Annotated in this window: 46 protein-coding genes, 2 tRNA genes and 9 pseudogenes (2 of these 57 only partly in view); 21 read left to right on the forward strand and 36 right to left on the reverse strand. The window is 67.7% G+C overall.

Annotated elements, in window-relative coordinates:
* From NVV57_12220 to NVV57_12235, 4 genes and pseudogenes are all read left to right on the forward strand, one after another.
* Window positions 1-474, forward strand: the final stretch of a protein-coding gene (locus tag NVV57_12220) for a DEAD/DEAH box helicase (protein ID MCR6713396.1). 1,245 nt of this gene lie to the left of the window's left edge; the window shows 474 of its 1,719 coding nt (coding positions 1,246-1,719); its start codon lies off the left edge, out of view; the stop codon is at window positions 472-474.
* Window positions 471-1,184: a gamma-glutamyl-gamma-aminobutyrate hydrolase family protein gene (locus NVV57_12225; GenBank protein MCR6713397.1), complete on the forward strand. Its 714-nt coding sequence runs from the start codon at window positions 471-473 to the stop codon at window positions 1,182-1,184. The genes NVV57_12220 and NVV57_12225 overlap by 4 nt, the downstream gene beginning before the upstream one ends.
* A 54-nt stretch (window positions 1,185-1,238) precedes the next feature.
* A pseudogene (locus NVV57_12230) lies at window positions 1,239-2,578 on the forward strand (FAD-dependent oxidoreductase).
* Window positions 2,575-3,254 (forward strand): annotated as a pseudogene (locus tag NVV57_12235) (alpha/beta hydrolase). The pseudogenes NVV57_12230 and NVV57_12235 overlap by 4 nt, the downstream one beginning before the upstream one ends.
* Window positions 3,255-3,313: 59 nt before the next feature.
* Here the strand turns inward: NVV57_12235 and NVV57_12240 are convergent.
* Window positions 3,314-3,387, reverse strand: a tRNA-Pro gene (locus NVV57_12240).
* A gap of 16 nt (window positions 3,388-3,403) precedes the next feature.
* Window positions 3,404-4,597: a GGDEF domain-containing protein gene (locus NVV57_12245; GenBank protein MCR6713398.1), complete on the reverse strand. Its 1,194-nt coding sequence runs from the start codon at window positions 4,595-4,597 to the stop codon at window positions 3,404-3,406.
* A gap of 42 nt (window positions 4,598-4,639) precedes the next feature.
* Here NVV57_12245 and pcp point away from each other — a divergent pair, with 42 nt between their 5' ends.
* From pcp to NVV57_12260, 3 genes are read left to right on the forward strand one after another with little or no spacing between them, the layout of a single operon-like run.
* Window positions 4,640-5,248 (forward strand): pyroglutamyl-peptidase I, encoded by a 609-nt coding sequence (gene pcp / locus NVV57_12250; GenBank protein MCR6713399.1) that lies wholly within the window; start codon window positions 4,640-4,642, stop codon window positions 5,246-5,248.
* A complete protein-coding gene (locus tag NVV57_12255) occupies window positions 5,245-5,814 on the forward strand; it encodes a DUF4865 family protein (protein MCR6713400.1) in 570 nt (189 codons plus the stop codon). The genes pcp and NVV57_12255 overlap by 4 nt, the downstream gene beginning before the upstream one ends.
* Before the next feature lie 9 nt (window positions 5,815-5,823).
* Complete coding sequence (locus tag NVV57_12260; protein MCR6713401.1) at window positions 5,824-6,258, forward strand: DUF1801 domain-containing protein; 435 nt, start codon at window positions 5,824-5,826, stop codon at window positions 6,256-6,258.
* Between the two features lie 18 nt (window positions 6,259-6,276).
* Here the strand turns inward: NVV57_12260 and der are convergent, their stop codons facing one another.
* The 10 genes from der to NVV57_12310 form a co-directional block, all read right to left on the reverse strand.
* Window positions 6,277-7,749 (reverse strand): ribosome biogenesis GTPase Der, encoded by a 1,473-nt coding sequence (der, locus tag NVV57_12265; protein ID MCR6713402.1) that lies wholly within the window; start codon window positions 7,747-7,749, stop codon window positions 6,277-6,279.
* Entirely contained in the window at window positions 7,746-8,441 is a 696-nt protein-coding gene (locus tag NVV57_12270) for a 1-acyl-sn-glycerol-3-phosphate acyltransferase (protein ID MCR6713403.1), read from the reverse strand. The genes der and NVV57_12270 overlap by 4 nt, the downstream gene beginning before the upstream one ends.
* Window positions 8,438-9,106 carry a (d)CMP kinase gene (gene cmk / locus NVV57_12275; GenBank protein MCR6713404.1) on the reverse strand — a complete coding sequence of 223 codons (669 nt, stop codon included), beginning with the start codon at window positions 9,104-9,106 and terminating at the stop codon, window positions 8,438-8,440. Before cmk ends, NVV57_12270 begins: the two co-directional genes overlap by 4 nt.
* Window positions 9,103-9,939, reverse strand: a complete 837-nt coding sequence (locus NVV57_12280) for a prephenate dehydrogenase/arogenate dehydrogenase family protein (protein ID MCR6713405.1) — start codon at window positions 9,937-9,939, stop codon at window positions 9,103-9,105. The genes cmk and NVV57_12280 overlap by 4 nt, the downstream gene beginning before the upstream one ends.
* Before the next feature lie 55 nt (window positions 9,940-9,994).
* Window positions 9,995-10,144, reverse strand: coding sequence for a hypothetical protein (locus NVV57_12285; GenBank protein MCR6713406.1), 150 nt, complete (start codon window positions 10,142-10,144; stop codon window positions 9,995-9,997).
* Between the two features lie 2 nt (window positions 10,145-10,146).
* Window positions 10,147-10,509, reverse strand: a complete 363-nt coding sequence (gene aroH, locus NVV57_12290) for a chorismate mutase (GenBank protein ID MCR6713407.1) — start codon at window positions 10,507-10,509, stop codon at window positions 10,147-10,149.
* Between the two features lie 1,371 nt (window positions 10,510-11,880).
* Complete coding sequence (locus NVV57_12295; GenBank protein ID MCR6713408.1) at window positions 11,881-12,630, reverse strand: rRNA pseudouridine synthase; 750 nt, start codon at window positions 12,628-12,630, stop codon at window positions 11,881-11,883.
* Window positions 12,630-13,175 (reverse strand): SMC-Scp complex subunit ScpB, encoded by a 546-nt coding sequence (gene scpB, locus NVV57_12300; GenBank protein ID MCR6713409.1) that lies wholly within the window; start codon window positions 13,173-13,175, stop codon window positions 12,630-12,632. The genes NVV57_12295 and scpB overlap by 1 nt, the downstream gene beginning before the upstream one ends.
* The gene (locus tag NVV57_12305) at window positions 13,172-13,996 is read right to left on the reverse strand and encodes a segregation/condensation protein A (protein ID MCR6713410.1); all 825 of its coding nucleotides are present in this window, start codon (window positions 13,994-13,996) and stop codon (window positions 13,172-13,174) included. Before NVV57_12305 ends, scpB begins: the two co-directional genes overlap by 4 nt.
* 5 nt (window positions 13,997-14,001) lie before the next feature.
* A complete protein-coding gene (locus NVV57_12310; GenBank protein MCR6713411.1) occupies window positions 14,002-14,826 on the reverse strand; it encodes an AAA family ATPase in 825 nt (274 codons plus the stop codon).
* A 213-nt stretch (window positions 14,827-15,039) separates the two neighbouring features.
* Here NVV57_12310 and NVV57_12315 point away from each other — a divergent pair, with 213 nt between their 5' ends.
* Complete coding sequence (locus NVV57_12315) at window positions 15,040-16,383, forward strand: HNH endonuclease (GenBank protein ID MCR6713412.1); 1,344 nt, start codon at window positions 15,040-15,042, stop codon at window positions 16,381-16,383.
* 8 nt (window positions 16,384-16,391) lie between these two features.
* Here the strand turns inward: NVV57_12315 and NVV57_12320 are convergent, their stop codons facing one another.
* On the reverse strand, window positions 16,392-17,372 hold the full coding sequence (locus NVV57_12320; GenBank protein ID MCR6713413.1) for a site-specific tyrosine recombinase XerD: 981 nt from the start codon (window positions 17,370-17,372) through the stop codon (window positions 16,392-16,394).
* A gap of 18 nt (window positions 17,373-17,390) precedes the next feature.
* Window positions 17,391-18,320, reverse strand: a complete 930-nt coding sequence (locus NVV57_12325; GenBank protein ID MCR6713414.1) for a heme o synthase — start codon at window positions 18,318-18,320, stop codon at window positions 17,391-17,393.
* Between the two features lie 216 nt (window positions 18,321-18,536).
* Between NVV57_12325 and tkt the strand changes: the two genes are divergently transcribed.
* The 6 genes and pseudogenes from tkt to NVV57_12355 all read left to right on the forward strand — a co-directional run bounded on the left by tkt (window position 18,537) and on the right by NVV57_12355 (window position 26,131).
* On the forward strand, window positions 18,537-20,597 hold the full coding sequence (gene tkt, locus NVV57_12330; GenBank protein MCR6713415.1) for a transketolase: 2,061 nt from the start codon (window positions 18,537-18,539) through the stop codon (window positions 20,595-20,597).
* Window positions 20,598-20,623: 26 nt separating this feature from the next.
* Window positions 20,624-22,221, forward strand: a pseudogene (locus NVV57_12335) (glucose-6-phosphate isomerase).
* Between the two features lie 3 nt (window positions 22,222-22,224).
* Window positions 22,225-23,742 (forward strand): glucose-6-phosphate dehydrogenase, encoded by a 1,518-nt coding sequence (gene zwf / locus NVV57_12340; protein ID MCR6713416.1) that lies wholly within the window; start codon window positions 22,225-22,227, stop codon window positions 23,740-23,742.
* The gene (locus tag NVV57_12345; GenBank protein ID MCR6713417.1) at window positions 23,739-24,647 is read left to right on the forward strand and encodes a glucose-6-phosphate dehydrogenase assembly protein OpcA; all 909 of its coding nucleotides are present in this window, start codon (window positions 23,739-23,741) and stop codon (window positions 24,645-24,647) included. The genes zwf and NVV57_12345 overlap by 4 nt, the downstream gene beginning before the upstream one ends.
* Window positions 24,647-25,363, forward strand: coding sequence for a 6-phosphogluconolactonase (pgl, locus tag NVV57_12350; GenBank protein ID MCR6713418.1), 717 nt, complete (start codon window positions 24,647-24,649; stop codon window positions 25,361-25,363). The genes NVV57_12345 and pgl overlap by 1 nt, the downstream gene beginning before the upstream one ends.
* 6 nt (window positions 25,364-25,369) lie before the next feature.
* Complete coding sequence (locus tag NVV57_12355; protein ID MCR6713419.1) at window positions 25,370-26,131, forward strand: methyltransferase domain-containing protein; 762 nt, start codon at window positions 25,370-25,372, stop codon at window positions 26,129-26,131.
* A 1-nt stretch (window position 26,132) separates the two neighbouring features.
* Here NVV57_12355 and NVV57_12360 read toward each other — a convergent pair whose 3' ends face one another.
* The 17 genes and pseudogenes from NVV57_12360 to polA form a co-directional block, all read right to left on the reverse strand.
* The gene (locus NVV57_12360) at window positions 26,133-26,429 is read right to left on the reverse strand and encodes an Rdx family protein (GenBank protein ID MCR6713420.1); all 297 of its coding nucleotides are present in this window, start codon (window positions 26,427-26,429) and stop codon (window positions 26,133-26,135) included.
* A gap of 21 nt (window positions 26,430-26,450) precedes the next feature.
* Window positions 26,451-26,813 carry an RNA polymerase-binding protein RbpA gene (locus tag NVV57_12365; GenBank protein MCR6713421.1) on the reverse strand — a complete coding sequence of 121 codons (363 nt, stop codon included), beginning with the start codon at window positions 26,811-26,813 and terminating at the stop codon, window positions 26,451-26,453.
* Between the two features lie 38 nt (window positions 26,814-26,851).
* On the reverse strand, window positions 26,852-27,094 hold the full coding sequence (gene secG, locus NVV57_12370; protein MCR6713422.1) for a preprotein translocase subunit SecG: 243 nt from the start codon (window positions 27,092-27,094) through the stop codon (window positions 26,852-26,854).
* Between the two features lie 79 nt (window positions 27,095-27,173).
* Window positions 27,174-27,965, reverse strand: coding sequence for a triose-phosphate isomerase (gene tpiA, locus NVV57_12375; GenBank protein MCR6713423.1), 792 nt, complete (start codon window positions 27,963-27,965; stop codon window positions 27,174-27,176).
* Between the two features lie 3 nt (window positions 27,966-27,968).
* Window positions 27,969-29,117: a phosphoglycerate kinase gene (locus tag NVV57_12380; GenBank protein ID MCR6713424.1), complete on the reverse strand. Its 1,149-nt coding sequence runs from the start codon at window positions 29,115-29,117 to the stop codon at window positions 27,969-27,971.
* A gap of 116 nt (window positions 29,118-29,233) precedes the next feature.
* On the reverse strand, window positions 29,234-30,238 hold the full coding sequence (gap, locus tag NVV57_12385) for a type I glyceraldehyde-3-phosphate dehydrogenase (GenBank protein ID MCR6713425.1): 1,005 nt from the start codon (window positions 30,236-30,238) through the stop codon (window positions 29,234-29,236).
* A 155-nt stretch (window positions 30,239-30,393) separates the two neighbouring features.
* Window positions 30,394-31,373 (reverse strand): annotated as a pseudogene (gene whiA, locus NVV57_12390) (DNA-binding protein WhiA).
* Between the two features lie 16 nt (window positions 31,374-31,389).
* Window positions 31,390-32,342: pseudogene (yvcK, locus tag NVV57_12395) on the reverse strand (uridine diphosphate-N-acetylglucosamine-binding protein YvcK).
* Window positions 32,342-33,158 (reverse strand): annotated as a pseudogene (gene rapZ, locus NVV57_12400) (RNase adapter RapZ). Before rapZ ends, yvcK begins: the two co-directional pseudogenes overlap by 1 nt.
* 95 nt (window positions 33,159-33,253) lie before the next feature.
* On the reverse strand, window positions 33,254-35,149 hold the full coding sequence (gene uvrC, locus NVV57_12405) for an excinuclease ABC subunit UvrC (GenBank protein ID MCR6713426.1): 1,896 nt from the start codon (window positions 35,147-35,149) through the stop codon (window positions 33,254-33,256).
* A 36-nt stretch (window positions 35,150-35,185) separates the two neighbouring features.
* Window positions 35,186-38,027, reverse strand: a pseudogene (gene uvrA / locus NVV57_12410) (excinuclease ABC subunit UvrA).
* A gap of 128 nt (window positions 38,028-38,155) precedes the next feature.
* Window positions 38,156-39,148 (reverse strand): TerC/Alx family metal homeostasis membrane protein, encoded by a 993-nt coding sequence (locus NVV57_12415; GenBank protein ID MCR6713427.1) that lies wholly within the window; start codon window positions 39,146-39,148, stop codon window positions 38,156-38,158.
* Between the two features lie 37 nt (window positions 39,149-39,185).
* Window positions 39,186-41,240: an excinuclease ABC subunit UvrB gene (gene uvrB / locus NVV57_12420; protein MCR6713428.1), complete on the reverse strand. Its 2,055-nt coding sequence runs from the start codon at window positions 41,238-41,240 to the stop codon at window positions 39,186-39,188.
* A 35-nt stretch (window positions 41,241-41,275) separates the two neighbouring features.
* Window positions 41,276-41,869 carry a dephospho-CoA kinase gene (gene coaE, locus NVV57_12425; GenBank protein ID MCR6713429.1) on the reverse strand — a complete coding sequence of 198 codons (594 nt, stop codon included), beginning with the start codon at window positions 41,867-41,869 and terminating at the stop codon, window positions 41,276-41,278.
* Between the two features lie 120 nt (window positions 41,870-41,989).
* Window positions 41,990-43,477 (reverse strand): 30S ribosomal protein S1, encoded by a 1,488-nt coding sequence (rpsA, locus tag NVV57_12430; GenBank protein MCR6713430.1) that lies wholly within the window; start codon window positions 43,475-43,477, stop codon window positions 41,990-41,992.
* A gap of 133 nt (window positions 43,478-43,610) precedes the next feature.
* Window positions 43,611-44,633: a 6-phosphofructokinase gene (locus NVV57_12435; GenBank protein ID MCR6713431.1), complete on the reverse strand. Its 1,023-nt coding sequence runs from the start codon at window positions 44,631-44,633 to the stop codon at window positions 43,611-43,613.
* Window positions 44,634-44,643: 10 nt separating this feature from the next.
* A complete protein-coding gene (gene polA / locus NVV57_12440) occupies window positions 44,644-47,301 on the reverse strand; it encodes a DNA polymerase I (GenBank protein ID MCR6713432.1) in 2,658 nt (885 codons plus the stop codon).
* 18 nt (window positions 47,302-47,319) lie between these two features.
* Here polA and NVV57_12445 point away from each other — a divergent pair, with 18 nt between their 5' ends.
* The 5 genes and pseudogenes from NVV57_12445 (at window position 47,320) to NVV57_12465 (ending at window position 51,316) form a co-directional block, all read left to right on the forward strand.
* Window positions 47,320-47,718, forward strand: a complete 399-nt coding sequence (locus tag NVV57_12445) for a PaaI family thioesterase (protein MCR6713433.1) — start codon at window positions 47,320-47,322, stop codon at window positions 47,716-47,718.
* Window positions 47,719-47,761: 43 nt separating this feature from the next.
* The gene (locus NVV57_12450; protein MCR6713434.1) at window positions 47,762-48,790 is read left to right on the forward strand and encodes a branched-chain amino acid ABC transporter permease; all 1,029 of its coding nucleotides are present in this window, start codon (window positions 47,762-47,764) and stop codon (window positions 48,788-48,790) included.
* Window position 48,791: 1 nt separating this feature from the next.
* Window positions 48,792-49,757 (forward strand): branched-chain amino acid ABC transporter permease, encoded by a 966-nt coding sequence (locus NVV57_12455; GenBank protein MCR6713435.1) that lies wholly within the window; start codon window positions 48,792-48,794, stop codon window positions 49,755-49,757.
* A complete protein-coding gene (locus tag NVV57_12460) occupies window positions 49,750-50,592 on the forward strand; it encodes an ABC transporter ATP-binding protein (GenBank protein ID MCR6713436.1) in 843 nt (280 codons plus the stop codon). Before NVV57_12455 ends, NVV57_12460 begins: the two co-directional genes overlap by 8 nt.
* Window positions 50,574-51,316, forward strand: a pseudogene (locus tag NVV57_12465) (ABC transporter ATP-binding protein). The gene NVV57_12460 and the pseudogene NVV57_12465 overlap by 19 nt, the downstream one beginning before the upstream one ends.
* Before the next feature lie 207 nt (window positions 51,317-51,523).
* Here NVV57_12465 and NVV57_12470 read toward each other — a convergent pair.
* Both NVV57_12470 and NVV57_12475 read right to left on the reverse strand, forming a co-directional pair.
* Entirely contained in the window at window positions 51,524-52,792 is a 1,269-nt protein-coding gene (locus NVV57_12470; protein MCR6713437.1) for an ABC transporter substrate-binding protein, read from the reverse strand.
* A 156-nt stretch (window positions 52,793-52,948) separates the two neighbouring features.
* Window positions 52,949-53,554: a response regulator gene (locus NVV57_12475; GenBank protein MCR6713438.1), complete on the reverse strand. Its 606-nt coding sequence runs from the start codon at window positions 53,552-53,554 to the stop codon at window positions 52,949-52,951.
* Window positions 53,555-53,575: 21 nt separating this feature from the next.
* On the opposite strand from NVV57_12475, the gene NVV57_12480 reads away from it, so the two are divergent.
* Together NVV57_12480 and NVV57_12485 are read left to right on the forward strand one after the other, a co-directional pair.
* Window positions 53,576-53,649: transfer RNA gene (locus NVV57_12480), tRNA-Leu, on the forward strand.
* Between the two features lie 15 nt (window positions 53,650-53,664).
* On the forward strand, window positions 53,665-54,081 hold the full coding sequence (locus tag NVV57_12485; protein MCR6713439.1) for a DUF1905 domain-containing protein: 417 nt from the start codon (window positions 53,665-53,667) through the stop codon (window positions 54,079-54,081).
* Between the two features lie 81 nt (window positions 54,082-54,162).
* Here NVV57_12485 and pyk read toward each other — a convergent pair whose 3' ends face one another.
* The 3 genes and pseudogenes from pyk to gltB form a co-directional block, all read right to left on the reverse strand.
* Window positions 54,163-55,581, reverse strand: a complete 1,419-nt coding sequence (gene pyk, locus NVV57_12490) for a pyruvate kinase (protein ID MCR6713440.1) — start codon at window positions 55,579-55,581, stop codon at window positions 54,163-54,165.
* Between the two features lie 41 nt (window positions 55,582-55,622).
* A complete protein-coding gene (locus tag NVV57_12495) occupies window positions 55,623-57,092 on the reverse strand; it encodes a glutamate synthase subunit beta (GenBank protein ID MCR6713441.1) in 1,470 nt (489 codons plus the stop codon).
* Window positions 57,085-57,487 (reverse strand): annotated as a pseudogene (gene gltB, locus NVV57_12500) (glutamate synthase large subunit); it runs 4,132 nt beyond the window's last position. Before gltB ends, NVV57_12495 begins: the two are co-directional and overlap by 8 nt.

A 57,487-nucleotide genomic window follows, 5' to 3' on the forward strand; every position in this document is an offset into this window, starting at 1 on the left:
GAGCACCACGACGTCCCCGAGTCGGATGTCGCCGCTGCCCTCGCCGTCGTGGCCCAAGGCGAGACTCCCCTGCTCCTCGATCCACAGGAGGAGCCAAAGGCGCAGGCCTTCGCCCCCGACAAGGGGACCGGCACGCGAGAGCCAAGGGAGCGTCGGGCACCCGCAAGCGGCTTCGCCACCTACCGCATCGCCGTTGGCAAGCGGCACAAGGTGGAGCCGCGGCAGATCGTTGGCGCGCTCGCCAACGAGGGCGGGCTCGCGCGAAGCGACTTTGGCGCGATCAAGATACTCCCGGACTTCTCGCTCGTTGAGCTGCCGGCCCAACTCCCGCCCGAGACCTTCCGCAAACTGAGTGGCACGCGCATCAGCGGCAAGCTCATCGAGCTGCGGCTCGACACCGGCCCCGGGGGTCCCCGCGCGGGTCGCGCCGGTGCGCCGCGCAAGGACCGCAAGCCCCGTCACCCTCGGTCATGAACGCTCCCGTCATCGGTATCACGAGCGTTCTGGACCGCGCCCAGTCTGGAGTGTGGGACACGGAGGCCGTCTTTCTGCATTGGCACTACGGGGAGGCGTTTGTGGCCGCGGGCGCCGCGGTTGCCGTCCTCCCGCCGCAGCCCGCGCTGCCCGACGCCGTTGCTGCTGTCCTTGACGGCATCAGTGGGCTTGTGGTCACCGGTGGCGCCGACCTGGACGCCGCGCTCTACGGCCAGACCGAGCACCCCGACAATGACGCTCCTCACCCGATGCGAGACGAGTGGGAGTTGGCGCTGACGCGCGGGGCTCTTGAGCGCGGGATGCCGTTCCTGGGGATCTGCCGCGGGTCGCAGGTGCTCAATGTGGCACGGGGCGGCACGCTGATTCAGCACGTGCCGGACGTTGTGGGACACAAGCGCCACGAGGGCGAGGGTGACCGGTTCGGCTCCATTGGGGTGTCCACGATTCCCGGCACGCGTGTGGCGGAGCTGCACCCCGCGGAGTCCGTGGTGCCCGTCTACCATCACCAGGCGATCGACGCGGTGGGCGAGGGGCTCGTTGTGAGCGCGCGCAGCGAGGACGGGATCGTCGAGGCCGTCGAGGCTCCGGGTGCGCCATTCTGCATTGCTGTCCAGTGGCACCCGGAGGAGGACGACCGCACCGCGCTCTTCGAGGCGTTTGTCGCGGCGGCGGCTGCTTACAGCGCGTAGTGCAACTTTCGCGCCCCCAGCCAAGACACGAAGCGAAAGTGGGATGCTGAGGCCATGATCGACGTGATCGTCGTTGGCGCTGGCGTCGCCGGGCTCACCGCGGCGCGACTCCTGACCCGCGAAGGACGCTCGGTGGTGGTGCTCGAGGCGCGCGACCGCATCGGGGGCCGCGTGTTCACGGACGGCTCGGGGACGCATCCCACAGACCTGGGCGCGTCGTGGATCCACGGCGTGAACGGTTCGCCCGTCGCCGAGGCCGCGCGAGCGTTTGGAATGGAAACGCACGAGTTCACGGTTGGCGGATACCAGGTGGATAGCAGGCCCATCGCCAACTTCGGGCCCGACGGCGCGCGGCTCTCGGCAGAGGCGTCCGCCGCATTTGCCGCCGACGTGCATGCCCTGGACGCCTCGCTGATCCATGTTGTCGCAGACTCCGCGCCCATCGCGTCGTACCGCGACGTCACCGAGGACGCGCTTGCGTCGATGGGCTGGGATGCGGAGCGCACCCAGCGGGTGCGCGAGTACCTCGAGCACCGGAGCGAGGAGCAGTACGGCGCGTGGATCGAGGACCTCGCGGCCCACGGGCTCGACGACGACTCGATCGACGGCGACGAGGTGGTCTTCCCCGATGGCTACGGCCGTCTCGCCGAAGGTCTCGCGGATGGGCTGGATATCCGGCTTGGGGCCATCGTGACGCGGGTTGAGTGGGGGCCCGACGGCGTGGTTGTGCAGAGCTCCGGCGGTACCGTTTTGGCGGCTTCCGTCATCGTCACCGTGCCGGTGGGCGTGCTGCAGTCTTCGGAGTTCGTGATCACTCCCCCGCTGCCTGGGGAGGTCGCGGGTGCGCTGTCGCGCCTCACCATGAACTCCTTTGAGAAGGTGTTCCTGCGCTTTCCGGAGAAGTTCTGGGACGACGGCGTCTACGCGATCCGTCAGCAGGGCCCCGAGGGCCGCTGGTGGCACTCCTGGTACGACCTCACCGCCCTCCATGGTGAGCCCACCCTGCTCACGTTCGCCGCCGGTCCCGCCGCTAGGGCGGTCAGGAGTGGACCGACGCGGACGTCGCCGAGTCCGTCATGCAGCAGTTGCGACGGCTGTACCCCGCCACGGCAGTCGAGCCCGCCTCGGCGACCGTGACGCACTGGCAGGACGACCGTTTCGCCCTCGGCTCGTATGCGTTCATGATGCTCGGCGCCGCGACCGAGGACCACGATGTGCTCGCCACGCCCGTAGGCGGCGTGCTGCACCTCGCGGGAGAGGCCACGTGGACCGACGACCCGGCCACGGTCCCCGCGGCCATGCTCTCCGGTCATCGTGCCGCGTGCAACGTGCTTGGCCGCGAGGTGCCCATCGAAGGGGCGTGGGCGCGGAGCGCTGACAAGGCTCCCGAGTGACGGCCCGCTGGGTGCGCGCCGCCGGCTGGTGGGCGTCGGACTACAGCTACGTGCTGTACTGGCAGGCTCGAGGCGCAATGGCGCGCCTGGACCCCGCGGAGCTGCGCCAGGGCGACAAGGCGCCCATCCTCGTCATCCCGGGCGTCTACGAGTCCTGGAAGTTCCTCACACCGCTGATCACGGAGCTTCACGACCACGGCCACCCCGTGTACGCGGTCCCGGCGCTGAGGCTGAACGTGAGGCCGGTTCCCGAGTCCGCGGCCGTGGTGACTCGCTTCCTCGACGAGCAGGACCTCCACGACGTCACGATCCTCGCGCACAGCAAAGGCGGACTCATCGGCAAGCAGGCGATGCTCCACCCGGGCAGTTCGCCCAGGGTGCGCGGCATGGTGGCCGTGGCCACGCCGTTCGCGGGCTCCGTCTACGCCAAGTACATGCTCGCGCCGAGCCTGCGGATCTTCTCCCCAAGGACGTCCATCTGCGTGCCCTGGCCTCGGACGAGGCTGTCAACTCACGGATCGTGTCCGTCTACGGGGCCTTCGACCCGCACATTCCCGCGCGCAGCGCGCTGCCGGGAGCGAAGAACGTGGAGCTGGAGACCGGCGGGCACTTCCGCATCCTCGCGAAGGCCGCGGTGCTGGAGCAGGTGGAGCTGCTCGCCGGAGCCGAGGGGTGACCGTGGAATCACAAAGGGCCGTCCACCAGAATCATCCCTGGTAAACGGCCCACACAACGTCGGGCTGACAGGATTTGAACCTGCGACCCCCTGACCCCCAGTCAGGTGCGCTACCAAACTGCGCCACAGCCCGTGACAGCCTGATAATGCTACCGGACTCCCGGAGCGTCCTGGAACACGGACGCACGGTCACGCCCCGCGTCCTTCGCGTCGTAGAGCGCGGCGTCCGCGCGGCCGAGCACCTCGGAAAGGGTCAGGTCCGCCAGGCACTGGGCGACGCCGAAGCTCGCGGTGGGGAGCACGTGGCCCAGCGCGTCGGGCCCGGCGGCGAGCCGTTCGCGGATCTCCTCAAGCCGCGCCAGCACGGCCTCCTCGCCAAGGTTCTCGAGCACAAAGCCGAACTCGTCGCCGCCAAGGCGCCCAATGGCGTCGGACGAGCGAAGGGCGCCGCGGGCGACCTCGGCGAAGCGTTGCAGGGTGCGGTCCCCCGCCTGGTGGCCGAACTCGTCGTTGATCGGCTTGAAGTTATCGAGGTCCGCGATCACAAGCCACGACTGGCCGGAGCGTCGACCGCCGGAGCCGGCGATCGCGTCCTGTGCCCGCGCCAGGAACGAGGTGCGGCCCAGGAGGCCCGTCAGGTCGTCTTCAGCGGCTCGGCGGCGCAGCGCCCGCGTGCGCTGATCCCAGCCGATCGCGGAGACGGAGAAGGTCACCGCCACGAGGCAGATGAGCAGCGTGACGGAGGTTGTCGAAGAGCCAACCGCGCCGGTGAACAGCGGGTGGTCACTTCCAAGCCCCATGTACAGCGCGAACCTCGCGACGTACAGCACGCCAAGCACGGTGGCCGCGATGCCGCTCACCGCGAGAGCCGTGATGGCCTCGCCACTGTCGCGAGCGTCGGGCTCCGAACGGCGCTGCGCCCACGCGCCCCAAACCTCCCAGGCGCCAAGGCTGAACCCGGAGGCCATCAGCGCGAACAGCAGTCCGTTTCCGGCCCAGATGTTCGTGGACGGCTGATCGAAGCACGCGACCACCACCGCGAGAATTGGCGCGACCGCGAGCAGCCACACCGGATTGGGTCGCTTGCGCAGCGATCGGGTGGCGAACCACACGCAGATCGCACCCACGACGGAGACGAATGTGGAGCTCGGATTCGTGTACACCTGGAGGTCCGTGCCATTGGCCAACAGGAGCACCGAGCTCGCCGCCGCGCACAGCAGCGCGATGGTCCACCAGCCAGAGAAAGGCGAGTGTGTTGGCCGGTAAACACCCAAATAGAACAAAGCGAGCACCGCGAGAGACACTATTCCGAGCATCAGCCTCAGAGTCTCGACATCGAACACAGCCAAAGGCTACAGGCCCCCAGAAGCACGTATTCTCATGCCATGGCACGCGTGCTCCTCACGGGCTTTGAGCCCTTCGCAGACGCCCGCGCAAACTCGTCGTGGGACGCGGTCCAGATGCTCGCCGACACGTGGTCGCGGCCTCACGAATTGGTGGTGCGTCGCCTTCCCGTTGTCTTCGGTTCCGGGGGCCGACGCTTGGTTGAGCACGTTGCCGCGCACACGCCCGACGTTGTGGTTGCGGTTGGCGTTGCCGAGGGCCGTTCTGCGGTCACCCCGGAACGCGTGGCGGTCAACCTGCGCGACGCGCGCATCCCCGACAATGCCGGGCGCCAGCCGGTCGAGACGCCGTGCGTGGCCGGTGGCCCGGCCGCGTACTTCTCGACCCTGCCCGTGACCGCGATCGTGTCCGCGCTCAAAGACGCCGGCATCCCGGCCGAGCCGTCCATGACCGCGGGAACCTACGTGTGCAACGACGCGTTCTACGCGCTCCAGCACGCGCTGGTTGGGCTGGGCGTATCGTCTGGCTTTGTGCACGTACCCGCGTCTCCGCAGATGGAACTGGGCCCCGACGTGCCCACGATGGCCACCGGCGTCATCGCCCGGGCGTTGGGGATCGTCATCGATGCCGCAGTGGAGGCCCGCTCGTGATCGCGCTCACCTGGGTGATCGACGTTCCGCTCAACAGCGACATGGACGCCATCCGCGCCACCGCCGAGTCCACCGCCGAGGCGCTCGAGGCCTCCGCCGGGCTGCTCGCGGGAGTGACGGCCATCTCGGTGGCTGGCGTCGACGACTACGTGCGCAACTCGGTGGCGATGCTCACCGTCTGGGCGAACACCTCGCGCATGGCGGAGTTTCTCTGGGGCGACGCAACGGCGCAGGTCGAGCGAAAGCTGGCCCGGCCGTCGGCCCGTATTTGGACGGTGAGCTCGGTGCAGCTCAACCGCGCGATCTTCAGTGGGGTGACGCACGCGGGCCTCTATGTGCGGCCGCGCATGGACGGCGGGCCTATCTCGTCGATCGTCGCGGGCCAGCGGCAGGCGGCGGCGCGGGCCGCGGCCGGGCGCGCGAACGCGCTCACGTGCCGGGGACTCGACCCGAATACCTGGGAAGACGTGAGCATCGACGCGTGGCGCGGGCGGCCGCGCTCCTACAACGGCCGGCTGTTCTCCGTGGTTCGGGCGGTCGCCAACCCCGCGCAGAACCATCCCTAGGAGGTCGCGATGGCCGAGCTCAAGACACAGAAGACGGACGTCCCCGTCGCGGATTTTCTCGCGGGCGTGGAGCCCGAGAAGCGGCGGGTCGAGGGTGAGCGGCTCCACGCGATCTTCTCGTCGGTGACCGGCGACCCCGGCGTCATGTGGGGCCCGACGATGGTCGGCTACGGCGAGATGACCTACACGTACGCGTCCGGGAAGACGGGCGTGTGGTTCCCCGTTGGCTTCGCGCCGCGCAAGGCGAAGCTCTCGCTGTACGGACTGCGCGAGACGGCCGAGCAGCAGGAACTGCTGCCCGCGCTTGGGCCACACACGGAGAGCATGGGCTGCGTCTACGCCAACCGGCTCGACGCCTTGGACGACGACGTGCTGCGGCAGCTCATCGCGCTTGGCTTCGCGCGCAAGGACTTCCGGGGCGTGGACTACCCGGGCCAGTCCTAGGCCCGACGCTGCGGCTGGCTAGCGCTTCTTGCCCCGCTTCTCGCGCACTCGCACGGACACCTGGATGGGCGTGCCCTCGAAGCCGAACTTCTCGCGCAACCGGCGCTCGAGGAAGCGTCGGTACTGCGGGTCCAGGAAGCCTGAGGCGAAGATCACGAACCGCGGCGGCCGGTTTGATGCCTGAGTCGCGAACAGGATCTTCGGCTGCTTGCCGCTGCGCACGGGGTGCGGGTGCTCCGCGACGATCTCGCCGAGGAACGCGTTGAGCTTGCCCGTCGAAACACGCTGATCCCAGCTCGAGAGCGCGAGGTCGATGGCGGGCACCAGACGGTTGGTGTGCCAGCCGGTCTTCGCGGAGAGGTTCACGCGCGGCGCCCAGGGGATGCGCACGAGGTCGAGCTCCATGGAGCGTTCGAGCAGGTAGCGCTCGTCCTCGCCTACGAGGTCCCATTTGTTGACTACGAGCACCAACGCCCGGCCCGCGTCCACCACCTGCTGAATCACGCGCGTGTCCTGCTCCATGAGCGGCGTCGATCCGTCGATGAGCACTAGGGCCACCTCGGCGCGCTCGATCGCCGTGCTCGTGCGCAGGGACGCGTAAAAGTCGGCGCCCGACGTCTGGTGGACGCGGCGTCGGATTCCCGCAGTGTCCACGAGCGTCCACATCCGGTCGCCGATCTGCACGAGCTCGTCGACGGGGTCGCGCGTGGTGCCCGCGACCTCGTTCACCACCACGCGGTTGGTGCCTGCGAGCTGGTTCAGCAGCGATGACTTCCCGACGTTGGGGCGGCCAACGAGCGCGACTCGCCTTGGCGCGCCCTCCGGGACGGTCTCGTCCTCGAGCTCGGTTGGCAGGGCGGCGATGCACGCGTCCAAGAGGTCGCCCGTGCCGCGACCGTGGAGGGCCGAGACGGGATATGGCTCGCCCAGCCCGAGGTTCCACAGCGCAGCCGCCTCGAGCTCGCCCTGCGGTCCGTCCACCTTGTTGGCGCACAGCACTACGGGCTTGTTGGCCTTGCGCAGCAACCGCACAACGTGCTCATCACTCGAGGTGGCGCCAACTGTCGCGTCCACGACAAAGCAGATGGCGTCGGCCATGTCGATCGCGGCCTCCGCGGCCTGGGCAACGCTGAGGTCGAGGCCCGTGACGTTGCGCTCCCAACCGCCGGTGTCCATGAGCAGGAAGTCCGTTCCCGCCCATTCCGCCGGGTAGGTGACGCGGTCGCGCGTGACCCCAGGCGTGTCCTCGACCACCGCGAGCCGCTTGCCGATGATGCGGTTTACCAGGGTGGACTTGCCCACATTCGGTCGCCCGACGATCGCGAGGATCGGCAGCCGCTCCTGGGTCTCCTCGAACTCGTCGCTGAGGGTCGCGAGGTCGTCGTCCGTGAGCTCGTAGGCCTCGAGGCCCGCGCGGAGCGCCGCCTCGCGCTTCTCGTCGAGGCTCTCCTCCGGATCGCTCTCGTGGGGTTCGGGAAAGTCCTCGCTCATGGCGCCTCCGTATTGGCCCGACGCTGTCGCAAAGGGTCGTCCTTTGGCAGCACCAGGTCGGTGGTCGCCAGGGTCTTGTCGAGTTGGCCGCGCAGGGCCGCAGCTACCTGTTCCGATGCCGCGGTCTGACGGGCGCGGCCCTTGAGCTCCGGGGGCAGGTCAAGCTGGATGGGCTCGCCGAACTCGACGAGGATGCGGCGGCGCGGCTTTGGCCACAGGTTCACGCTCTCCCCCGGCAGGCGGGTGCCGAGCAGCGCGGTGGGGATGATCGGCGCGCCGGACTGGACCGCGAGCCATGCGGCTCCGCCGTGGACCTGTTGGGCCGTGCCGCCGCCGCGGGTTCCCTCGGGGAACACTCCGACGATGTCGCCACGTCTCAGCACCGCGAGACCCTTGGCGAGCGCGCTGCGGCCGTCACCCTCGACCGGGATCTGGGCGGCGCCGTGCAGCAGCGGCTTGAGCGGTCCCTTGAACATGTCAGCGCGGATCAAGAAGTAGTTGAGGCGCGGGATCACGCCGTGGACCACCGGGCCGTCGATGAAGCCAACGTGGTTCACGACCACGATGCCCGGGCCCTTCTTGGGGATGTTCTTCTTGCCGCGCACCTCGGTGTTCCACAGCCCGCGGGCGAGGCCACGCCCCACCCAACGCGACCAGCGCGGGCCCCAGTGTGTGGGCACCTTCTTGCTCATGCGTTCACCAACGCGATCACGGCGTTGACCACCTCGTCGATGGTGAGCTCGCTCGTGTCGATCGAGTGCACGCCGTCGGCCGCCATGTGGAAGTTGACCACTGTCGAGTCCTTGGCGTCACGCCCAAGCACCGCCTCGCGGACGGTGGCCTTGTCGGCCCCCTCACCCGCCCGTCGGGCAACCCGAATGTCTTCGTCGGCCGTCAGGAGAACCCGAACCGGGGCGTCGGGCGCGATGACCGTGGTGATGTCGCGACCCTCGGCGACGATGCCGCGGCCCTCGCTGAAGCCGCCCTCTAGCTCGCCGGCGATAACGTCCCGCTGCATGTGACCAAGTATGTTCCGGGCCTCGAGGTTGGTGGCGATCTTGGACACGGTGAGGGCCACGGAGTCGGTGCGGATCAGGGAGGAGACGTCCTCGCCGTCGAGGATGACGCGCGGGTTGGCGGGATCGAGGCGAAGCTCGACGTTCATGGTCTCGACCATGGCGGCCACGTCTGACTCGTTCGAGAGGTCCACGCCCTCGCGAAGGCAGTACAGGGTTCCGACGCGGTAGGTGGCGCCCGTGTCGAAGTAGGCGAGCTTGAGGCGGCGGGCTACTTCCCGCGCCACCGTGGACTTGCCGGTCCCGGCGGGCCCGTCGATGGCGATGACGATGCCGCTCACGAGCGCACCACCTCCCAGTTGTTGGCTTCCAGGGCCTCTACCAGGGTTGTCGCGCTTCCTGGGAGCACAAAGAGCGTGGTGAGGCCGACGCTCTGGCGCGGCGAGTGCTCGATGGAGATGTCCTCGACGTTGACGTTGACCGCGGCGGTCTCTTGGAGGAGGCGCACGAGCTGGCCGGGCGTGTCGGGGACGATCACCGTGACGCCGGCCCAGTCCCGGGGCGCACCGCCGTGCTTACCTGGAATGCGATCTACTTCTAGGCGGCCGCGCTCGATGAGGTCGGTGAGGGCTTCGCCGATGTCGTCGGCCTCGCGCACGTCCTCGAGGTCGCCGATGATGTGGTCCAGCGTGGCGACGAGGTTGTGTCGGTTGAGGCGGGCGATGTCGGCCCACATGCCGGGCTGGCTCGCCGCGATCCTTGTGACATCCCTGAGGCCTTGGCCTGCGAGGGCGATGTCGTCCGGGTGCAGGGTGCCGAGGGCCGCGGCGACCGCGCTCGCCGCGACTTGCGGGGCGTGGCTCACGCGCGCGACCGCCGCGTCGTGGGCCACGGCCTCCATGAACACCACGTCCGCCTGGAGCGCTTCGGCGATCGCGGTGACTCGCTCCACCGCTGCGTCGGTGGCGCCGTTGCGGCAGATCACCCACGGGCGCGCCTTGAAGAGGTCGCCCTGCGCGGCGAGCGAACCGGAGATCTCGCGTCCCGCCATGGGGTGCGAGCCCACGTAGCGGTCGCCAAAGCCGGTGTCGTGCGCCGCTTGGGCAATCGGTGACTTGACGCTCGCAACGTCGGTGACCACAGCGTCGGGCCATGTTGCCAGGGCCTTTGCCACTACCTCTGGGGCGGCCGACGGTGGGGCGGCCACGATCACGACGTCCGGTTGGGCGTCACCGAGTTCGCCGCCGGCGCCGAGCGCGGGCGAGGCGGGCGGTCTCGGGGTCGACGTCGTCGACGGAGACGTCCCAGCCTTCGGCGGTGAGGCCGATGCCGAGGCTCGCGCCGATGAGGCCGGCGCCGACGATGTGTACGCGGGTCATGACTACTGCGCGAGGTCCCTGCGGAGGGACGCCGCCTCATGGAGGTAGACGTGGCTGATCTCGTCCCGGGGAGTGTCGAGATGGGCGTGCATCATGACGCGGACCACGCGCGGGAGGGCACCGGGGACGGCCATCTCCTGCGCGCACATGAGCGGGACGGCACCGAAGCCGAGCTCGCGGGCGGCGGCGGCCGGGAAGTCGCTGACGATGTCGGGCGTGCAGGTGAAGAACACGGAGATGACGTCGTCGATGTCGAGGTTGTTGGCCGCGACGATGGCCTCGATGAGCTCTTTGGTGCGCTCGTGGAGGTGGCTGCGCTCGTCTGCGTTGAGCGTGGTTGCACCACGGATAGCGCGGATGGTCATGGGGGTAATCGTATCGGGGGCGCGGAGACCGAGCGTCGCCATCGCTGGCCTACGCCGCGGCATGCGATTCGACGATGACGCCCCACTCAACGTAAAGCCACGTGCCGTCGAAAGATAGGCGTGCGTAGTCGCTGGAGACCGACCCAGGTCTGAGGGCCCAAGCGAATACCGTCGCCGAGGGTGGCATGTACTGGGCGTACAGCTCGCCGACAACAAACGGCAATTGGCGACCCGGTATGACTTTTGCGGCCCCATCGAGGCGAACCCTACGAAGCCGTCCGTCCCTCATTGTCGTCGCCGTCATTGCGCCAGGTTGCCTGATGCCAAATCCTGTCTCCCCCGCTTCGCCCCGCGTCCCAAAGGCGACACTCGCGCCAGAGCCGGTGACAAGACGCCAGGGGCTCCTCGTTTGGAGGAACTCGGTCTCGTCATGAACCTGAAGTTCTAGCAGCGGCTGTGGCACAGCGCGAAACTGCACCACGTCGTATCCACCGTCGAAGTCTGAGAACCACGCCGTACACGTTCCCGAATCCGGTGTGCGATCCCACCTGACGGCCGCATCGGCCCGCCCCTGCGGGTCGCGAAGAGCGGCGACGTGTACGTCGCGCCCTTGGTTTCCGCCCGAGCCAGGCAAGAAGACAACCGCGAAGTCGCCCTTGTCGGAGTCCGGGCGATGTAGAAGTTGAACGCCGCCCGACTCTGCCAAGACTTCGCCCTGCGACGCGGAGTCGGGTGTCACCGGCCGCCTGCCAAAGGCCAGCGCTTCGTACGGCGGACTTCGCCAATCGGCATTCCGAATCGGTCGCCGAACCACTTGAGGTGCTCTGCCGACGTCTTGTCCCAGGCTCGTGAGCTGACGAGTTCCACAGCGCGTTCCGAATAGGTCGATGGCAGGTGCGCCTCGGTCGCAACACGCCAAGCGGCGGTCACACTCTGCGCCGGGACTGCTCCGCGCGGAACGGGAAACGCTCCGTCAAGCAGCGCGTCAACGAGTCCCGAAGCACCATCGACCTGCGCGAGATATGGAAAGACGAATGAGCGAAAGTCCTCGAGCATCGTCGATGGCCCGTTGGGGAGCGCTGACGTTGTAGCGGCCAACTGCTTTGTGCGCAGCCTGCCAAGTCGAGATATACACCAATGCGTGGTCGGGTCCCTCATGGAGACCAAGCGCGACCTCGACGTCGGTGACAAGGGGCATGTCTAGTGAAGACGGTGCATGAACGTAGACAGTCCCCGCGAGATCACCCCGCGTGAAGACTACGCCGTCATCGACTTTGGCGTAGTTCGGAGCACCAAGCAGTTCCTGCAGCTCCGCCACTGCCGAAGCGAGCGGTTCGCGACGAATCCAGGGCGACACCTTCACAGGAATTCCTACAACCCAGCAGCCTGCTGCAGCTTGCCGATCTCAGACGGCGACAGCTCCCGGGTCTCCCCCGGCGCGAGCGTCCCCAGCCGGATGGGCCCAAACTGCGTCCGCACCAGGTCGATCACCGGGAATCCAACGGCGTCCATCATGCGGCGCACGATGCGGTTGCGACCCTCGTGCAGCTCCACCTGCACCAGCGACGCGTCCTTGCCGATGTCCAGGATTGCCGCGCCCGTGCAGCGCACAGGGCCGTCGTCCAGATCAACGCCAGCGCGCAACGTCGTCGCCAAAGACCGCGGCACCTGCCCGCGCACCTTGGCCACGTAGATCTTGTTGACCCCGAACGAGGGGTGTGCGAGGCGGTTCGCCAACTCGCCGTCGTTCGTGAGCAGCAGCACACCGGTGGTCTCGGCATCGAGGCGGCCAACGTGGAACAGCCGCTCGGGGTACTGGGAGACGTACTTTTCCAGGGAAGGCCGGCCCTCAGGATCGCTCATCGTCGAGACCACGCCGCGCGGCTTGTTGAGCACAATCGTCAGCGCCGTCGAGTCCACGCACACGCGCTCACCGTCCACATCGATCGCGACAAGGTCCGGGTCAACGCGAACGCCAAGCTGCGTCACCACCTCGCCGTTCACGCGCACGCGACCCGCCTCGATGAGATCCTCGCAGGACCGACGCGACCCGACCCCTGCAGAGGCCAGTACCTTCTGCAGCCGGATCCCCTCCGGGCGGTGTATTTCGAGTTCTTCCATCAGGACGCCTCGTCGATCGACGCGAGGTCGGGAAGGAACGGCGCGAGCGGCGGCAGCTCGTCCAACGACCCCAACCCAAGCCGCTCGAGGAACTGGGTGGTCGTGCCAAAGAGCACTGCACCGCCCAACTCCCCCACCTCCGTGATGAGCCCGCGCGCGCTGAGCGTCTTGACAACGGTGTCCACGTTGACGCCGCGGATCTGCGACACCTGCCCGCGCGTCACCGGCTGCCGGTATGCGATCACGGCCAAAGTCTCGAGCGCCGCCTGCGAAAGCCGCGCGGACTGGCCCTCCACGAGGAAGGCGCCAACAGCGTCGGCGTACAAGGGCGACGAGTAGAAGCGCCACCGCCCGTCCGTGGCGCGCAGCTCAAAGCCGCGCGGGTTGTCTGGGTTAGCGAACTCGTCGCGCAGGGCTTCAAGCACAGAAAGGACCGACGCTTCCGGCACCTCGAGCGCGGCCGCCAGGTCCGCGGGGGCAACGGGCTCGTCGACGACCATGAGGATGGCCTCGATAGCGCCACGTACGTGTTGCTCTTCGCTCATGAGCGCTCTGCCTCCTCTACTAGGTCAACGTCGTCGAATTCCCCTGATACGTCCACGTCGCCGCTCCCGGTCCAGCGGATCGTCAACTCGCCTAGCGAGCGTGCCTGCTCAAAGGCAACCGCGGCCTCCCTGAAGAGCTCAAGCAGCGCCAAGAACCGGGCGACGACAACGTTGACGTGGTCAGCGTCGGCCACCAGCTCGCGGAAGCTGAGGGCACCCTCGCGCTGAAGCCGACCCACGATGATAGCCGCCTGCTCGCGCACGCTCACCACCGCGCCGTGGAGGTGGGCGGTGGAGACGAGCGGGGCGTCGGGCTTTGGCTGGAGGGCGTGCGCCGCAAGCTCCGCCATCATCTCCGGGGTCGCGAGCCACACGAGCTCCGGCAAGACCATGGCGAAGTGCGGCTCGAGGGTGACGTCTCTTGGAGTGCGCGCGGGGGCGCCGAGGCGGCGGTCCAGGTCGGCGGCGACCTCCTTGAAAGCGCGGTACTGCAGCAGCTTGGCGAAGAGCAGGTCGCGGGCCTCGAGGAGTTCCAGGTCCTCGTAGTCCTCGACCTCGCCCTGCGGGAGGAGGCGGGCGGCCTTGAGGTCGAGGAGGGTTGCGGCGACCACGAGAAATTCGCTTGCTTGGCTGAGGTCCCATTCGTTCTCGTGCGCGGTGATCATGGCAAGGAACTCGTCGGTTACGGCCGCAAGAGAGACCTCGGTGATCTCCATCTGGTGCCGCGAGATCAGGGACAGTAGCAGGTCAAACGGCCCTTCGAAGTTGTCCAGGTGGACGTTGAAACCGCCGCCCCCGGACTCAAGCAGTTCTGCGGTCATCGCGCTCAGGCAAAGACGCCGCGGGCCACCAGCTCGCGCGTCAGCTCGCGGTACGCGTTGGCGCCCGTGTGGTTTGGCGCGTAGGTGGTGATGGGCTCGGCGGCGACCGTGGCGTCGGGGAACTTCACGGTGCGGTGGATCATCGTCTCGGTGACCTTGTCGCCAAAGCCGTCGCGCACGCGCTCCACCACCTCGTGGCTGTGGAGGGTGCGGCCGTCGTACATGGTGGGGATGATCGCGTCGATCGTGAGGCGCGGGTTGAGGCGGTCCTGCACCTTGGTGATCGTGTCGACGAGCAGGGCGACCCCGCGCATCGCGAAGAACTCCGCCGCGAGCGGGATGAGCACGCCGTGGGCCGCTACCAGGCCGTTTACCGTCAGCAGTCCGAGCGAAGGCTGGCAGTCCACAAGGATCACGTCGTACTCGTCCTCAACGGGGCGCAGCGCGCGTGCGAGGGCGCTTTCCCTGGCCACCTCCCCAACCAACTGCACCTCTGCCGCGCTCAGGTCGATGTTGGCGGGAAGCAAATCCAAGCCTTCCCAGCGAGTGGCAACGATGACGTCCTTGGTCTTGGGAGCGTCGGGCCCCGTGCGCATGAGGAGGTCGTAAACGGTCGTTTCCAGGTCGTTTGACTGTACGCCGAGGCCCGCGGAGGCGGCGCCCTGCGGGTCAAAATCCACGAGGAGCACGCGACGCCCGTACTCGGCGAGCGCGGCCGCGATATTGACCGACGTCGTGGTCTTGCCGACCCCGCCCTTCTGGTTGCACAGCGCCACGACGCGCGCGGGGCCGTGACCGGTGAGTGGGGCGGGCACGGGGAAGTCGGTCACGTGGCCAACCTTATCGCGCGCGGCCGGCCCGACGCTCGTGTTGGCTTGGCTGGCTTGGCTGGGTTTTTCTGTGGTTTGCCTGGGGTGTTGACACGCGTCCCCCGGTGGGCGTCACCGGGGTGTTTTCCACATTTGGCAACGTTTGGATAACGCTTGGTGTTTAGTGACGCCGGAGGGACTGTTTTTGTCAGACCCCGCTGATGAAGTGGTGACATGCGGATCTCGCTTCAGATGCTTCACTCTCAGCTCGCCGGACTCGGCGGGCTCGAGGGCGTTGACCCGCATGCGCTCACGGGCGATGAGGCCGTCGAGTGGCTGCGTGGTGTGGGCGAGCTTGTGCAGTCCGCGCAGAGCATCGCCAGCGCATTGACCGTACGCATCAGCGAACTGTCCACGGGCGAGGACCGCACCAAGCGGTTCGCGCGCGCCAAAGGGTTCAGCGACGTCGGCTCCTTCGTATCCGAGGTCGCTCAAGTGCCGCGCGGCACCGCGGGCCAGCTGGTGACCTTGGGCGGCGCCATGGCCGACGCTGATTCCGGCTCGGACGGGGGGTTCATCATCGGCGCTGCGGAGCCGGTGCGCGGCTCGCCCACTGAGGATCACCTTCCGCTCTACGGGTGTCTGACCCAAGCGGTCGCGCGGGGATTCTCGGTGGAGAAGGCGGCGGTGATCCGTGGGACCCTCAAGTTGATGGCTGGCGCCACGCCGGAGATCGAGCGGTCGTTGGTGGAGCGAGCCAGGAAGCGCCCGGTCAGCCGGGTGCGGGTGATGTGTCGCACCGAGTTTGAGCGCGTGGACCACGACGGGTACCTGCGGCAATTGAAGTCGATGCGCAAGGACCGGTACCTGAGGATGTGGGACCGTGATGACGGCATGGTCGGGATCCATGGGTGCCTGGATCCGATCACCGCGATCCCCTTGCGCACCTGGATCGAAGCCCAAACCCGCGACGGCATGCTCAACCAACGCGACGTGCCCGACGAGGAGCGGCTTGACGCCGGTCAACTCGCCGCTGACGCCTTCGCGGAGCTCGCGGTGCATCGCATGGGCTGCCAGGACGGGCCCAAGGCCTCACAAACCACCGTCGTGGTGCACGCTGCCGCCGAAGACGTGGTCAACGGCACCGGGCCGATGTACTGCCACGGGTACGCCGGTCCCCTGTGCCTGGAGCTGCTCGGTCAGCTCGCATTCGACACCCAGGTCATGCCCGCGGTCACCGGAGCGGGCGGCCTCGCCCTGTTCCTTGGCAGGGCCACAAGGTTCTTCACCCCGGCGCAGAAACTCGCGATCGCGTTGCGAGACGGCGGATGCGCCCGCTGCGGGGTGCCCGTGGCGCGCTGCGACGTTCACCACATCAAGTTCTGGTCACTCGGCGGACCCACGGACATCGACAACGGCGTGCTGCTATGTTCCGGCTGTCACCATCGCTTGCATGACTTCGGCTGGGAGATCGAGGTGATAGCGGGCGAGGTCTGGTTCATCCCACCCGCCTCGGTGGACCCCAGGCGAGAACGAATACCAGCCTGCGCCACCCGCTCCCCCACGCCCACGGGATGAGCGGGGCGTCAGCCTGCCGGCTTCCTGGGTTCTCTGGAGCGCGGGTGCGCGGTGTCATAGACCTCGCGCAGAGAGTCCTGAGTGACGGCCGTGTAGATCTGCGTCGTGGTGACGTTGGCGTGGCCGAGGAGCTCCTGAACCACGCGGACGTCGGCGCCGCCGTTCAGCAGGTGCGTCGCGAAGGAGTGGCGCAAGGTGTGGGGCGAGACATCGGGGATGCCAGCACGCTCAGAGGCCGCGCGGAGTATGGCCCACGAGCTCTGGCGAGAAAGCCTGCCACCGCGAGTATTGAGGAACACCGCCGCATTTCCCTTGCCACCTTGGGCCAACGCCGGGCGGCCACGCACAAGGTAGGCATGGAGCGCGTCGGCTGCGTACGAGCCAAGCGGCACCACCCGCTCCTTGCGGCCCTTGCCGCGCAGGAGCACGGAAGGGCCGTCGGGCGAGAGCGAAAGGTCGTCAACGTCCAGGCCTGTGGCCTCCGAGATGCGGGCGCCGCTGCCGTAGAGGAACTCCAGGAGCGCCCGGTCGCGCAAAGGCACGGGCCCGTCGCCCACCGAGGCGTTCTCGAGGATTGCGGTGACCTCGTCGGTAGAGATGGGGTGCGGGAGCTTCTTGGGGATGGCCCTGGGGCGCACGGCGGCCGACGTGTCCGCGGGAGTCCATCCCTCGAGCGCCGCAAACCGATGGAACCCTCGCACCGAGACCACGATGCGAGATGCGGAGGATGGGGCGAGGGCCGGCAGAGGGGCGCCGTCGGCGTCGAGCACCGGCTTGCCATCGGCGTCGACGGGAGGCTCGCCGAGTGACTGGGAGAACGCGGCGATGTCCTCGCGCGTCACCTCGGCAAGCGAGCGGCGTCCAAGTGCGCTCAAGAAATCAAGATACCGGGCTAGATCCCGCCGATACGCTGCGATCGTGTTCGAGGACAGCCCACGCTCAACGGTCACGTGCGCAAGGTAGGCGTCGCGCTGCCGGGAGAGGTCCATGGGGCGCGCGAGCCGGGACTAGAAGTGCCAGACGGTGAGCGCGTCGGGCAGGAAGGGGTCCACAAGGATCGCGGCGAAGACCACCGTGAGGTAGGTGATCGAGTCCCGGAAGAGCCGCATCTCGTGCAGCTTCTTCTCGCCGCGGCGCGCGCGCGAGAGCAGACGCACCGTCCCGGCCAAGAACCACGCACCAGAACCAGCCGCGACCGCCAGGTAGACCCAGGTCATGCCCGCAACCGGCACCAAGAGCAGCGTCGTCGCGATCATCGCGACCGTGTAGACGACCATCTCCACCGCCACGCGCCGCGCGGTAGCGACAACGGGGAGCATTGGCACGTGTGCCTCGCGGTAATCGCCCGTGAACTTCATCGACAGCGGCCAGTAATGCGGCGGCGTCCAGAAGAAGATGATGAGGAACAGCAGCACCGGCGTCCACGCGAGCGACTGAGTCACCGCCGCCCACCCGATGAGCACGGGCATGCAGCCCGCCGCGCCGCCCCACACGATGTTCTGCGGCGTGCGGCGCTTGAGGATCATCGTGTAGCCCACGACGTAGCCGAGGATCGCGAGCACCGAAAGCACGGCCGCCAGCGGCGAATCAACGACAAACCAGAACCACGCCGTCGAGATCACGGACAGCGCCCACGCGAATACCAGGGCGCCTCGCGTCGAGACGGCGCCGGTCACCAACGGGCGGCGCTTGGTGCGCTTCATGATCGCGTCGATGTCCCGGTCGAGGTACGAGTTGAACGCATTCGCGCCGCCCGCGGAGAGCGCCCCGCCAACCAGGGTCCACAGCATGAGCCACGAGCCCGGCCAACCGTCCGCTGCCAGGACCATCGTGGGAATCGTGGTCACGAGAAGCAGCTCGATGATGCGCGGCTTCGTGAGCGCCACGTAGGCGCCAACGGTGCCGCGAACCCCTGCCCAGCCGTGGGCCCGCGGCATAGCGGACTCAGGCGCGATCAAAGGGGTTGGCACGGCAACCATTCTACGCGGCCAAAGAAGCCAGCCAGGGCACCACCCAGGCCCGACGGCCCGCTCACCACAGCGTCGGGCCGTGCCCTTCGCGAGGGGCGGCTGGGAACCCGCTGCGGGAATACGGAGGCCCCACGCTTCGCTAGGCTTGGGAGGCGTACCCGAACCTGCCATTGGGAGCTTTCCATGACCTTCGCCTGGACTGATGTTGACCGCCGCGCCGTAGACACCCTGAGGATTCTCGCCGCCGATGCCGTGCAGAAGGTGGGCAACGGCCACCCGGGCACCGCGATGTCCCTCGCGCCCGCCGCCTACACGCTGTTCCAGAACGTCATGCAGCATGACCCGGCGGACCCCCACTGGCTCGGGCGCGACCGCTTTGTGCTGAGCTGCGGCCACTCGTCGTTGACGCTGTATCTGCAGCTGTTCGCGACCGGGTACCCGATGACCCTCGACGACATCAAGTCGCTGCGCACCGAGGGCTCGCAGACTCCAGGCCACCCCGAGGTGCACCACACCCCCGGCGTGGAGATCACTACGGGCCCGCTGGGCTCCGGAATCGCATCCGCGGTTGGCATGTCCATGGCGAGCCGGCGCGAGCGCGGCCTGCTGGACCCGGACGCCGCACCCGGAGCGTCGGTCTTCGACCACTTCATCTACGTGCTCGTGAGCGACGGCGACCTGCAAGAGGGCGTCTCCGCGGAGGCGAGCGCCATCGCCGGCGTGCAGGAGCTGGGCAACCTCATCGTCATCTGGGACGACAACAAGATCTCCATCGAGCACGAGACGCCGATCTCCTTCGACGAGGACGTCCTGGAGCGCTACGACGCCTACGGGTGGCACACGCAGCGCGTCGACTGGGTGACCCCGGAGGGCTACCGCGAGGACCCCAAGGCGCTCTTTGACGCGATCGAGGCCGCGAAGGCCGAGACCGGGAAGCCGTCCATCATCGCGCTGTCCACCATCATCGGCTGGCCGGCCCCCACCAAGCAGGGCACGGGCGGCGTGCACGGCTCAGCGCTTGGCGCCGACGAGGTGGCGGCCACCAAGGTCGCGCTCGGCTTTGACCCGGACAAGGACTTCGTCGTCGAGCCCGAGGTGCTCGAGCACACCCTCAAGGCGCGAGAGCGCGGCGCCGAGGCCCACGCGGCCTGGGAGGAGCGCTTCGGCACCTGGGAAGAGGCGAACCCCGAGCGCGCGGCGCTGCTGAATCGCCTCCGCAACCACGAGTTGCCCCAGAACTGGGCGGACGTGCTCCCCACCTTCGAGGAGGGCGCGTCGATCGCCACTCGCGCTGCGTCGGGCAAGGTGCTGACGGCCCTGGCTCCCGTGCTGCCGGAGCTGTGGGGCGGCTCCGCCGACCTCGCCGGCTCCAACAACACCACCATGGAGGGCGAGCTGTCCTTCCTGCCCCCGCACCGCTCCACGAAGTCGTGGGAGGGCACGTGGTACGGCCGCACGCTGCACTTCGGCATCCGCGAGCACGGCATGGGCGCCATCCTCAACGGCATCACGCTCCACGGCCTCACGCGCGCGTATGGCGGCACCTTCCTCGTCTTCTCCGACTACATGCGCGGCTCCGTGCGCCTCGCGGCCGTGATGGGCATCCCCACGACGTTCGTGTGGTCGCACGACTCCGTAGGCGTTGGCGAGGACGGCCCCACCCACCAGCCCGTGGAGCACCTCGCGGCCCTGCGGGCGATTCCAGGGCTCGACGTGGTGCGCCCCGCGGACGCCAATGAGACCGCCGCCGCGTGGAAGGTGATTCTCGAGACCGCCGACCGTCCCTCCGCGCTCATCCTGTCCCGGCAGAACCTCCCCGTTCTGCCCGGTACCAGCGCCGACGGCGTGGCCAGGGGCGCCTACGTGCTTGCGGGCGGCGACGACGAGGCCGACGTGCTGCTCATCGGCACCGGCTCCGAGGTGCAGTGGGCGCTCGGCGCTCGCGACCTGTTGGCCGAGAAGGGCATCAAGGCGCGCGTCATCTCGATGCCGTCCGTTGACCGCTTCGAGCGCCAGGACGACGACTACCGCGAGTCCGTGCTGCCCCGCGCCATCAAGGCGCGCGTGTCGGTCGAGGCCGGCTCCAAGCTCGGCTGGCGCGAGTTCGTGGGCGACGCTGGCCGCATCGTGGCCATCGACCACTTCGGCGAGAGCGCGGACGGCGCCCTCCTCATGAAGAAGTTCGGCTTCACCGCCGAGAACGTGGCCGCGAAGGCCATCGAGAGCCTGGAGGCAAGCAAGTGAGCGCGTTCCTGAGCACGTGGGTCGGCGTGGACGACACCGCCCACGTCGCCGTCACCGTCACCGGAGAGGCCGCGGAGGCCGTCGGCGTTCACACCCCGGCCCTCGTGGCCGACGCTGTGGCAAGCCGAATCGCCGCCAAGGACTTCACGCTGTGGGGCGAGGAGGCGGAGGCCGAGTCCAAGATTCGCCTTGGCTGGACCGAGCTGTTCCAGACGACCCGCTCGATCCTGCCCCAGCTCGCCGAGCTGGTTGCGGCGACGCGAGCCGAGGGCAAGACGCGGGTGGTCCTCGCGGGCATGGGCGGCTCTTCGCTCGGCCCTGAGGTCATCTGTGCCACCTACGACGCGCCGCTCGTGACCCTCGACTCCACCGATCCCGATCAGGTGCGCGACGCCCTCGACGGCGACCTCGAGTCCACGATACTTGTGGTGTCGTCGAAGTCCGGGGGCACCGTCGAGACCGACTCCCAGCGCAGGGCCTTCGAGTTCGCCTTCGAGCAGTCGGGGCTCGATCCCCGCCAGCACATCGTCGTGGTCACCGACCCCGGCTCGCCGCTGCACAAGGCCGCCGTTGACGCCGGCTACCGCGCCGTGTTCCTCGCCGACCCAAACGTGGGTGGGCGCTTCTCCGTGCTGAGCGCCTTCGGCCTTGTGCCCTCGGCCCTCGCGGGAGTTCCCGTGGAGGAGATCCTCGACGAGGCCGCGGCCGTCGCGGACTCCTTCGCCGAGGACAACGAGGCCAACCCCGCGCTCGTGCTCGGCGCCGCGATGGCCGGATCCACTCGCGACAAGCTCGTCTTCAGCGACGTGGGCTCCGGACTGGTCGGCTTCGCCGACTGGGCCGAGCAGCTCATCGCCGAGTCCACCGGCAAGAGCGGCAAGGGCATCCTGCCCGTCGCCGCGGAGGTCGACTCGCCCGACGCCTCGCTGCCCGACGTGCTCGACACGCGCCTCGCGCCGCTCGACCAGGAGGTCGACAGCCCGGACAACGGCATCGTGGTCGCCGGCACCCTCGGTGGCCAGTTCCTGCTGTGGGAGTATGCGACCTCAGTAGCAGGTCGATTGCTGGACATCAGCCCGTTCGACCAGCCCAATGTCGAGTCCGCGAAGGCCGCGTCACGCAAGTTGCTCGACGCCCTCCCGGAGCCAGAGGCCCCGCTGTTCGTCGATGGCGGCATCGAGATTCGCGCCCATAACCTTGACCTCAGCGGGGTCAGCACGGTGGCCGACGCTGTTGCGGCTTTGGAGGCGCAGTTGGGTGAGCGCGGCTACCTAGCCGTCATGGCCTACCTGGACCGGGAGGCCAACCCGGCCCTCCCGTCGGTCCGTGCCGCGATCGCCGCCCGCACCCAGCGCCCAACGACGTTTGGCTGGGGTCCGCGCTTCCTTCACTCGACGGGCCAGTTGCACAAGGGGGCGCACCGATCGGCGTGTTCCTGCAGGTCACCGGCACGTTCGCCGAGGACCTCGAGATTCCCGGAAGGCCGTTCACGTTCGGCCAGCTGATCGCCGCGCAGGCGCAGGGCGACGCCGCGGTGCTCGCGGAGCACTCGCGCCCCGTGCTGCGCCTCAACCTGACGGACGCGGCGCAGATCGACGCCGTGGCCGCCATCCTGAAGGGGTGATACGTGTCCAACCCGTTGCGTGATCCCCGCGATCGTCGCCTCCCGCGGATCGCCGGATCCTGCGGCCTGGTGATGTTCGGCGTGACCGGAGACCTTGCCCGCAAGAAGCTCATGCCGGCCGTGTACGACCTCGCGAACCGCGGACTGCTCCCGCCCGCCTTTGCGCTGACCGGCTTTGCCCGGCGCGACTGGGACGAGCAGGACTTCGCCGAGGTGGTCCACGACTCGGTCAAGAAGTACGCGCGCACGCCATTCCGCGAGGAGACCTGGGAGCAGCTCTCCCAAGGCATCCGCTTTGTGCAGGGAACGTTCGACGATCCCGAGGCCTTCGCGCAACTGCGCCGCACCGTCGAGGACCTCGATCGGGAGCGCGGCACGCACGGCAACCACGCGTTCTACCTCTCGATCCCGCCCTCCGCCTTCCCGCAGGTCATTCGCCAGCTCCGCGACAGCGGCCTGAGCGACCCCAAGGAGGGCACCTGGCGGCGCGTCGTCATCGAGAAGCCGTTCGGGCACAACCTGGCCTCTGCCAACGAGCTCGACGCCGTCGTCAGCGAGGTGTTCCCGCCGGACTCCGTGTTCCGCATCGACCACTACCTGGGCAAGGAGACGGTGCAGAATCTGCTCGCGCTCCGCTTCGCGAACCAGCTGTTCGAGCCCATCTGGAACTCCCAGTACATCGACCACGTGCAGATCACCATGGCCGAGGACATCGGCATCGGGTCCCGCGCCGGCTACTTCGACGGCATCGGGACCGCCCGCGACGTGATCCAGAACCACCTGCTGCAGCTCTTCGCGCTCACCGCGATGGAGGAGCCGGCCTCGTTCGACGCCGCCGACCTGCGTGCGGAGAAAGAGAAGGTGCTGCGCCAGGTCAAGCTGTCGGACGACCTGGCTGAGGGCACCGCTCGCGGCCAGTACGCGGCGGGCTGGCGCGGCGGCGAGAAGGTGGGCGGCTTCCTCGACGAGGACGGCATCTCCCCCGACTCGATTACCGAGACCTACGCCGCTATCAGGCTTGACGTGCCGAACCGCCGCTGGGCGGGCGCGCCGTTCTACCTGCGCGCGGGCAAGCGCCTTGGCCGCCGCGTCACGGAGATCGCGCTGGTCTTCAAGAAGGTGCCCATGCCCTACTTCCAGCAGATCGAGGGCTCGGACGTGGGCGCGAACGCTCTCGTGATCCGCGTGCAGCCAGACGAGGGCGTCACGCTCAAGTTCGGCTCCAAGGTTCCCGGCACCACGATGGAGGTGCGCGACGTCACGATGGACTTCGCCTACGGCAACGCCTTCACCGAGTCGTCCCCCGAGGCGTATGAGCGCCTCATCCTCGACGTGCTGCTCGGCGACCCCCCGCTGTTCCCGCGGCACGAGGAGGTGGCGCTGTCCTGGGAGATCCTGGACCCCATCACGGAGTTCTGGGCCACTCAGGGCCAGCCAGAGCAGTACCGTTCCGGCACGTGGGGCCCGGCGAGCGCCGACGCGATGCTCGCCCGCGATGGACGCGTCTGGAGGCGGCCATGATCATCGAGCTTCCCAACACCACGACGGGTGAGATCAACAACGCTCTCGTCAACTCCCGCAAGGAGGGCGGCGTCGTCACCCTGGGACGGGTCATGACGCTCGTCATCGACGCCACGGGCGCTGACGCGGAGGACGCAATCGCGACCGCCAATGTCGCGAGCCGCGAGCACCCGTGCCGCATCATCGTCATCTCTCCCGGCGACGCACCTGAGGCCCGCCTCGACGCCGAGATCCGCGTTGGCGGCGACGCCGGCGCCTCCGAGGTGGTGGTGCTGCGACCGTCGGGCGTGCAGGCCAAACACGAGGACACGCTCGTCACTCCCCTGCTCCTTCCCGACACGCCCATCGTCGTGTGGTGGCCCGCAGGCGTGCCGTCCGACACCTCGCGAACCGGACTCGGCAAGATCGCCCAGCGCCGCATCACGGACAGCAAAGGCGAGCAGAGCCCGTCGGACACCCTGCGGGACCTGGCCGCGTGCTATCGCCCCGGCGACACGGACCTCGCGTGGTCGCGGGTCACGAACTGGCGCGCGCTGCTCGCCTCCGCGCTCGATCAGGTGCCCGACCAGCACGTCACTAAGGCGCGCATCCACGGCGACACGAACAGCCCGTCGATCCTCTTGCTTGGCGCGTGGCTGCGAGACCGCCTCGGTTGCGAGATCGAGGCCACGTACGACGACGCCGCGCAGGGCCTCCAGCACATCGTGCTCGAGACGCCAAGCGGCGAGATCGGCATCTTCCGGCCCGATGGCCACAACGCAACGATCGAGCAGCCAGACCAGCCCTCGCACACCATCCCGCTTCCCGCGCGCTCGCTCAATGAGTGCCTCGCCGAGGAGCTACGGCGCTTGGACGACGACGAGGTCTACGGCGAGGTGCTCGCCGCCTACGCTGCGGGTGTGTGATGACGCGTCAGGTGGTCGTATATCCGGACGCGGCGACGGTTGCGACGGCCACGGCCGCTCGGCTGATCATTGAGGTCACCGACGTCCTCGCCCACAAGGAACGGGCCGACATTGTGCTCACCGGGGGCACGGTCGGCACCGCAACACTTGCGGCGGTGGCAGACAACCCGTTGGCCGAGTCGGTTGACTGGGACTCCGTGCACCTGTGGTGGGGCGACGAACGCTTCGTGGCGTCAGGCGATCCTGACCGCAACGAGGGGCAGGCTCAGGAGGCCCTGATCTCTCGCATCCCGATTTCCGACGCCAACGTGCACCGCATGGGCTCCACCAGCGACTTCGATACCCCCGAGACCGCCGCGGCCGCGTACCACGACGAGCTCGCGCACAACGGCAACCCCGAATTCGACGTGCTCATGCTCGGCCTCGGCCCCGACGGGCACGTCGCCTCGCTCTTCCCTGGTCACCCCGTGTTCGAAAAGGGCTCGGCGACCATCAGCGCCGTGCACGATTCGCCGAAGCCACCGCCCACGCGGGTCACCCTGAGCCTCGGCACCATCAACCGCGCCAAGAAGGTCTGGGTGGTCGCAGCCGGCGCGGAGAAGGCGCACGCTGTGGCCGAGTGCCTGCAGGGAAACGCAGCGTTCCCTGGTGGCGCCGTGCGCGGGACCGTAGAGACCTTGTGGCTCATCGACGCAACGGCGGCCGCCGAGGCCTAGGGCGCCGTGGGCTTCAACGTCGCCGCGGACGCCTACGGGCAGTTCATGGGGCGGTACTCGGAGCCGCTCGCGGAACGCTTCGTTGGCGGACTCACTCTCACCCCCGGATTGCGGGTGCTTGACGTTGGGGCCGGGACCGGAGCCGCGACCGCGCTGTTGGCCGAGGCTCTCGGGCCAGGCTCGGTGGTGGCCGTGGAGCCTTCTGGGACGCTGTCCTCCGCGCTCCGCGAGCGGCTGCCTGGGGTGGAGGTGCGAGCGGACGCGGCCGAGTCGCTGCCCTTCCTCGATGGTGCGTTCGACCTCACCATCGCCCAACTGGTGGTGCACCTCATGGCCGATCCGGCGGCTGGTCTCGCGGAGATGGCGAGGGTGACGGCGCCCGGGGGCACGGTCGCCGCGTGCGTGTGGGACTTCGCCGGCGGCAGGGCGCCGCTCTCGCTCTTCTGGAGCGTTGTTCGCCGGCTTGACCCTGGCGCTCTTGACGAGAGCGGCCTCGCGGGCGCCGGCCAGGGCCAGCTGGAGCAGCTCTTCGCGGCAACGGGACTGCATTCCGTGAGCGGCGGTGAGATCACCGTGGAGGTGCCGTACGGAGACCCCGAGCAGTGGTGGCACCCCTACACCCTCGGCGTTGGCCCCGCGGGTGCCTACGTGGCAAGCCTCGAGCCCTCACGTCGCGAGCGACTGCGCGAGGCCGCGCTCGAGGAGCTGGGCGACGGTCCCGGATCAATAGCCGCGACCGCGTGGGTAGCCCACGGGATCGCGCAGTGACCTAGCTGATCTTGCCTGCGAGCAGGTCGCGGCCGTCGGCCTGGACGCCGGCGCCCTCGGGGAACTCGACCGGGGGCAGCAGCTCGTCGATGCGGCGAATGATCGCCTCGATGTTGAACAGGTCCGGCTTCTCGTAGAGGGTCTCGCCGTTCGCGCGGAATGTGAAGACGCCCTTGCGGCCCGTCTTCAGCGACACGGACTCCAGGCGGTTGCCGAATGTCTCGAGCAGCCTGGTCTGGGCGTCAGTAGCACGCGGCAGGTAGCCGCACGGCACGCAGTACTCAATCTCAACGTTCATCATGTCCCTCTCAGCGGATCTTCAGTCAGCGGCAACGACGGCGGTGCGACGCGCACGGAGGGCCTCAAGGGCCTCGTCAAGCAGGGCCTCGCCCTCCTGGTCCGTGCGTCGCTCCTTCACGTATGCCAGATGCGTCTTGTACGGCTCATTGCGGAGGGGCTCCGGCGGGTTGTCCGCATCGAGCCCGGCGGGCAGCCCGCACTTGGGGCAGTCCCACTCCACGGGGATCTCGGAGTCCTCGCCAATCGCGAAGCTGGGGCTCGTTACGTGCCCCCTCGCGCAGTAGTACGAGACCACTTGGCGCGGAGCGGATTCGCCCCGCTCGTCCTCCCCCATGGGGCCCGCGCCTACGCGCGAGCCACGAATCGCACTGCCACCTGCCACGGCAACTCCTCAGTCTTGCTAGAACCGCTTGTTGACGGTTACGAGAATCGCGCGATCAGCCCGAGCAGGACTACGACGAGTCCCCAGAAGATGGCGACGCCCCACGTGATCCGCGTGAGGTTGCGCTCGCCAACCGCCGACGACTGGATGCCGGACGCGAGCCCGCCACCGAACATGTCGGTGATGCCGCCGCCACGGCCGCGGTGGATGAGCACGAGTCCGATGAGGAGCACGCTCGTAATGGCGAGCAGCACCCACAGGACGTTCTCGAGTAGATCCACGGTTCTCCCTTGCTTGGAACGGCTTCAAGGATACCTTGCGCCGCGCACAGCTTAAGTGCGCGGCGCCACGGCACTCCCCCTAGAGCCCTACGGCGTGGTCCCGGAATCGGGCAATCTTCGCGAATTCCTCAGGATCGAGGCTCGCGCCGCCGACGAGAACGCCGTCCACGTCCGCCTCGGCCATGATCGCGGCGATGTTGCCGGACTTCACCGATCCGCCGTACAGCACGCGAACCGAGTCGGCGACCTCGCGGTCGTAAAGCTCCGCGAGCCGGCCGCGGATGGCGCCACAGACCTCCTGCGCGTCTGCCGGAGTCGCCACCTCGCCGGTGCCGATCGCCCACACGGGCTCGTAGGCGACGACGATCTGCTTGGCGCGCTCCGCCGGGAGCCCTTCAAGAGCGCCGTCGAGCTGGGCGAGCGTGTATTCGACCTGGTTCCCGGCCTTGCGGACGTCGAGACCCTCGCCGATGCAGAGGATGGGCGTGATGCCGTGGTCGAAGGCGGCCTTCACCTTGGCGCCGACCACGGCGTCGGTCTCGCCGTGATAGTCGCGCCGCTCCGAGTGGCCCACTGTCACGTACGAGACGTTGAGCTTCGCCAGCTGAGCGCCGGAGACCTCGCCCGTGAACGCACCAGCGGTCTGCGCTGAGATGTCCTGCGCGCCGACCTTGACCTCGAGCTTGTCGGCGTCGACGAGCGTCTGAACCGAGCGGATAGAGGTGAACGACGGGAGCACGACGACCTCGACGTCGCCGAAGCTGTGCTTCGCGTCCTGCAGCAGCCATGCGAGCTTCTGCACGGTGTGCGTGGCCTCAAGGTGATCGAGGTTGAGCTTCCAGTTGCCCGCGATGAGGGGGGTGCGTGCCATGGATCAGGCCTCCAGTACTTCCAGGCCCGGAAGGACCTTGCCTTCGAGCAGTTCGAGCGACGCTCCGCCGCCCGTAGAGATGTGGCCGAACCTGTCCTCGTCGAAGCCGAGCAGGCGCACGGCGGCGGCGGAGTCCCCGCCGCCGACCACGGAGAACCCGTCGGAGTCGATCATGGCCTGCGCCACGGCCTTGGTGCCCTCTGCGAAGGCGGGGAACTCGAACACGCCCATGGGGCCGTTCCAGACGATCGTCTTGGCGTCGAGGATCTTGGACGCGAACAGCGCGGCGGACTCAGGGCCGATGTCGAGGCCCATTCGGTCCGCGGGGATCGCGTCGGCGGAGACCACCACGGCGTCCGCATCCGCCGCAAAGCCCGCAGCGGCGACGATGTCCGTCGGCAGCACGATCTCCACGCCCGTCTGTTCGGCGGTTGCGAGGTAGCCCCTAACGGTCTCCAGCTGGTCCTCCTCGAGCAGCGATGCGCCCACCTCAAAGCCCTTGGCCTTGAGGAACGTGAACACCATGCCACCGCCGATGAGCAGGCGGTCGGCCTTCGTGAGCAGGTTGGCGATGACGCCAAGCTTGTCCGAGACCTTGGAGCCACCGAGCACCACCGCATACGGGCGCTCGGGGTCGGACACCGCCTTGCTGAGCGACTCGACCTCCTTCTGGACCAGCAGGCCGGCTGCCGCGGGCAGCAGCGTCGCCACGTCGTAGACCGAAGCCTGCTTGCGGTGCACCACGCCGAACCCGTCGGAGACGAACGCGTCGGCGAACGCGGCGAGCTCGGCGGCGAGAGCCTCGCGCTCGGCGTCGACCTTGCTCGTCTCGCGAGCATCGAAGCGCACATTCTCGAGCATCGCGACGTCGCCGGGCTGGAGCGCCGCAACGGTCGCCGCGGCAGATTCCCCAACCAGGTCGTCGGCGAGCGTCACGGGCTTGCCGAGCAGCTCGGACAGCCGTGCCGCAGCCGGGGCCAACGAGTACTTCGCCTCCGGGGCCCCTGCCGGACGCCCAAGGTGAGCGGTCACGATGACCGATGCCCCGGCGTCGAGCAGCTTCTGAATCGTGGGTACCGAGGCGCGAACGCGGCCGTCGTCGGTGATCGTGGTGCCATCGAGCGGGACGTTGAGGTCCGAGCGCACGAGCACCTTCTTGCGGCGAGATCGCCGAGCGAGTCAATGGTCTTGAGCATGATGAGTTCCTGTCCTGACATGAACACGGCCGCACACGTCAAGCGTGCGCGGCCGTGCCCATTTAGTCCTGTTTAGAGACGCTCGCCGACGTATTCCGTCAGCTTCACGAGGCTCGTCGAGTAACCCCACTCGTTGTCGTACCAGGCGATGATCTTGACGAGGTCGCCGCTCACCTTCGTGAGCTTGGAGTCGAAGATCGACTGGTGGGGGTTCGTGATGATGTCGGAGGACACGATCTCGTCCTCGACGTACTCCAGCGTGCCCTTGAGCGGGCCCTCTGCGGCGGCCTTGACCGCGGCGTTGACCTCCTCGACCGTCACCTCGCGCGAGGCCGTGAACGTGAGGTCCGTGGCCGAGCCGGTGATGGTGGGAACGCGGAGCGCGAAGCCGTCCAGCTTGCCCTTCAGCTCCGGCAGCACGAGCGCCACGGCCTTCGCCGCGCCGGTCGAGGTGGGAACGATGTTCTGGGCGGCGGCGCGTGCACGGCGAAGGTCGCGGTGCGGGCCGTCCTGGAGGTTCTGGTCACCCGTGTAGGCGTGAATGGTGGTCATGAGGCCGCGCTCGATGCCGATCGCGTCGTTGAGGGCCTTGGCCACGGGGGCGAGGCAGTTGGTGGTGCACGAGGCGTTCGAGATGATGTGCTGCGTCGCGGGGTCGTAGTCCGTGTGGTTCACGCCCACGACGAACGTGCCGTCGTCGTTGCTCGCAGGGGCCGAGATGATGACCTTCTTGGCGCCGGCGTCGATGTGCGCCTTGGCCTTCAACCCATCGGTGAAGAAGCCCGTGGACTCGATGACGATGTCCGCACCAAGCTCCGCCCAGGGCAGGTTGGCGGGGTCGCGCTCCTCGAGAGCGCGGATCGCCTTGCCGTCGACGTAGATGTTCTCGTCGTCGTACGTGACTTCCTTGGGGAAGCGGCCCAGCACGGTGTCGTACTTGAGCAGGTGTGCAAGCGTCTTGTTGTCCGTGAGGTCGTTCACGCCGACGATCTCGATGTCTGCGCCCTCCGCGATGATCGCGCGGAAGAAGTTGCGTCCGATGCGGCCAAAGCCGTTAATACCGACCTTGATGGTCACTTTTGTCTCCTCGACTCGTGCCACTTCTGACACGGTTGGTGTTGGATGCTTGCGCACCTCGGCGTGCGCTGGGGGACTCCGCCAAGGCGGGCCACTGCTTGAAGCCTACTACCTAGCCGAACGCCGTACGGCGCGACATTAGTCCCGGTTAAGGGCTATTCCTCGACCAGCATGTCGGCTGTGAGGAACGCCTCGGTGTCGGGAATGCCGAGCTCCTCCGCGCGCTTGTCCGCCGTCGCGAGGAGCCTCCTGATGCGCCCTGCGACCGCGTCCTTGGTGAGGGGCGTCTCCGCGTACTTGCCGAGCTCCTCGAGCGAGGCCTCCTTGTGCGCGAGGCGCAGCTCCCCGCCTCGCGAAGGTGGTCAGGCACCTCGTCGCCGAGGATGTCGAACGCACGCTGCACACGGGCCGACGCTGCCACCGCGGCTCGCGCGGAGCGGCGCAGGTTTGCATCGTCGAAGTTGGCAAGGCGGTTGGCGGTTCCGCGCACCTCTCGCCTCGTGCGCTTCTCCTCCCACTCGATCACCGAGTCGTGGGCGCCGAGGCGCGTGAGCAGCTGTGCGATCGCATCGCCGTCGCGGATCACCACGCGGTCGACTCCGCGCACCTCGCGCGACTTCGCCGAGACGCCAAGGCGCCGCGCGGCGCCGACGAGGGCCAGAGCGGCCTCGGGACCGGGGGACGTCACCTCGAGAGCGGATGAGCGTCCGGGCTCGGTGAGCGAGCCGTGGGCGATGAACGCCCCTCGCCAGGCGCCGATCGTGTCGTCGATCGCTCCCCCAACCACCTGCGGCGGCAGCCCGCGAACGGGGCGGCCCCTGTGGTCCAGCAGGCCCGTCTGACGCGCAAGCGACTCGCCCTCCTTGACCACCCGGACGAGGTAGCGGTTGCCCTTCTTGAGGCCGCCGGAGACCACGATGATGTCGGATCCGAGGTTGAAGCACTCCTGGATGAAGCTTCTGAGGCGGCGCGCCCCTGCGGCGGTGTCCAGTTCCGCCTCGATGACGATGCGGCCGGAGACGATGTGCAATCCGCCGGCGAAGCGGAGGGTCGTAGCCACCTCCGCCTTTCGGGCTGAAACCTTCTCGACGGCCACGCGGGCAAGTTCGTCCTTCACCTGTGCGGTCAGCGCCATGCGGATATCCTGCCACTCATCCCGCGACCCGGTTGCCGCTGACCGGAACCAGAGCGAAGGCCCTGGCGTATTGCCGCGAGAGCTCAGCCTCGTCGTGCCTGTCGATCGCGTCGCGCGCGGTGAGCGGTGCGACGACCAGGCGGGAGCCCCACTCGCCCACTGCCTGGGCAAGGCGACCGTCCGCGGCCTCCGCGGCGTCGGCAAGCACCACTGCGGGCCTGAAACCCGGCGCGAGCCTGCGCAGCGCCTCAACCTCATCGGCGCGATGCATGCCGCGCGTCTCGATGTCCTCATCCGAGATATTGAGGGTGAGCACCGCCCTCGGCGACGCCGTCACGAGAGCCTGGTGAACGTCGGGCACAAGAAAGTGTGTGAGCACGGACGTGTACCAGCTGCCCGGACCGAGCACCACGACGTCCGCGGAAGCGATCGCCTCGAGGGTCGCCAGCGGCACGTGCGGCGCCTCCGGGGCGATCGAGAGCCCTGCTATGCGGCCGTCGGCCGACGCCACCGCCACTTGACCGTGCACCGTGGCCGGGCCGTCGGACCCGTCAACGACCGCGCTGATCTGGATCGGCTCATCCGAGAGAGGAGCACCCTGCCGTCCGCGCGGAGCAGCCGGGCAACCCAGTCGAGCCCGCCGACCACGTCTCCAGTGTGCTCCCACAGTGCGGTGATCAGCAGGTTTCCCACCGCGTGGCCGTCGAGGTCGCCCTCCGAGGCGAATCGGTACTGCAGCACGTCGCGCCAGGTCGTTCCCCACTCGGTGTCCTCGCAGAGCGCGCTCAGCGCCATCCGCAGGTCGCCAGGAGGCACCACGCCGAACTCGTGGCGCAGCCGACCAGAGGAGCCGCCGTCGTCCGCGACGGTCACGATGGCGGTGAGCGACTCCGACACGGGCCGGAGGGCCCGCAGGCTCGTGTAGAGACCGTGGCCTCCCCCGAGCGCAACGACGTGCGGCAGCGGCATCAGCGCTCCCGGTCGCGGTGGGTCACCCGCACGGGCATGCCATGCCTGCGAAGGCGTTCCGCAAGGGCCTCGGCGATCGCGACCGACCTGTGCTTGCCGCCCGTGCAGCCGACGCCGATCGTCACCGAATGCTTGTCGTGCGCGCGATAGTGACTGAGCACGTTGGCGAGGAGTTGTGCGTAGTCCTCGACGAACGCCGCCGCGCCCTCGGAGGCGAGGACGTAGTCGCGGACCTCGGGGTCAAGACCCGTGAGCGGGCGCAATTGGGGCACCCAGTGCGGATTGTGAAGGAAGCGCACGTCCGCGACGAAGTCCGCGTCCGCGGCAGCCCGTTCTTGAACCCGAATGTCACGATGTTGACCGTGAGCGGGGTGTCCTCCGCGCCCACCTCGGCCGTCACGACGTCCCGCAGCTCGTGGACGTTAAGCGCGCTCGTGTCGATGACGGTGTCTGCTCGTTCGCGCACCGCGGCGAGGAGCTCGCGCTCGCGCATGATGCCCTCGAGGATCGTGCCGTCCTTCTGCAGGGGTGTGGCCGCCGGGCCTCCTCGAAGCGGTGCACGAGGGTGTCGTCCGACGCGTCGAGGAACATCAGGCGCACCGGCACGCCCCTGGACTCGAGGTCATCGATGACCGCCTCGATGTCGCCGAACAGTTCCCGCGCGCGGACGTCGACCACGGCGGCGAGGCGATCGTCCGGGCTGCTGCCCACCATCGCGACGAGCCCGCCAAGCATCTGAGGAGGAATGTTGTCGACCACGTACCAGCCATGATCCGCCAGCGCCGCCGCCGCTCGCGTGCGTCCGGCACCCGACATCCCGGTCACGATGACGACCTCCGAGGCGGCCTCCGGGGCGTCGAACTCTGGGCGCGGAATGCCCGAGGGGAACGTCTCAGGGGGCACTTCGTCCGTCATGTGTCCAGCATGCCAGGTGCCGCGTCATTGGCGGCACCGCCGTGTAGCGCCGAATGGATGCTGCGCGCCGTGCCCGCCCCGATTCCCGGCACCAGCGCGAGCTGCTCTACGGATGCGGCCTTCACCTGGGCCAGCGAGCCGAAGTGCGTGATCAAGGCCTTCGCGCGAGTCACGCCCACGCCGGGGATCTCGTCCACGGCGGACGCCTTCATGGCCTTGGTCCGCTTCTTGCGGTGCTTCGAGATCGCGAAGCGGTGCGCCTCGTCGCGCACCCGCTGCAGCAGGAACAGCGCCTCCGATCCGCGGGGCAGGATGATGGGGAACTCCTGGCCCGGCACCCACACCTCTTCGAGCCGCTTCGCGAGACCCACGACGCTCACGCCCGTGATGCCCAGCTCATCGAGCACTCTCTGAGCCGCGTTCGCCTGAGGCAGCGCGCCATCGATGACGATCAACTGGGGTGGATAGGCGAACTTCGCGGACTCGCGCTCTTCCAGCGGGAGCGCGGACTCCTCGAGGTATCTCCTGAAGCGCCTCCGGATCACCTCTCCCATTGCCGCAAGGTCGTCCGCGCCGTCGGGAATCGAGAACTGCCTGTAGTGGGCCTTCTTGGGGAGCGCGTCCTCGAACACCACCATCGAGCCCACCTGGTTGGTCCCGGACGTGTGCGAGATGTCGTAGCACTCGATGCGCAGGGGCGCCTCGTGCAGCCCAAGGTTGTCCTGGAGCTCCTGAAGGGCCGCCGAACGTGCCGTGAGGTCCGACGCACGGCGCATCCGATGCTGCTGCAGCACCTCCTGCGCGTTCCGCCGTCCAAGGGCCGCGAGCTCCGCCTTCTTGCCGCGCTGGGCCGGACGGATTTCCACGCGCGCGCCTCGGACGCCGCTCAACCACTCCCCAACACCGGGCGGGACCGCGACGGGGACGATGATCTCGGTGGGAATGTCGGCGACATCTGCGTCGCCGTACGCCTCCTGCAGCAGCTGCTCGGTGAGTTCGGCTGTGCTCAGCGGATCCGGCTTGTCGACGACCCATCCGCGCTGCCCCGCGATGCGACCGTCGCGGACGACGAAGACGTGCGCGGCCGCCTCGAGATCTTCATCGACCACGGAGAAGACGTCGACATCGCTGCCCGCGCTCAGCACCACGGCATTGCGTTCCAGCACCGACCGGAGCGCCGTGAGGCGGTCGCGCGCACGGGCCGCAGCCTCAAAGTCCTCGCGCTCGGCGGCGGCTGTCATCTGCTCGGTGACGTCCCTGATGATGCCCTTGGCATCGCCGGCGAGAACCTCGCACACCCGCTCCGCGAGCTTCCGGTGATCCTCGGGGCTGATGCGGCCAACACACGGGGCGGCGCACTTGCCGATATACCCGAGCAGGCACGGGCGGCCCTGCCGCTCCGCCTTCTTGAACGTCGCGGGCGAGCAGGTCCTCATTGGCAGCGCGCCAATCAGCGTGTCCACCGTGTCGCGGATCGCCCACGCGCGCGCGTACGGTCCGAAGTAGCGGACCCCGGGCTTGCGCTCTCCCCGCATCACGAGCATGCGCGGGAACTCCTCGTTCATCGTCACCGCGAGATACGGGTACGACTTGTCGTCCTTGAACACGACGTTGAAGCGCGGGTCGTACCGCTTGATCCAGGTGTGTTCGAGGATCAGCGCCTCGACCTCGTTGCGCACGACGGTCCACTCGACGGACGCCGCGGTTGTCACCATGAGGCGCGTGCGGGGGTGCAGCGAGGCAAGCGGCTGGAAGTAGTTCTGCAGCCGCTGGCGCAGGTTCACCGCCTTGCCCACGTACACCACACGGCCCGACGGGTCGCGGAACCTGTACACGCCGGCGCTCGTGGGAATGGTCCCCGGCTTGGGAAGGTAGTCGGCCGGGTTCGTCACGCTTTCAGCCTACGCGCGGGATACGACGCGCAACCGTCACGCCGCCGCGCTCGTGGCGAGCAGCTCCGCGAGGAAACGACCCGTGTGGCTCGCCGAGTTGGCGGCCACGTCCTCCGGGGTGCCCTCGGCGATCACGAGACCACCGCCGTTGCCGCCCTCTGGGCCCATGTCCACAACCCAGTCTGCAGACTTGATGACGTCCAGGTTGTGCTCGATCACGATCACCGTGTTGCCCTTGTCAACGAGCCCCTGGAGCACGCCGAGGAGCTTGCGCACGTCCTCGAAGTGCAGTCCGGTCGTCGGCTCGTCGAGCACGTAGATGGTGCGCCCCGTTGACCTACGCTGCAGCTCGGATGCGAGCTTCACGCGCTGCGCCTCGCCACCGAGAGAGAGTCGGCGCGGGTTGGCCAAGTCGAACGTAGCCGAGGCCCACGTCAACGAGAGTGCTGAGATGCCTCGAGATCGCCGGAATCGCCTCGAAGAACTCGGCGGCCTCCGAGATGGGCATGTTGAGCACGTCCGCCACGTTCTTGCCCTTGAAATGCACCTCGAGCGTCTCGCGGTTGTAACGGGCGCCCTTGCACACCTCGCACGGCACGTACACGTCGGGGAGGAAGTTCATCTCGATCTTGAGCGTGCCGTCCCCAGAGCAGGCCTCGCACCGACCGCCTTTGACGTTGAAGGAGAAGCGGCCGGGCCCGTACCCGCGCACCTTGGCCTCGGTGGTCTCGGAGAACAGCTTCCGGACCCGATCCCACACTCCCGTGTAGGTCGCGGGGTTCGAGCGCGGGGTGCGGCCGATCGGCCCCTGGTCCACGTGGACGATCTTGTCGAGGTGCTCGGTGCCGGTGATGCGCGAGTGACGGCCTGGCACCTGACGCGCTCCGTTCAGCGTGTTCGCAAGCGAGGTGTACAGGATCGTGTTGACGAGCGTCGACTTCCCGGATCCCGAGACGCCAGTCACCGCGGTCAGCACCCCGAGCGGGAACTGGACGTCGATGTCCTGCAGGTTGTGCTCGCGCGCACCCACCACGGTGAGCGTCTTGCCGTCATCGATGGGCCTGCGGACGTCCGGGAGCGGGATCTCGCGCTTTCCAGAGACGTATTGGCCCGTCAGCGAGCGATCGTTCGTGAGGAGCGCGTCCACGGTGCCCGAGTGAACCACCTCTCCCCCGTGCTCGCCCGCCCCGGGGCCGATGTCGACCACCCAGTCGGCGGTGCGGATCGTGTCCTCGTCGTGCTCGACGACGATGAGGGTGTTCCCCAGGTCCCGAAGGCGGGTGAGCGTCTCGATGAGTCGGCGGTTGTCGCGCTGATGCAGGCCGATGCTCGGCTCGTCGAGCACGTACAAGACACCCACCAGTCCCGAGCCGATCTGCGTGGCGAGGCGGATGCGCTGCGCCTCGCCGCCGCTCAGCGTTGCGGCCGCGCGCGACATGGTCAGGTAGTCGAGGCCAACGTCGAGCAGGAAGCCTAGGCGCGCGTCGATCTCCTTGAGAACCTGCACGGCGATCTGCCGTCCGCGCTCGTCGAGCTCGGCATTCTCGAGGAACTCGCGCGCGTTCCGTATCGAGAGGTTGCACACCTCGGCGATCGACTTGCCTCCAACGGTGACCGCGAGCACCTCCGGCTTGAGCCGCGTCCCCTCGCACACGGGACACGGGATCTCCCGCATGTAGGCCTCGTACTTCTCGCGGGTCCAGTCCGACTCCGTCTGACCGTGGAGGCGCTCGAGCCACGTGATGGCGCCCTCGAAGCCCGTGGTGTACTGCCGCTCGCGACCGTAGCGGTTCTTGAAGCGCACGTGCACCTGATAGTTGTTGCCGTACAGCACGGCCTTCTTCGCGTCGTCGCCCAGCGTGTGCCACGGGGCTTGCATGTCGAAGCCAACCTCGTGCGACAGGGCCTCGAGGGTGCGGCCGAAGTAGTCGGACGAGACGCTCGCCCACGGTGCCACCGCCCCCTGCGCGAGGCTCAGATCGGGATCGGGGACCACGAGATCAGGGTCCACCTCAAGCTTCACGCCGATGCCCGTGCATTCCGGGCACGCACCATAGGGGGCGTTGAACGAGAAGGTGCGCGGCTCCATCTCTTCCAAGGTGAGCACATGGTCGTTGGGGCACGCACGCTTCTCGCTGTAGCGTCGGGCGGGCGAGTCACCGTCAACGGGGTCGATGATGACGAGGCCGTCCGCGATGCGCAGCGCGGTCTCCACCGAGTCCGTGAGCCGCTGACGGATGCCGTCCCTCGCGACGAGGCGGTCGACCACGACCTCCACGTCATGCTTGAGCTTCTTCTCGAGCTGCGGCGGCTCGCTGAGTTGGACCGTCTCGCCGTCAACGCGCGCGCGGGCGAAGCCCTGGCTCTGAAGGTCTTCGAAGAGGTCCTGGTATTCGCCCTTGCGGCCCCTCACCACAGGGGCGAGCACCTGATACCGGGTGCCCTCCGGCATCGCGAGCACGGAGTCCACGATCTGCTGCGGGGTCTGCGAGCGGATCTCCTCGCCGCACACCGGGCAATGCTGGGTGCCGACGCGCGCGTACAGCAGGCGCAGGTAGTCGTAGACCTCGGTGATGGTGCCGACGGTGGAGCGCGGATTGCGGTTCGTGGACTTCTGGTCGATCGACACCGCGGGCGACAGCCCCTCGATGAAGTCCACATCCGGCTTGTCCATCTGGCCTAGGAACTGGCGCGCGTACGCGCTCAGCGACTCGACGTAGCGGCGCTGCCCCTCCGCGAAGATGGTGTCGAAGGCGAGCGATGACTTCCCTGACCCGCTGAGGCCGCTGAACACGATCAGCGCGTCCCTGGGAAGGTCGAGGTCGATGCCCTTGAGGTTGTGCTCGCGCGCGCCGCGCACGATCAGCCGGTCATTCACACGGCCATGCTACGTGGAAATCCGTTCGAACGCATGTTCGAATCGCGGTTGATTCCCAAGGGTCTTGGTGACGGAAGGGGCAGATGTTACCTAGTTGAGGCTCATCTGAGTCACACGAGTCACACCCGTCACATTGACCCTTGGGAGTCATTGCGGCCGCGGGTCGCTATGAGGCTTGCCACCGCCGCAGTGCCGACCACCACGATGATCACCACGAGCGACACCCAGGTGGGCATTTCGGGAATCGCGTGGATCGGCTCGCCGCCGTTGATGAACGGCAGGGTGTTCTCCCGCAGCGCCTCGAAGATGAGCTTGATGCCGATGAACGCGAGAATTACAGCGAGCCCGTACGAGAGGTAGATGAGCCTCGCGAGCAGCCCCTGCACCACGAAGAACAGCTGCCGCAGTCCCATGAGCGCGAACGCGTTCGCCGTGAACACGATGTAGGGATCCTGGGTGAGGCCGAAGATCGCCGGGATCGAGTCCAGCGCGAAGAGCACGTCGGTGGTGCCGATCGCGATCATCACGATCAGGAGCGGCGTGATGAAGCGCCTGCCGTTCTCGCGCACCATGAGCGCCGGCCCGCGGTAGTCGGTCGTGGTGGGGAACACCTTGCGCACCCAGCGGGTGATGCGGTTCTCCTTGTACTCGACGTCCCCCTCCTCCGCACCGCCCTCGCGGGCAACGGAGAACGCGGTCCAGATGAGGAAGATCCCGAAGAGGTAGAACACCCAGGTGAATGCGGCCAGCGCCGCGGCGCCGACGGCGATGAAGACCGCGCGCAGTACGAGCGCTATCGCGACGCCGACGAGCAGCACCCGCTGCCGATAGAGCGCGGGAACGGCGAAGCGCGTCAGGATGACGAGGAAGACGAACAGGTTGTCGACGCTCAGCGACCACTCGGTGATGTAGCCCGCGAAGAACTCCGTGGCCTTCTGCGCGGAGTTCCACGCGATCATGCTGAGACCGAAGATCGCGGCGAGCGAGATGTAGAAGAGCGTCCAGCGCGTCGACTCGCGGAAGGTTGGCTCGTGCGGGTTCCGCACCACGAGGAAGTAGTCGAAGACGAAGAGCCCGACGACGGCCGCGACGGTGATCACCCAGACGGCCGTCGATTCCACCAGCCCATCCTAGGGGCGGCCGCCCAGACACCCTCGCCTACTGTGCACCGAGCATCTGCCGCAGTTCCTTCTTGAGTTCCGCGATCTCGTCCCTCAGCCGCGCTGCCAACTCGAACTGCAGTTCCGCGGCCGCCCCACGCATTTGCGCAGACAGGTCCTCGATGAGTTGCGTGAGCTCCTCGGCAGGGCGATCGGCCATGGGCGTTCGCGCGCCCGACGGGGTGGGTGCCTTCTTCGCTTCCTTGAGGGTCTTCGCGGTGTCGGCTTCCTCGCGCGCGAGCATCTCGGTGATGTCGCCGATGCGCTTGCGCAGCGGGGTGGGGTCGATGCCGTTCGCCTCGTTGAACGCGATCTGCAGGTCTCGCCTGCGGTTGGTCTCGTCGATCGCGGACTTCATGGAGTCGGTGATGACGTCCGCGTACATGTGCACCTCGCCGGAGACGTTTCGCGCCGCGCGACCGATGGTCTGGATGAGGGACGTACCCGAGCGCAGGAAACCCTCCTTGTCCGCATCGAGGATGCTGACGAGCGAGACCTCCGGAAGGTCGAGCCCCTCCCGGAGCAGGTTGATGCCGACGAGGACGTCGAAGCGACCCATGCGCAGTTCGCGAAGCAGCTCCACGCGCCGCAGCGTGTCCACGTCCGAGTGCAGGTACTCGACGCGCACGCCGCGTTCCGCGAGATAGTCGGTGAGGTCCTCCGCCATCTTCTTGGTAAGCGTGGTGACGAGTACCCTCTCGTCGCGCTCTACGCGCAACCTCACCTGCTCCAGCAGGTCGTCGATCTGGCCCTCGGTCGGCTTCACGACCACCAAGGGGTCAACGAGCCCGGTGGGCCGAATGATCTGCTGAACCACGCCGTCGGCCCGTTCCAGCTCGTACTGGCCCGGCGTGGCCGAGAGGTACACGGTCTGCCCGATGCGGTCCTGGAACTCCTCCCACTTGAGCGGGCGGTTGTCCAGGGCTGAGGGAAGCCGGAAGCCGTGATCCACCAGGGTTCTCTTTCGAGACTGATCGCCGTGGAACATCGCCCCGATCTGCGGCACCGTGACGTGGGACTCGTCGATGACGAGCAGGAAGTCCTCGGGGAAGTAGTCGAGCAACGTGTGCGGCGGCGTTCCCGTCTCGCGCTGCTCGATGTGCCGCGAGTAGTTCTCGATGCCAGAGCACGTGCCCACCGAGCGCATCATCTCGAGGTCGAAGGTGGTGCGCATCTTGAGCCGCTGCGCCTCGAGCAGCTTGCCTTGGCTCTCCAGCTCAAGCAACCGCTCGCCCAGCTCCTGCTCGATGGTCGAGATGGCGCGGAGCATGCGCTGCTCGCTCGCGACGTAGTGGGACGCCGGGAAGATGTGCACCTGCTCCTTCTGAGCGATGACATCGCCCGTGAGCGGATGCAGCGTGTACAGCGCCTCTATCTCGTCGCCGAAGAACTCGATGCGGATCGCCTGCTCCTCGTACACGGGGATGATCTCCACCGTGTCTCCACGCACGCGGAACGTGCCGCGAGTGAATGCGAGGTCATTGCGCGAGTACTGCATCTGCACGAACTCGCGCAGCAGCGCGTCACGGTCCAGGGTGTCGCCGACCGCGAGCGTCACCATCCCGTTGATGTACTCCTCGGGAGTGCCGAGGCCGTAGATGCAGCTCACCGATGACACGACGACAACATCGCGCCTGGTCAGCAGCGAGTTGGTCGCCGAGTACCGCAGCCGCTCCACCTCCTCATTGATCGAGGAGTCCTTCTCGATGTAGGTGTCCGTCTGCGGAACGTACGCCTCCGGCTGGTAGTAGTCGTAGTAGCTCACGAAGTACTCGACCGCGTTGTTCGGCAGGAGCTCGTGGAACTCGTTGGTGAGCTGCGCGGCAAGCGTCTTGTTGTGCGCCATCACGAGCGTTGGCCGCTGCAGCCTCTCGATGAGCCACGCCGTCGTCGCCGACTTTCCGGTTCCCGTGGCGCCAAGGAGCACCACGTTCTTCTCCCCCGCCTGGATGCGCGCGGCAAGGTCATCGATCGCGGCCGGCTGGTCGCCGGAAGGCGTGTACTCCGAGATCACCTGGAACGGGTTCTCCGCGCGGCGCAGGTCTGACGTCATGCGTCAACCGTACGCCGGGGCACTGACATGGCCCTTCAGTGGGGCACGTGCTCGAGCCAGAAGGCGTCGACCTGCGCGGCAAGCTGCTCAGGCGAGCCAGAGCCGTCGAGCACGACGTCCGCCACCGCGGCCCGCTGCTCGTCCGTGGCCTGCGCCTCGATCCTCGCCACGGCGTCGGTCCGCGTCATGCCGCGAGTGGCGATGAGCCGCTCCACGCGCACGTCCTGCGGAGCTGCGACGGTGACGACCAGGTCAAAGTCGCCGCCTTGGCCCGTCTCCACCAGCAGCGGGATGTCATGCACCACCACATCGACGCCATCGAGCCGTGCCTGCCTGTCAGCCGCCAGCGCCGCCGCGATGACGTAGGGGTGAACGATGTCGTTGAGTCGCGCTCGGTCCGCATCGGTCGCAAACACGATCCGGGCGAGCGCCGGGCGATCCAGCTGCCCATCCGCGAGCACGGCATCCCCGAACATGGCCACGATGTCCACGAGCGCCGCAGAGCCGGGCTCAACGACGCGTCGCGCAAGCACGTCGTGGTCGATCAGGCGGGCGCCGAGCAACTCGAAGCGATGAGCGGCCGTCGACTTTCCCGCCCCTATTCCCCCGGTGAGGCCTATGCGCAGCATGCTCGGCATCTTCCACGGCCCGACGCTGTGGGCAAATTCCAGCGGAAGGTTGCCACAGCGTCGGGCATGACAAGGGGCCCGCCACCAGCGGTGACGGGCCCCTTGGCGTAACGCAGAGCGTTAGTTGCCGGTGAGCTTCTCGCGAAGCGCGGCGAGGCGCTCGTCCGAGGCCAGCGTGCCCTCGGAGGAGTCCTCGTCGTGAGAGGAGTACGAGGTGGCGGAGCCGCCCTCGCTCTTGCCTGCGCGCTTCTTGGGAGCGGGCGCGGTCGCCTCTGCCTCCGCGGCCGCAGCATCCTGCTTCGCGACGAACGCCTTGTGGGCCTCCCAGCGCTCGTGAGCACGCGCGTAGTCCGCCTCCCAGGCCTCGCGCTCGGCGTCGAAGCCCTCGCGCCATTCCTGGGTCTCGGGGTCGAAGCCCTCCGGGTACTTGTAGTTGCCGGCAGCGTCGTACTCGGCGGTCATGCCGTACAGCGCAGGGTCGAAGTCCTCGCCGTTCGGGTCGACGCCCTCGTTCGCCTGCTTGATGGACAGCGAGATGCGGCGACGCTCGAGGTCGATGTCGATGATCTTGACGAACACCTCTTCATCGGCGGAGACGACCTGCTCGGGCAGCTCAACGTGGCGCACGGACAGCTCGGAGATGTGCACGAGGCCCTCGATGCCCTCGAAGACCCGAACGAACGCGCCGAAGGGAACGAGCTTGGTGACCTTGCCGGGCACGATCTGGCCGATCGCATGGGTGCGCGCGTACACGGCCCACGGGTCCTCCTGCGTGGCCTTGAGCGACAGGGACACGCGCTCGCGGTCCATGTCGATCTCGAGCACCTCGACCTCGACCTCCTGGCCCACGTTGACGACCTCGGTGGGGTGGTCGATGTGCTTCCAGGACAGCTCGGAGACGTGCACGAGGCCGTCAACGCCGCCGAGGTCGACGAACGCACCGAAGTTGACGATCGAGGACACGACGCCCTTGCGGACCTGGCCAGGAGCCAGCGCGGTGAGGAACGTGGAGCGCACCTCGGACTGCGTCTGCTCGAGGAAGGCGCGGCGCGACAGGACCACGTTGTTGCGGTTCTTGTCGAGCTCGATGATCTTCGCCTCGATCTGCTGACCGATGTAGGGGCCGAGATCGCGCACGCGGCGCATCTCGACGAGCGAGGCGGGAAGGAAGCCACGGAGGCCGATGTCCACGATGAGGCCGCCCTTGACGACCTCGATGACCGTGCCGGAGACGATGCCGTCCTCTTCCTTCACCTTCTCGATCGAGCCCCAGGCGCGCTCGTACTGTGCGCGCTTCTTGGACAGGATGAGGCGGCCTTCCTTGTCCTCCTTGGTGAGAACGAGGGCCTCGATGGTGTCGCCGACGTTCACGACCTCGTCGGGGTCGGCGTCGTGGCGGATGGACAGCTCGCGGGCGGGGATGACGCCCTCGGTCTTGTAACCGATGTCGAGGAGGACCTCGTCACGGTCGACCTTGACGATGATGCCTTCAACAAGGTCACCGTCGTCGAAGTTCTTGATGGTTGCGTCAATCGCGGCGAGGAAGTCTTCGCTCGAGCCGATGTCGTTGACGGCAATCTGGGTGGTCTCGGGGGTGGATACGGACATTAAGGAGTAGCTCCGATGGATGGGGGATTCGGTATGAATATGGACGTGGCCGAAGGGCGCGCGAGGGCGCAAAATGGCCAACGGACATCATACCCTGCGTGCGTGCCCACGCACAATGCCGGCCCGACGCTTCCTACAGGTCGCGCGCGGTGTCCAGCAGCTCTTGGGGCACCCACTTGGTCTTGCCCATCATCACCTCGAACGGCTTGAGCACGATCTCCCCCGCCTCGAGGGCCGTGAACTTGCCGCCTTCTCCGCTCGTGATCGCGTCGATCGCGGCCACCCCGAACCGGGTGGCGAGGAGCCGGTCTGCCGCCGTGGGGATCCCTCCACGCTGGACGTAGCCGAGCACCGTGAGTCGCGTGGGGAAGCCCGTCGCGGCCTCGATGGCCTTGGTGATCTCATGCCCGATGGATCCGGCAATGGGATTTCCCTTGTCGTCGATGGTCGCCTTGCCGGTCCACGTGGAGCCCTCTGCGGGAATCGCGCCCTCTGCGACGGCCACGATCGAGAAGTTCTTGTAGCGGTGGCGGTGCTTGATCTTCTTCGCGATGACGTCGACGTCGAACGGCTCCTCGGGCGCCAGGATGATGTCCGCGCCCCCGGCGATACCAGCGGTGACGGCGATCCAGCCGGAGTGACGGCCCATCAGCTCCACGACCATCACGCGGTTGTGGGACTCCGCCGTCGAGTGCAGGCGGTCGATGGCTTCCGTAGCGATGGTGACGGCCGTGTCGAACCCGATCGCGGCGTCGGTCCCCACCACGTCGTTGTCGATGGTCTTGGGAATCCCGATCACGGGCAGCCCGGTGGCCTGCGAGACCTTTCCCGCCGCCTTGAGGGTGCCGTCGCCGCCGATGCAGATGAACCCGTTGAGCTTTTCATTCTCAGCGGTCTCCTTGACGGCCTCCATGCCGCCCTCGACCTTGTGGGGATGGCAGCGGGCCGTGCCGAGCATGGTTCCGCCGTCCACGAGGATCCCGGAGACGTCATTGCGCGACAGCGGCACGGCGTCCCCGCGAATCACGCCCTCCCAGCCGTTGCGGAAGCCGACTATCGAACTGCCGTGCTCCGCTGTCCCGCGCTTGACGACGGCGCGAATCGCCGCGTTGAGCCCGGGACAGTCCCCTCCGCCGGTGAGGATTCCGATCCGCATGTGCCTGCCTTCAGTGTCCTGCGGTGCGCCAGTTGGCACCGACTCCTACGTTGACATCGAGCGGCACGGAGAGCTGGGCAGCACCGCTCATCTCGTCCCTGAGAATGGTCTCGACCGCCTCCCTCTCGCCGGGAGCGGCCTCGACCACGAGTTCATCATGCACCTGCAGCACCTGCCTTGACGACAGCCCTTCGTCCTGAAGCCTCCGGTCCACCGCCAGCATGGCGCGCTTGATCAGGTCCGCGGCACTCCCCTGGATGGGCGCGTTGAGCGCCACCCGCTCCGCGATCTCCCGACGCTGGCGGTTGGTGGACGTGAGGTCCGGCATGAAGCGACGGCGGCCGAAGATGGTCTCCGTGTAGCCGACGGAGGCCGCCTTCTTGACCGAGGCGCGCAGGTAGTCACGCACTCCCCCGAATCGCTCAAAGTACTCATCCATGAGCGCCTGAGCCGCGGGAACATCGAGCGACAGCTGCTTGGACAGCCCGAACGCCGACAGTCCGTACGCAAGGCCATAGGACATCGCCTTGACGTGCGAGCGCATCGTTGGGGTCACGTCCGCGGGATCGACGCCGTACACGCGGGAGCCGACGAACCGGTGCAGATCCTCGCCCGACCTGAACGCCTCAATGAGCGCCTCGTCGCCGCTGAGGTGCGCCATGATCCGCATCTCGATCTGCGAGTAGTCGGCGGTGACGAGCGTCTCGAAGCCCTCCCCCACCACGAACGCCTCCCGGAGCCGGTGGCCCTCCTCCGTGCGAATGGGGATGTTCTGCAGGTTCGGGTCTTTGGAGCTGAGCCGCCCCGTGGACGCGACCACCTGGGAGAACGTCGTGTGGATGCGCCCGTCGGATCTGACGGACTGCGCGAGCGTCTCGATGATCTGGCCCAACTTGGCCGCGTCGCGGTGCGCGAGCAGTGCCTCAAGGAACGGGTGCTGCGTCTTTTCGAACAGGTCGGACAGGGCGGCGGCGTCAGTGGTGTATCCGGTCTTGATCTTCTTGGTCTTCGGCATGCCGAGACGATCGAAGAGCACCTCCTGGAGCTGCTTGGGGCTGCCCAGATTCACGCGGTCGCCGTCGAGGGCCGCGTACGCGTCCTCCGCCGCTCGGTCCGCTCGCGCCCTCGCCTCATCGGCGAGCATCGCGAGATGCGCGGAGTCCACGGCCATGCCGGCAGCCTCCATGTGCGCGAGCACGACCACGAGCGGCAACTCGAGCTCCCGGTAGAGCTCGAGCATCCCTCTCGCCTCCACCTCGGGCTCAAGCACCTCGGCGAGGGACCACACGGTCGCCGCACCCTGAGCGGCGCGGGCCGCCTGGGGCGTGCCGAGCCCAAGGTCGAGTTCCCCGTCGCCGGCGCCCGTCTCGAGTTCCACGCCCAAGTAGCGCTGCACGATCGACTCGACGTCGAAGCCGCGCTGATCCGGATTCACGAGGAAGGCCGCGATCTGGGTGTCGCCAACGACCCCGCCAAGCGAGTAGCCCCGCGCGGCCAGCGCGTGCCACGCGTCCTTCGACCCGTGCAAGACCTTGGGGACGTCAGCGTTCGCAAGCCACTCGCCGAGCGCGGCATCCTGAGCGGGCGTCAGCCCGGTCAGATCGAGCCCAAACGCAACCCCTGGCGCCCCCGAGACCCCAATCGCCCATGCGTCGGCGTCGGCCCCTTGCCTGCCCTCAACGTGCACGGCGCAGCGACCCGACTGGGCGACGATGCCGTCGAGCGCCCCATCGGTGATGATCTCAAGCTCAACGGCCTGCTCCGCGGGCGTCTCGGCCACGCCCTTCGCGAACGGCAGCAGCTTGTCGCGCAGCGTGCGGAACTGCAGCGTGTCGCACACCGCGTGGATCGCGGCCGCATCGCCTCCCTCATACTCGAGGTCCTCGACCGGGACATCGATCTCAAGGTCCGTGAGCAGGTGATTCAGTTGACGGTTGAGCCGCACCTGGTCGAGGTGGGCGCGCAGGCTCTCGCCCGCCTTGCCTGGGACGTCGTCGGCGGCCTCGAGAATCTGCTGGAGCCCGCCGTACGTCGCGACCCACTTCGCCGCGGTCTTTGGCCCGACGCCGGGCACGCCTGGGAGGTTGTCGCTCGTCTCCCCCACGAGGGCCGCGAGATCGGGGTACTGGTCCGGTCTCACCTCATATCGCTCGAACACAGACTCTGGCGTGTAGTGCACGAGGTCGGAGACGCCCTTGCGCGGATAGAGGAGCGTGACCGTGTCAGTGACGAGCTGGATGGTGTCGCGGTCGCCAGAGACGACGAGCACCTCCATGCCGGCCTCGCTGCCGAGGCGGGCGTAGGTGGCCAGGAGGTCGTCCGCCTCGTAATTGGGGCGGTCGAGCGCCGCGACCCCGAGCGCCGCGAGCATCTCGCGGATGAGGGGAACCTGCGGCTCGAAGTCGGGCGGGGTCGCATCGCGTGTGCCCTTGTACGAGGGAAGGATCTCGGTGCGGAACGTACCGCCCGGAAGGTCGAACGCGACGGCGATGTGCGTGGGCTTGTGCTCCCGCATGAGGGTGGAGAGCATCGTGGTGAAGCCGTAGACGGCGTTCGTCGCGGTGCCGTTCTCGGTGGTGAAGTTCTCCACCGGCAGGCCAAAGAACGCCCGGAACGCCATCGACAATCCGTCGACGAGAAGCAGTGTGCCTTTGGTGGATTCGCTCACAGATGCCAACCTATCCTCATGAACGCCGAAGACGCCGTCCTACAGTTCCCGGGCACGCTCATTGAGCGCCTCGGCATCGAGATCCTCTCAGTGACCGCTGACACGGTCGTCGCGACCATGCCGGTGGCGGGAAACACCCAGCCGTACGGGCTGCTCCACGGCGGCGCTTCCGCGGCCCTCGCGGAGACCGTCGGCTCGCTCGGCGCCATGGCACACGCGGCGCCGAACGCGATCGCCGTGGGCGTGGATCTCAACATCACCCACCACCGAGGGGTGACGGAGGGCGCGGTCACGGCAACAGCGTCGGCCCTGCATAAGGGGCGAACGGTAGCAAACTACGCGATCGCGATCACCGACGACCAAGGAAGACTCGTCGCAACCGCGCGGCTGACGTGCGCGCTCAAAACGCGCGCGTAACACTAGGGGTCTAGTGTTGGCGCAACTGGCACAAGGAGGAGCATTGACGCAGGCGGCTGGCGGGCTTCTGGCGCGCAACCCCGTGCTGTGGCGGATCATTGGGGCAACTGTCGTTCTGGGGCTGATGGTGTTCGCGTTCGTGCAGACGGCAGCGGCGACCACCGGCGACGAGGCAACCGTCGCCCCCGGAACGAACAAGTTCCTGCAGACGATCCTCCAAGGCACCATCTACGGGCTCCTCTTGGCGCTCGCTTCCGTTGGACTCTCACTCATCTACGGCACCACGGGCCTCAGCAACTTTGCGCACGGCGAAGCTGTGACCTTCGGTGCGGCGGTCGCCTATGTTGCGATCACCAAGATGCACGCCCCGCTGTGGGCCGCGATCGTCATCGCGGTGGCGATGGGCGGCTTCGCCGGCTGGTTCCTCGACGTATCGCTGTGGAAGCAGCTGCGGCGCCGCGGGATGCCCATCATGCAGCAGATGATCGTCTCGATCGGTCTCGCGCTGATCCTCGTGAATCTCATCCAGATCTGGATCGGGCCCGACCGCCTGCGCCTGATCTCCGCAACCGCGAAGATCCATCGATTCGGCCCCATCAGCTTCAGCAGCACCGACGTCATCGGCGTCGTGATCTGCGTCGTGGCGCTAGCCGGCGTCGGATTCTTCCTGATGCGCACCCGGCTTGGCCGCGCTACCCGGGCCGTGAGCGACAACCCGGCCCTAGCGTCGGCCACCGGCATCTCCGTCAACCGTGTGATCCGGATCGTGTGGATCATGGCGGGCTGCCTTGCGGCGCTCGCGGGGCCACTCCTGGCTCTCTACAACGACACTCTCGACTTCATGCTCGGCGCGAACATCCTGCTGCTGATGTTCGCCGCGGTGACGCTGGGTGGTCTCGGTCAGCCGTTCGGCGCGGTCGTTGGCGCACTGGTGATCGGCATCGTCGCCCAGCTCACCACCGTGTACGCGCCCACGCCGGACCTCAAGTACGCGGCGGTCATGGCGATCCTCATCCTCACGCTGCTCGTGAGACCACAAGGCATCCTTGGACGGAAGGAGCGGGTGGGCTGACATGGACTTCAACGACATCCTGCAGATCGTCATCTCGCCCACCACGGCGGCGTTCGCGCTCGCCGCGATCGGCCTCAACTTCCACTACGGCCTCACCGGGCTGCTCAACATGGGCCACGCGGGCTTCATGCTCATCGGAATGTACGGGTACGGCATTTCGGTCTCGCACGGCCTGCCAGCCTGGCTCGCGCTGATCATCGCCATGCTCGGCGCCGTCCTGTTCGCCCTCCTGTTGGGATGGCCGACGCTGCGGTTGCGAGGCGATTACCTCGCCATCGTGACCATCGCCGCCGCGGAGATCGTGCGCATCGTCGGGCGCAGTCAGTGGCTCAAGGAGTGGACGGGCGGCAACACGGGCATTCGCGGCAAAGACTTCAAGGGTCCGTTCGAGGCCCTGTCGCCGTTCCCCCCGAAGCTGATCCGCATCGGTCCATGGCAGTTCCACGGCACGCTGTCCAACTCGTGGTGGCTGCTGGTCGTTGGCTGGGCACTCGTCGCGGTGTTCGCGCTGCTGTTCTGGCGGCTCAAGTCCAGCCCGTGGGGCCGCGTGATGCGCGGCATTCGCGAAGACGAGGACGCGGTTCGCTCGCTCGGCAAGAACGTGTACTCGTTCAAGATGCAGTCGCTCGTGATCGGCGGCGTGATCGGCGCGCTCGGCGGCATCGTGTGGGCGCACGCGAACGCCATCTCGCCGGACTCCATGGGACGCACCACGACGTTCTGGATCTGGACCATGCTGCTGCTCGGTGGAGCGGCGACCGTCTTTGGGCCCATCCTCGGATCGTGCCTGTTCTGGGCGCTGTTCGTGGCGATCAAGCAGCTGGCGCCGTTGGCGCTGCCGAACCTGCAGGGAACGCAGGTGGAGCCGCTCGCGCTGGCGTTCGTCGGCCTTGGCCTGATCCTCCTGATCATCTTCAGACCCCAAGGCATCCTGGGCAACAAGAGGGAGATCGCGATCAATGGTTGAGATCCCGTCGTTCGAGCACGTCGAGGCTAAGCCCGGCGCCCCCAAGCCCGACTCCATCCTCACCGCCGACGGCGTCATGCGCTCCTTCGGCGGTCTCGTGGCGGTCAATGTGCAGCACTTTGAGGTGCAGCGTCACTCGATCACCGCACTCATCGGCCCCAACGGTGCTGGCAAGTCGACGTTCTTCAACCTGCTCACCGGGTTCGACACGGCGCAGGAAGGCCACGGAACGTTCAACGGCCGCCCGCTGCGCGGCATGTCCTCGGCGCAGGTGGCGCGCGCGGGAATGGTCCGCACCTTCCAGCTCACCAAGGCGCTCAGCCGCATGACGGTGATCGAGAACATGCGCCTTGGCGCGCAGAACCAGGGTGGCGAGAACTTCGCGAGGGCACTGCTCCCGCCGCTGTGGCGGAGCCGCGAGAAGGAGATCACCGAACAGGCGGAGGAACTCCTCACGCGCTTCAAGCTGATCGAGAAGAAGGACGACTACGCCGGCTCGCTCTCTGGCGGCCAGCGCAAGCTCCTCGAGATGGCGCGCGCACTCATGTCGAAGCCTGAGATGGTCATGCTCGACGAGCCCATGGCCGGCGTGAACCCCGCGCTCACCGAGTCCTTGCTCGAGCACATCGTTGCCCTGCGCCAGGACGGCGTGACCGTGCTGTTCGTGGAGCACGACATGCACATGGTGCGTCGTATCTCCGACTGGGTGGTGGTCATGGCCGAGGGCCGCATCATCGCCGAGGGCAATCCGCACGAGGTTATGAGGGACCCCGCGGTGCAGGACGCGTACCTTGGCGCCCACCACGACACCGACCTATTCGAGGAGCGCTCGTGAGCGACGCCAACGTCATCATCTCCGCTGACAACCTCATCGCCGGCTACGTGCCGGGAGTGAACATCCTCAACGGCTGCTCGATGGAGGTCCGCGAGGGCGAGCTCATCGGCATCATCGGCCCCAACGGCGCCGGCAAGTCGACCTTCCTCAAGGCGCTCTTCGGCCTCGTGCCCGTGCGCTCCGGCATCGTCACCTACGACGGCGAGGACATCACCAACAAAAAGGCGAACGAGCTCGTCACGCGCGGCATCGGCTTTGTGCCCCAGACCCAGAATGTCTTCCCCTCGCTGTCCATCGAGGAGAACCTCGAGATGGGCGCCTACCAGGCCCCCAAGGAGTTCTCCGAGCACCGCGACAAGATCTTCGAGCTGTTCCCCGTGCTCAAGGACCGGCGCGGACAGCGTGCGGCTCACTGTCCGGCGGCGAACGCCAGATGGTGGCCATGGCGCGCGCCCTGATGATGGATCCCAAGGTGCTGCTGCTCGACGAGCCGAGCGCCGGCCTGTCCCCCGCGCGCCAGGATGAGACGTTCGTTCGGACCCGCGATATCAACCGCACGGGCGTCACTGTGATCATGGTGGAGCAGAATGCCCGACGCTGCCTCCAGATCTGCGATCGCGGTTACGTTCTGGACCAGGGCACGTCGGCATACACCGCGAGCGGCCAGGACCTCCTGAAGGACCCCAAGGTCATCGAGCTGTACCTGGGCACGTTGGGCGCCTAGGCGTCAACCGCGCAAAGCTGTCTTCACGCGCCGCAGCTGTCGCCCCGCGCGTAGCCCGGCTGGAATGGTTGCTCGGTGTCGCGAAAATGCGATTTGGACGCACTCAGAGTCCATTCGAGGCGCCCGCAGGATGACCCCGCAAACGAAGAGGGCCCCCGGATTGCTCCGGGGGCCTTCATCGTGTCAGCTTCGCTGGCGTCGGGGAGGCTACTTGACCTCGCCCTCCTGAGCGGACTGCCAGACGGGAACGTTGTTCGCGTCGAACTTGTAGATGCCGATGAAGGCGCTCGAGGGGTCGTTGTCTGCGTTGAACGGACCAGACCCTGCGACCGTCTTGTAGGCGATCTCCTTGCCGTCCTGGAGCAGTGCCAGGCAGTCGGCGTAGGAGGCGCACTCCTCACCACCGGTGGCACCGGAGACGGCGGCCATGTTGGCCTGGATCGACGCGCCGTCGGTCTTGCCGGCCTTCTGGGCGGCGAGAGCGAGCAGGATCGTCGAGTCGTAGGACTCAGGGCCGTACGCGAACGACGTCAGGGGCGACGGGGCCACCGAGTTGAGGCGGTCCTGGAAGTCCTGAGCGGGGAACGCGCCAGGAATCGTGCCCTGGGCACCCTCGAGGACGCCGGGGTCGAAGTCCTTCGAGTAGTCGGCCGTGTTGCCGTCGACCATGTAGATGTTGGCCGCCGGGTAGCCCGCCTCAACCAGCTTGGGGACGATGCCCTTGGTCTGGTCGAACGCGATGATCACGAGAGCGTCGGGGTTCGTCGCAAGGGCGTTGGACACGATCGAGTCGAAGTCCGTCTCCTTGGGGTCGAACTCCTGGCCCGACTTGCCGTAGGTGATCGTGGCGCCACCGGCCTCGGTGGTGGCCTGGATCACGTCACGAAGCGAGGTGCCGTAGTCGTCGTTGAACACGAGGACAGCGATGTTCTTCTTGCCATCGGCGAGCAGGAGCTTGCCCATGACGTCACCCTGGATCGTGTCCGGCGGTGCCACGCGGAAGTAGAACGGCGAGTAGCCGGACAGCTTCGTGGACGTGTTCGCGGGCGAGATCTGCACGATCGACGCGGCCGCGATGGTGTCGACCACGTTGAGCGAAACCGTCGAGGACGCCGCACCGACGATGCCGCCAACGCCATCGCTGATGAGCTTGTCAACGGAGGTGCTCGCCACCGTGGGGTTGTCAGCGTCGGACGAGTCGGTGTGAATGACCTTGACGTCCTGACCGTTCACGCCGCCAGCCTCGTTGATGTCCTTGATCGCCAGGTCAACGCCCGCGATCTCGGGCGGGCCGAGGAAGGCGAGGCTGCCCGTTTGGGGAAGCAGCGAGCCGATAGTGAGGGCCGATCCGTCTCCACCAGGAGCGGGAGCGCCAGTGTTGCCACTCGGCTCGTCGCTCGTGGAGCAAGCGGCAAGGGCCAGCGCTGCTACGGCGGCAAGAGCCGACCCGCGCGCGATGGTGTTCCAACGTGCCATGTTGTTTCCTCCATGCCGACGCCGAAGCGCCAGCCGATAGCCCAGGAGACCCTCCCCTGCGCGTTATAGGAAACGCTAGCGCGCCAAAGTTTCGCTAGTGCGTCGGCATAGTCACGATTTCTTTACCTAAGCCACGCCGAACCAGGGGCGATGGGGCTACTTGCCGCCCATTTGCTCGATAACGGCCTCGGCGACCTCGCGCATCGTAAGGCGACGGTCCATCGAGGTCTTCTGAATCCAGCGGAAGGACTCCGGCTCGTTGAGGGTCATCTTCTCCATCAGGATGCCCTTGGCGCGCTCGACCTTCTTGCGGGTCTCCATGCGCTCGTTGATGTCCGCGATCTCGAGCTCGAGCGCCCGGATCTCGGAGAATCGCGACGCCGCGATCTCCACGGCGGGAATCAGGTCTCCAGGCGTGAAGGGCTTCACGACGTAGGCCATCGCGCCCGCGTCGCGAGCGCGCTCAACGAGCTCCGTCTGCGAGAACGCGGTCAGCAGTACCACCGGCGCCAGGCGATCCTTCGCGATCAGCTCCGCCGCGGTGATGCCGTCCATGACGGGCATCTTGATGTCCATGACGACGACGTCTGGCTTGTGCTCCTTGGCCGCCGCGACCGCCTCTTCGCCGTTCGCCGCCTCCCCCACGACCTCGTAGCCGCCCTCGCGGAGCGTCTCGACAATGTCCATCCGGATGAGCGCCTCGTCCTCGGCAACAACGGCGCGGCGACGCTTGGGGGTCACGGTTTCTGGGGTCTCGGTCACACCCGCTAGCCTAATAGGCGCGCCCCGATAGCCCAACCGGCAGAGGCAAACGGCTCAAACCCGTTCCAGTGTGGGTTCGAATCCCACTCGGGGCACCGATTGGAGTACCGATGGAGTTCCGCGCAGAGGTGGAGCCCAACGAGAAGATGCGTGGGCTCGAGGTTCCGTCCGACGCCGTGGCCGGCCTGGGTGCCGGCGCTCGGCCGCGGGTGCGGGTCACCGTCAACGACCACTCATGGTCAACCCGCATAGCGATCATGCGCGGGCGGAATCTCATCGGCCTGAGCAACGCGAATCGCGCCGCGGCCGGCCTCACCGTTGGCGAGGTCGTGACCGTCCGCATCGAGGTTGACGACTCCCCCATCGTCGTCGAGGAGCCCCGGAGCTCGCCACCGCCCTTGGCGCCGATCCCGCGGCCCGTGCCGCATTCGATCGCCTCACGGACTCTCAGCGCCGGCAGGCGGCACGCGTCATCTCTCAGGCAAAAGGCGAGGCAACACGGGAGCGGCGCGTCGCCGCCCTGCTGAAGACGCTGGCAGGCGACGCTGCGGGACAAAGCGGAGGGAGCGTCGGGCATGCCCGACGCTCCCCTGGCTTGTGTGCGAAAACTAGCCGCGAACCTGGCCCACCTTGTGCACGAAGATCGAGTTGGTGGTTCCCGGAACGCCGACGGGAGTGCCGGACACGACGACGACGTAGTCGCCCTCGACGGCGCGGCCAGAGTCCTTGAGGAACGTATCGACGAGGTTGACCATGTCGTCGGTGGAGTCCACGTGATCGACGAGTTCGGCGTCGACGCCCCACGACAGGGCGAGGCGCTTCTGCGTGTGCGGGTCCGGCGTGAAGGCGATCATGGGGGTCTCCGGGCGCAGGCGCGACATGCGCAGCGCGGAGTCGCCGGACTGCGTGAAGGTCACGATGTACTTCACGTCGAGCACGTTGGCCACGTCGGCGGCGGCGTGCGTGATGGCACCGCCTCGCGTCTTGGGCGTGGTGAGGTACTTCGCGATGCGCGTGAAGCCCTTCTCCTCGGTGTTCTTGATGATGCGGGCCATCGTCTCGACCGTGATGAACGGGTACTCGCCAACGCTCGTCTCTCCGGACAGCATGACCGCGTCAGTGCCATCGAGGATGGCATTGGCGCAGTCGGAGGTCTCCGCCCGGGTCGGCACGGGGGAGTGCGTCATCGACTCGAGGACCTGGGTGGCGACGATGACCGGCTTCGCGTTCGCGCGGCACAGCTCGATTGCGCGCTTCTGGACGAGCGGCACGTCCTCCAGTGGCAGCTCGACGCCGAGGTCGCCGCGGGCCACCATCACGCCGTCGAAGGCATCGACGATCTCTTCAAGGTTGTCGACGGCCTGAGGCTTCTCGACCTTGGCGATGACGGGCACGACGCGCCCCTCCTCGGCCATGATCCTTGCCACGTCCTCGTAGTCGGCCGCAGAGCGCACGAACGACAGCGCGATGAAGTCCGCGCCGATGCCGAGGCCCCAGCGCAGGTCCTCCTCGTCCTTGTCGGACAGGGCGGGAACGGACACGGCAACACCAGGGAGGTTGATTCCCTTGTTGTTGGAGACGGGGCCGGGCACGACGACCCTGGTGACCACATCGGTCTCCGTCACGGCCGTGACCTCGAGGCGCACCTTGCCGTCGTCGATGAGCAGCGAGTCACCGACCTTGCAGTCACCCGGAAGGCCCTTGAACGTGGTCCCGCAGATGTCCTTGGTGCCGACGACGTCGCGAGTGGTGATCGTGAACACGTCGTCGATCGCGAGCTCGTGGGGACCGTTCTCGAAGCGCTCGAGGCGGATCTTGGGCCCCTGCAGGTCCACGAGCACCGCCACGTTGCGGCCGGCCTCCTCCGCGGCCTGGCGCACGTTGGCGTACACCGCCTCGTGCTCCGCGGCGCTGCCGTGGCTGCGGTTGATGCGGGCCACGTCCATGCCGGCGGCGACGAGCTTTCGCATGTTCTCGAGGGAGGCCGTTGCAGGCCCGATGGTGCAGACGATCTTCGCGTTACGCATGTTCTCCAACTTAGTCGTTGTCTGGCAGAGGGGTGTAGGACTTAAGCGCGCAGGGCGACCGTTCGCGCGGTGATAGGGGCGGGAAGCTCGGTGCCTCCGGTGAGGTACTCGTCGATCGCGGCTGCAGCAGCCCTGCCTTCGGCGATCGCCCACACGACGAGCGACTGGCCGCGGCCGGCGTCGCCCGCGACGAACACGCCGTCCTGGGGGGTAGCGAAGCGCGCGTCGCGAGAGAACGCCTGGCGCTCGTTCACGACCACGCCCAGCTGCTGCGAGATGAGATCGGCCTCCGGACCGGTGAAGCCCATCGACAGCAGCACGAGGTCAGCGGGAATCTCCCGTTCCGTGCCCGGCGCGGGGCCGCGCATGCCATTCGGCATGACCTCCGTGGTCGCAACGCGCAGCGCGGTCACGTGGTGGTCCTCGTTGCCGACGAACTCGACGGTCGAGGCGAGGAACTGGCGCTCGCCGCCCTCCTCGTGTGAACTCGACACCTCGAACAGGAGCGGATGCGTGGGCCAAGGCTGGTTCTTCGAGTCACGCTCGAGCGGTGGCTGAACGCCGATCGCGAGGGTCGTGACGGACAGCGCACCCTGTCGCAGCGCGGTGCCGAGGCAGTCGGAACCGGTGTCTCCACCGCCGATGATGATGACGTGCTTGCCCTCGGCGCTGATCTGGTTGGGCACCGGGGTGCCCTCCGCCTCGTGGTTGCCCTGGGTGAGGTAAGGCATCGCGAAGTGGATGCCCTTCATGTAGCGCCCGGGGATCGGAAGGTCGCGCGGCACCGAGGCGCCGGTGGCGACGAGCACGGCGTCGTACCTCGCGCGCAGGTGATCCCACGGGATGTCGCGACCGATGTCCACTCCCGTGCGGAAGACCGTGCCCTCCTGCTCCATCTGCCGCACGCGGCGGTCGATGTGGTGCTTCTCCATCTTGAAGGCGGGCACGCCGTAGCGAAGGAGGCCACCGACCTTGTCGGAGCGCTCGTACACGGCAACGGTGTGCCCGGCGCGCGTGAGCTGCTGCGCGGCCGCGAGGCCCGCGGGCCCCGATCCCACGACGGCGATGGTCTTTCCCGTGTGGCGCTGAGCGATCTTGGGAGTTACCAGGCCCTTCTCGAACGCCTTGTCAATGATCGACACCTCGACGTTCTTGATCGTGACGGCAGGCTGGTTGATGCCGAGCACGCACGCGGTCTCACACGGCGCGGGGCAGATGCGGCCCGTGAACTCCGGGAAGTTGTTCGTGGCGTGGAGGCGGTCGATAGCGTCGCCCCACTGGTCGCGCCACGTGAGGTCGTTCCACTCGGGGATGAGGTTGCCGAGCGGGCAGCCTTGGTGACAGAAGGGGACGCCACAGTCCATGCAGCGACCAGCCTGGCGCTTGAGGACCGTCTCGTCCTTCGACAGGTGGTCCTTGACGTCGTGCCAGTCCATGAGCCGCACCGGCACGGGGCGGCTCGCGGGCAGCTCGCGCTCGCGAGTGGTGAGGAATCCGCGGGGATCAGCCACCGGTCACCTCCAGGAACTCGGCCCAGGCACCTGGGGCGGTCAGGTCGCCACCCGTCTCCTCGAGGTCGACGAGGGCGTCGCGAACGCGCGCGTACTGCGCTGGCAGCACTCGCGTGAATCGGGCCGACGCTGCCGGCCAGTCCGCGAGCAGGTCACGTGCCGTTGGGGAGCCGGTTTCGGCGAAGTGCTTCTCGATGAGCGTGCGCACGATCGTCTGGTCTTCGGCGTCGAGCGCGCCGAGTGTGAGCTCGCCGGCCGCGATCGCTTCGGCGTTGACGCGGGACGCGCGAAGGTCAAGCACATAGGCGGTGCCACCGGACATGCCCGCGCCGAGGTTGCGGCCCGTGCGGCCCAGAATCACCGCCGTGCCGCCCGTCATGTACTCGAGGGCGTGG

It is taken from the genome of Demequina sp. (assembly GCA_024707205.1).
In the GTDB taxonomy this organism is placed as follows: domain Bacteria; phylum Actinomycetota; class Actinomycetes; order Actinomycetales; family Demequinaceae; genus Demequina.

What these genes read in the sequence shown, in the direction of transcription:
- NVV57_12225 (MCR6713397.1), top strand. Translation starts at nt 471, where the DNA reads ATGAACGCTCCCGTCATCGGTATCACGAGCGTTCTGGACCGCGCCCAG.
- pcp (MCR6713399.1), top strand. Translation starts at nt 4,640, where the DNA reads ATGGCACGCGTGCTCCTCACGGGCTTTGAGCCCTTCGCAGACGCCCGC.
- NVV57_12260 (MCR6713401.1), top strand. Translation starts at nt 5,824, where the DNA reads ATGGCCGAGCTCAAGACACAGAAGACGGACGTCCCCGTCGCGGATTTT.
- der (MCR6713402.1), bottom strand. Translation starts at nt 7,749, where the DNA reads ATGAGCGAGGACTTTCCCGAACCCCACGAGAGCGATCCGGAGGAGAGC.
- NVV57_12270 (MCR6713403.1), bottom strand. Translation starts at nt 8,441, where the DNA reads ATGAGCAAGAAGGTGCCCACACACTGGGGCCCGCGCTGGTCGCGTTGG.
- NVV57_12285 (MCR6713406.1), bottom strand. Translation starts at nt 10,144, where the DNA reads ATGACCCGCGTACACATCGTCGGCGCCGGCCTCATCGGCGCGAGCCTC.
- aroH (MCR6713407.1), bottom strand. Translation starts at nt 10,509, where the DNA reads ATGACCATCCGCGCTATCCGTGGTGCAACCACGCTCAACGCAGACGAG.
- NVV57_12295 (MCR6713408.1), bottom strand. Translation starts at nt 12,630, where the DNA reads ATGGAAGAACTCGAAATACACCGCCCGGAGGGGATCCGGCTGCAGAAG.
- scpB (MCR6713409.1), bottom strand. Translation starts at nt 13,175, where the DNA reads ATGAGCGAAGAGCAACACGTACGTGGCGCTATCGAGGCCATCCTCATG.
- NVV57_12305 (MCR6713410.1), bottom strand. Translation starts at nt 13,996, where the DNA reads ATGACCGCAGAACTGCTTGAGTCCGGGGGCGGCGGTTTCAACGTCCAC.
- NVV57_12315 (MCR6713412.1), top strand. Translation starts at nt 15,040, where the DNA reads ATGCGGATCTCGCTTCAGATGCTTCACTCTCAGCTCGCCGGACTCGGC.
- NVV57_12320 (MCR6713413.1), bottom strand. Translation starts at nt 17,372, where the DNA reads ATGGACCTCTCCCGGCAGCGCGACGCCTACCTTGCGCACGTGACCGTT.
- NVV57_12325 (MCR6713414.1), bottom strand. Translation starts at nt 18,320, where the DNA reads ATGCCGCGGGCCCACGGCTGGGCAGGGGTTCGCGGCACCGTTGGCGCC.
- tkt (MCR6713415.1), top strand. Translation starts at nt 18,537, where the DNA reads ATGACCTTCGCCTGGACTGATGTTGACCGCCGCGCCGTAGACACCCTG.
- NVV57_12345 (MCR6713417.1), top strand. Translation starts at nt 23,739, where the DNA reads ATGATCATCGAGCTTCCCAACACCACGACGGGTGAGATCAACAACGCT.
- pgl (MCR6713418.1), top strand. Translation starts at nt 24,647, where the DNA reads ATGACGCGTCAGGTGGTCGTATATCCGGACGCGGCGACGGTTGCGACG.
- NVV57_12360 (MCR6713420.1), bottom strand. Translation starts at nt 26,429, where the DNA reads ATGAACGTTGAGATTGAGTACTGCGTGCCGTGCGGCTACCTGCCGCGT.
- tpiA (MCR6713423.1), bottom strand. Translation starts at nt 27,965, where the DNA reads ATGGCACGCACCCCCCTCATCGCGGGCAACTGGAAGCTCAACCTCGAT.
- uvrB (MCR6713428.1), bottom strand. Translation starts at nt 41,240, where the DNA reads ATGACGTCAGACCTGCGCCGCGCGGAGAACCCGTTCCAGGTGATCTCG.
- coaE (MCR6713429.1), bottom strand. Translation starts at nt 41,869, where the DNA reads ATGCTGCGCATAGGCCTCACCGGGGGAATAGGGGCGGGAAAGTCGACG.
- rpsA (MCR6713430.1), bottom strand. Translation starts at nt 43,477, where the DNA reads ATGTCCGTATCCACCCCCGAGACCACCCAGATTGCCGTCAACGACATC.
- NVV57_12435 (MCR6713431.1), bottom strand. Translation starts at nt 44,633, where the DNA reads ATGCGGATCGGAATCCTCACCGGCGGAGGGGACTGTCCCGGGCTCAAC.
- NVV57_12445 (MCR6713433.1), top strand. Translation starts at nt 47,320, where the DNA reads ATGAACGCCGAAGACGCCGTCCTACAGTTCCCGGGCACGCTCATTGAG.
- NVV57_12455 (MCR6713435.1), top strand. Translation starts at nt 48,792, where the DNA reads ATGGACTTCAACGACATCCTGCAGATCGTCATCTCGCCCACCACGGCG.
- NVV57_12460 (MCR6713436.1), top strand. Translation starts at nt 49,750, where the DNA reads ATGGTTGAGATCCCGTCGTTCGAGCACGTCGAGGCTAAGCCCGGCGCC.
- NVV57_12470 (MCR6713437.1), bottom strand. Translation starts at nt 52,792, where the DNA reads ATGGCACGTTGGAACACCATCGCGCGCGGGTCGGCTCTTGCCGCCGTA.
- NVV57_12485 (MCR6713439.1), top strand. Translation starts at nt 53,665, where the DNA reads ATGGAGTTCCGCGCAGAGGTGGAGCCCAACGAGAAGATGCGTGGGCTC.
- pyk (MCR6713440.1), bottom strand. Translation starts at nt 55,581, where the DNA reads ATGCGTAACGCGAAGATCGTCTGCACCATCGGGCCTGCAACGGCCTCC.